This window comes from Kitasatospora sp. NPDC059577 (assembly GCF_042735475.1).
Lineage (GTDB): Bacteria > Actinomycetota > Actinomycetes > Streptomycetales > Streptomycetaceae > Kitasatospora.
The window spans coordinates 22,823-68,983 of the sequence record NZ_JBHWBZ010000042.1 but is presented as its reverse complement, the minus strand read 5'-3'; the positions used below and the strand labels follow the sequence as shown (position 1 = coordinate 68,983).

General features: G+C 74.2%; 40 protein-coding genes and 3 tRNA genes. 23 read left to right on the top strand and 20 right to left on the bottom strand.

The window, feature by feature from the left end:
• Positions 1 to 85: 85 nt before the first annotated feature.
• From ACFV0O_RS27630 to ACFV0O_RS27605, 6 genes are all read left to right on the top strand, one after another.
• Positions 86 to 1,153, top strand: coding sequence for an alpha/beta hydrolase (locus ACFV0O_RS27630; RefSeq protein WP_380346292.1), 1,068 nt, complete (start codon positions 86 to 88; stop codon positions 1,151 to 1,153).
• A 40-nt stretch (positions 1,154 to 1,193) separates the two neighbouring features.
• Positions 1,194 to 2,453 (top strand): acyltransferase, encoded by a 1,260-nt coding sequence (locus ACFV0O_RS27625; RefSeq protein WP_380346290.1) that lies wholly within the window; start codon positions 1,194 to 1,196, stop codon positions 2,451 to 2,453.
• A 163-nt stretch (positions 2,454 to 2,616) separates the two neighbouring features.
• A complete protein-coding gene (locus tag ACFV0O_RS27620) occupies positions 2,617 to 4,551 on the top strand; it encodes a galactose oxidase-like domain-containing protein (protein ID WP_380346288.1) in 1,935 nt (644 codons plus the stop codon).
• A gap of 25 nt (positions 4,552 to 4,576) precedes the next feature.
• Positions 4,577 to 6,982, top strand: a complete 2,406-nt coding sequence (locus ACFV0O_RS27615; protein ID WP_380346285.1) for a Dyp-type peroxidase — start codon at positions 4,577 to 4,579, stop codon at positions 6,980 to 6,982.
• A gap of 101 nt (positions 6,983 to 7,083) precedes the next feature.
• Positions 7,084 to 7,419 (top strand): MmcQ/YjbR family DNA-binding protein, encoded by a 336-nt coding sequence (locus tag ACFV0O_RS27610; protein WP_360249321.1) that lies wholly within the window; start codon positions 7,084 to 7,086, stop codon positions 7,417 to 7,419.
• A gap of 198 nt (positions 7,420 to 7,617) precedes the next feature.
• On the top strand, positions 7,618 to 8,832 hold the full coding sequence (locus tag ACFV0O_RS27605) for an alpha/beta hydrolase (RefSeq protein ID WP_380346283.1): 1,215 nt from the start codon (positions 7,618 to 7,620) through the stop codon (positions 8,830 to 8,832).
• A 136-nt stretch (positions 8,833 to 8,968) separates the two neighbouring features.
• Here ACFV0O_RS27605 and ACFV0O_RS27600 read toward each other — a convergent pair whose 3' ends face one another.
• A complete protein-coding gene (locus ACFV0O_RS27600; RefSeq protein ID WP_380346281.1) occupies positions 8,969 to 9,970 on the bottom strand; it encodes a helix-turn-helix transcriptional regulator in 1,002 nt (333 codons plus the stop codon).
• Positions 9,971 to 10,088: 118 nt separating this feature from the next.
• On the opposite strand from ACFV0O_RS27600, the gene ACFV0O_RS27595 reads away from it, so the two are divergent.
• Complete coding sequence (locus ACFV0O_RS27595) at positions 10,089 to 10,667, top strand: TIGR03086 family metal-binding protein (protein WP_360249312.1); 579 nt, start codon at positions 10,089 to 10,091, stop codon at positions 10,665 to 10,667.
• 160 nt (positions 10,668 to 10,827) lie between these two features.
• Here the strand turns inward: ACFV0O_RS27595 and ACFV0O_RS27590 are convergent, their stop codons facing one another.
• On the bottom strand, positions 10,828 to 11,841 hold the full coding sequence (locus ACFV0O_RS27590) for an aldo/keto reductase (protein ID WP_380346278.1): 1,014 nt from the start codon (positions 11,839 to 11,841) through the stop codon (positions 10,828 to 10,830).
• A complete protein-coding gene (locus ACFV0O_RS27585) occupies positions 11,838 to 12,356 on the bottom strand; it encodes a MerR family transcriptional regulator (RefSeq protein WP_380346276.1) in 519 nt (172 codons plus the stop codon). Before ACFV0O_RS27585 ends, ACFV0O_RS27590 begins: the two co-directional genes overlap by 4 nt.
• 158 nt (positions 12,357 to 12,514) lie before the next feature.
• On the opposite strand from ACFV0O_RS27585, the gene ACFV0O_RS27580 reads away from it, so the two are divergent.
• Complete coding sequence (locus tag ACFV0O_RS27580; protein ID WP_380346274.1) at positions 12,515 to 13,348, top strand: serine hydrolase domain-containing protein; 834 nt, start codon at positions 12,515 to 12,517, stop codon at positions 13,346 to 13,348.
• A gap of 108 nt (positions 13,349 to 13,456) precedes the next feature.
• On the opposite strand, the gene ACFV0O_RS27575 is transcribed toward ACFV0O_RS27580, so the two are convergent.
• Positions 13,457 to 14,233, bottom strand: a complete 777-nt coding sequence (locus tag ACFV0O_RS27575) for a pirin family protein (protein ID WP_380346273.1) — start codon at positions 14,231 to 14,233, stop codon at positions 13,457 to 13,459.
• Positions 14,234 to 14,486: 253 nt separating this feature from the next.
• Between ACFV0O_RS27575 and ACFV0O_RS27570 the strand changes: the two genes are divergently transcribed.
• The 5 genes from ACFV0O_RS27570 to fabF all read left to right on the top strand — a co-directional run bounded on the left by ACFV0O_RS27570 (position 14,487) and on the right by fabF (position 19,523).
• On the top strand, positions 14,487 to 15,695 hold the full coding sequence (locus ACFV0O_RS27570; RefSeq protein WP_360249721.1) for a helix-turn-helix domain-containing protein: 1,209 nt from the start codon (positions 14,487 to 14,489) through the stop codon (positions 15,693 to 15,695).
• A gap of 79 nt (positions 15,696 to 15,774) precedes the next feature.
• Positions 15,775 to 16,725 (top strand): ACP S-malonyltransferase, encoded by a 951-nt coding sequence (locus ACFV0O_RS27565; RefSeq protein WP_380346271.1) that lies wholly within the window; start codon positions 15,775 to 15,777, stop codon positions 16,723 to 16,725.
• Positions 16,722 to 17,753: a beta-ketoacyl-ACP synthase III gene (locus ACFV0O_RS27560; RefSeq protein ID WP_360249294.1), complete on the top strand. Its 1,032-nt coding sequence runs from the start codon at positions 16,722 to 16,724 to the stop codon at positions 17,751 to 17,753. Before ACFV0O_RS27565 ends, ACFV0O_RS27560 begins: the two co-directional genes overlap by 4 nt.
• 79 nt (positions 17,754 to 17,832) lie before the next feature.
• Complete coding sequence (locus ACFV0O_RS27555) at positions 17,833 to 18,075, top strand: acyl carrier protein (RefSeq protein ID WP_360249291.1); 243 nt, start codon at positions 17,833 to 17,835, stop codon at positions 18,073 to 18,075.
• Between the two features lie 182 nt (positions 18,076 to 18,257).
• Positions 18,258 to 19,523, top strand: coding sequence for a beta-ketoacyl-ACP synthase II (fabF, locus tag ACFV0O_RS27550; RefSeq protein ID WP_360249288.1), 1,266 nt, complete (start codon positions 18,258 to 18,260; stop codon positions 19,521 to 19,523).
• A 79-nt stretch (positions 19,524 to 19,602) separates the two neighbouring features.
• On the opposite strand, the gene ACFV0O_RS27545 is transcribed toward fabF, so the two are convergent.
• The gene (locus ACFV0O_RS27545) at positions 19,603 to 20,097 is read right to left on the bottom strand and encodes a DUF3145 domain-containing protein (protein WP_360249286.1); all 495 of its coding nucleotides are present in this window, start codon (positions 20,095 to 20,097) and stop codon (positions 19,603 to 19,605) included.
• 393 nt (positions 20,098 to 20,490) lie between these two features.
• Positions 20,491 to 21,489 (bottom strand): NADP-dependent oxidoreductase, encoded by a 999-nt coding sequence (locus ACFV0O_RS27540; RefSeq protein WP_380346268.1) that lies wholly within the window; start codon positions 21,487 to 21,489, stop codon positions 20,491 to 20,493.
• A gap of 103 nt (positions 21,490 to 21,592) precedes the next feature.
• Here ACFV0O_RS27540 and ACFV0O_RS27535 point away from each other — a divergent pair, with 103 nt between their 5' ends.
• Both ACFV0O_RS27535 and ACFV0O_RS27530 read left to right on the top strand, forming a co-directional pair.
• Positions 21,593 to 22,057: a MarR family transcriptional regulator gene (locus ACFV0O_RS27535; RefSeq protein WP_360249282.1), complete on the top strand. Its 465-nt coding sequence runs from the start codon at positions 21,593 to 21,595 to the stop codon at positions 22,055 to 22,057.
• 120 nt (positions 22,058 to 22,177) lie between these two features.
• Positions 22,178 to 23,731 (top strand): LCP family protein, encoded by a 1,554-nt coding sequence (locus ACFV0O_RS27530; protein WP_380346266.1) that lies wholly within the window; start codon positions 22,178 to 22,180, stop codon positions 23,729 to 23,731.
• A gap of 15 nt (positions 23,732 to 23,746) precedes the next feature.
• On the opposite strand, the gene ACFV0O_RS27525 is transcribed toward ACFV0O_RS27530, so the two are convergent.
• The 5 genes from ACFV0O_RS27525 to ACFV0O_RS27505 form a co-directional block, all read right to left on the bottom strand.
• A complete protein-coding gene (locus ACFV0O_RS27525; protein WP_380346264.1) occupies positions 23,747 to 24,658 on the bottom strand; it encodes a 1-aminocyclopropane-1-carboxylate deaminase/D-cysteine desulfhydrase in 912 nt (303 codons plus the stop codon).
• Positions 24,659 to 24,731: 73 nt separating this feature from the next.
• Positions 24,732 to 25,382 (bottom strand): GPP34 family phosphoprotein, encoded by a 651-nt coding sequence (locus tag ACFV0O_RS27520; protein WP_380346262.1) that lies wholly within the window; start codon positions 25,380 to 25,382, stop codon positions 24,732 to 24,734.
• Between the two features lie 38 nt (positions 25,383 to 25,420).
• Complete coding sequence (locus ACFV0O_RS27515) at positions 25,421 to 25,663, bottom strand: hypothetical protein (RefSeq protein ID WP_360249270.1); 243 nt, start codon at positions 25,661 to 25,663, stop codon at positions 25,421 to 25,423.
• Between the two features lie 9 nt (positions 25,664 to 25,672).
• Positions 25,673 to 26,620 carry an SPFH domain-containing protein gene (locus tag ACFV0O_RS27510; RefSeq protein WP_380346259.1) on the bottom strand — a complete coding sequence of 316 codons (948 nt, stop codon included), beginning with the start codon at positions 26,618 to 26,620 and terminating at the stop codon, positions 25,673 to 25,675.
• 340 nt (positions 26,621 to 26,960) lie between these two features.
• Positions 26,961 to 27,034: transfer RNA gene (locus ACFV0O_RS27505), tRNA-Ile, on the bottom strand.
• Positions 27,035 to 27,225: 191 nt separating this feature from the next.
• On the opposite strand from ACFV0O_RS27505, the gene ACFV0O_RS27500 reads away from it, so the two are divergent.
• Together ACFV0O_RS27500 and ACFV0O_RS27495 are read left to right on the top strand one after the other, a co-directional pair.
• Positions 27,226 to 28,083 carry a hypothetical protein gene (locus ACFV0O_RS27500; RefSeq protein ID WP_380346258.1) on the top strand — a complete coding sequence of 286 codons (858 nt, stop codon included), beginning with the start codon at positions 27,226 to 27,228 and terminating at the stop codon, positions 28,081 to 28,083.
• A gap of 120 nt (positions 28,084 to 28,203) precedes the next feature.
• Positions 28,204 to 28,950 (top strand): trypsin-like serine peptidase, encoded by a 747-nt coding sequence (locus ACFV0O_RS27495; protein ID WP_380346256.1) that lies wholly within the window; start codon positions 28,204 to 28,206, stop codon positions 28,948 to 28,950.
• Positions 28,951 to 29,071: 121 nt separating this feature from the next.
• Here ACFV0O_RS27495 and ACFV0O_RS27490 read toward each other — a convergent pair.
• Positions 29,072 to 29,144, bottom strand: a tRNA-Asn gene (locus ACFV0O_RS27490).
• A gap of 62 nt (positions 29,145 to 29,206) precedes the next feature.
• Positions 29,207 to 29,279, bottom strand: a tRNA-Asn gene (locus ACFV0O_RS27485).
• 243 nt (positions 29,280 to 29,522) lie between these two features.
• Here ACFV0O_RS27485 and ACFV0O_RS27480 point away from each other — a divergent pair.
• The 4 genes from ACFV0O_RS27480 (at position 29,523) to ACFV0O_RS27465 (ending at position 34,449) form a co-directional block, all read left to right on the top strand.
• Complete coding sequence (locus ACFV0O_RS27480) at positions 29,523 to 29,804, top strand: hypothetical protein (protein WP_360248860.1); 282 nt, start codon at positions 29,523 to 29,525, stop codon at positions 29,802 to 29,804.
• A 152-nt stretch (positions 29,805 to 29,956) separates the two neighbouring features.
• Positions 29,957 to 31,387: an FGGY family carbohydrate kinase gene (locus ACFV0O_RS27475; RefSeq protein WP_380346254.1), complete on the top strand. Its 1,431-nt coding sequence runs from the start codon at positions 29,957 to 29,959 to the stop codon at positions 31,385 to 31,387.
• 124 nt (positions 31,388 to 31,511) lie between these two features.
• A complete protein-coding gene (locus tag ACFV0O_RS27470) occupies positions 31,512 to 32,915 on the top strand; it encodes a glutamate decarboxylase (protein WP_380346252.1) in 1,404 nt (467 codons plus the stop codon).
• A gap of 388 nt (positions 32,916 to 33,303) precedes the next feature.
• The gene (locus tag ACFV0O_RS27465; RefSeq protein WP_380346250.1) at positions 33,304 to 34,449 is read left to right on the top strand and encodes a helix-turn-helix domain-containing protein; all 1,146 of its coding nucleotides are present in this window, start codon (positions 33,304 to 33,306) and stop codon (positions 34,447 to 34,449) included.
• Positions 34,450 to 34,645: 196 nt separating this feature from the next.
• Here ACFV0O_RS27465 and ACFV0O_RS27460 read toward each other — a convergent pair whose 3' ends face one another.
• The 5 genes from ACFV0O_RS27460 to ACFV0O_RS27440 form a co-directional block, all read right to left on the bottom strand.
• On the bottom strand, positions 34,646 to 35,899 hold the full coding sequence (locus ACFV0O_RS27460) for a sigma-70 family RNA polymerase sigma factor (RefSeq protein WP_380346248.1): 1,254 nt from the start codon (positions 35,897 to 35,899) through the stop codon (positions 34,646 to 34,648).
• Positions 35,900 to 36,055: 156 nt separating this feature from the next.
• A complete protein-coding gene (dnaG, locus tag ACFV0O_RS27455) occupies positions 36,056 to 37,960 on the bottom strand; it encodes a DNA primase (protein WP_380346246.1) in 1,905 nt (634 codons plus the stop codon).
• Between the two features lie 104 nt (positions 37,961 to 38,064).
• Positions 38,065 to 39,372, bottom strand: coding sequence for a deoxyguanosinetriphosphate triphosphohydrolase (locus ACFV0O_RS27450; protein ID WP_360248845.1), 1,308 nt, complete (start codon positions 39,370 to 39,372; stop codon positions 38,065 to 38,067).
• 231 nt (positions 39,373 to 39,603) lie between these two features.
• Positions 39,604 to 40,602 carry an SGNH/GDSL hydrolase family protein gene (locus ACFV0O_RS27445; protein WP_380346243.1) on the bottom strand — a complete coding sequence of 333 codons (999 nt, stop codon included), beginning with the start codon at positions 40,600 to 40,602 and terminating at the stop codon, positions 39,604 to 39,606.
• 168 nt (positions 40,603 to 40,770) lie between these two features.
• Positions 40,771 to 41,715 carry a PAC2 family protein gene (locus ACFV0O_RS27440; protein WP_360248839.1) on the bottom strand — a complete coding sequence of 315 codons (945 nt, stop codon included), beginning with the start codon at positions 41,713 to 41,715 and terminating at the stop codon, positions 40,771 to 40,773.
• Between the two features lie 645 nt (positions 41,716 to 42,360).
• On the opposite strand from ACFV0O_RS27440, the gene ACFV0O_RS27435 reads away from it, so the two are divergent.
• A complete protein-coding gene (locus ACFV0O_RS27435; protein WP_360248836.1) occupies positions 42,361 to 43,095 on the top strand; it encodes a GNAT family protein in 735 nt (244 codons plus the stop codon).
• Here the strand turns inward: ACFV0O_RS27435 and ACFV0O_RS27430 are convergent.
• On the bottom strand, positions 43,085 to 44,350 hold the full coding sequence (locus ACFV0O_RS27430) for an ADP-ribosylglycohydrolase family protein (protein WP_380346241.1): 1,266 nt from the start codon (positions 44,348 to 44,350) through the stop codon (positions 43,085 to 43,087). The two genes, ACFV0O_RS27435 and ACFV0O_RS27430, sit on opposite strands and share 11 nt — an antisense overlap.
• 108 nt (positions 44,351 to 44,458) lie before the next feature.
• On the opposite strand from ACFV0O_RS27430, the gene ACFV0O_RS27425 reads away from it, so the two are divergent.
• Positions 44,459 to 45,454 (top strand): hypothetical protein, encoded by a 996-nt coding sequence (locus tag ACFV0O_RS27425; protein ID WP_380346240.1) that lies wholly within the window; start codon positions 44,459 to 44,461, stop codon positions 45,452 to 45,454.
• 40 nt (positions 45,455 to 45,494) lie between these two features.
• On the opposite strand, the gene ACFV0O_RS27420 is transcribed toward ACFV0O_RS27425, so the two are convergent.
• Positions 45,495 to 46,010 carry a ribonuclease gene (locus ACFV0O_RS27420; protein ID WP_380346238.1) on the bottom strand — a complete coding sequence of 172 codons (516 nt, stop codon included), beginning with the start codon at positions 46,008 to 46,010 and terminating at the stop codon, positions 45,495 to 45,497.
• Positions 46,011 to 46,161: the final 151 nt, after the last annotated feature.

Here is a 46,161-nt window from a genome sequence, read left to right as displayed (position 1 = left end):
CCCCGCACTCTCGGGGGAGAGCCGCCTCTTGGGGGTATTGCGCACCTGCGGGCCGCGCGCCGCCGCGGGGGGGGGGCCGGGGGGGGTGGGGGGGGGGGGGGGGGGGGCCCCCGACACCCAGACCCCGGTCACCGGCCCGCCGCCCGGCAGCGCCGCCTGGACGGCCGACACCGCGCTCGGCCTGCCGCTGCCCGACCCGGCCACCGCCGACCCGGCCCGGATCGCGACCTTCTTCGCCGGGCTGTCACCGGCCGCCCGGGACGCGCTGGCCGTCCGGCACCCGCTGGTGGTCGGCAACCTCGACGGCGCCCCGGTCGACCTGCGCTACCGCGCCAACGCCTTGGCCCTCGCCGCCGAACGCACCCGCGAACTCGCCCGGGCCGCCGACCCGGCCCTCACCCCCCAGGACCACGAGGCCGCCCGCACCCGCGCCGAGCGCTACCGCACCCTGCTGGACGGCGGCCGGCAGGTCCTGGCCTTCGACCCGCGCGGCCGCGGCCAGGTCGCCGAGGTCTACGGCGACCTGGCCACCGCCCGCCGCACCGCCGTCATCGTCCCCGGCTCCGACGTCGACCTGCTCCGCTTCGACCGCGCCTCCGACCCGTACGGCACCCCCGCCGGCATGGCCCGCGCCCTGCACCAGGCCACCGACGGGCAGACCGCGGTGATCGCCTGGGCCGGCTACACCACCCCGGTCGGCCTCGGCCCCGACGCCGCCACCGAGGGCCTCGCCCGGGCCGGCGCCGCCCGCCTCGACCGGCTGCTCGACGGACTCGCCGTCAGCACCCGCCCGCAGGACCCCGCCACCCTGTTCTGCCACAGCTACGGCTCGGTGGTCTGCGGCCTGGCCCGCCCCACGCCCACCCGGGCCTCCGGCGTGGTGGTGCTCGGCTCCCCCGGCATGGGCGTCGACTCGGCGGCCGACCTCGACCCGCGCGTCCCGCTCTGGGCCACCGCCCGCAACGACTCCGACTGGATCGGCGACGTGCCCAACGTCCGGCTGTTCGGCCTCGGCCACGGCGCCGACCCGACCGACCCCGGCTTCGGCGCCCGCCCGCTGCCCGCCACCGGGTCCCACGGCCACACCGGCTACTTCGCCCCCGGCACCGCCTCGCTCGCCGCCTACGCCGCCGTCGCCCTCGGCCGCGCCTGACCTGCCGCACCTGACCTGCCGCACCGGAAGGAGCACCACCATGGCCCACCCCCGCACCGCCCGCCCCCGCACCGCCCACCCCCTCGACGGACTGCGCCGCACCGCCCGGCAGGTCGACGCCAGGACCCCCGCCACCCGCGACCGCGCTCTCGACGGACTGCGCGCCCTCGCCCTCCTCGCCGTCCCGGTCGGGCACTGGATGCTCGGCGGCTTCACCCGCTCCCCCGACGGCGCCCTGCACAACGCCAGCCCGCTCTCCTCCCTCGGCTTCTTCGCCCCGCTCAGCTGGGGGCTCCAGATGCTCGGGGTGTTCTTCCTGGTCGGCGGCCACTCCTCGGTCCGCTCGCTGGAGCGCTCCCGCGCCCGCGGCGGCTCGTACGGCGGCTGGCTGCGCGCCCGGACGGTCCGGCTGCTGCGCCCGGTGCTCGGGGTGACGGCGGTCTGGGCGCTGCTGATCCCGCTGCTGCCCGCACTGGGCGTCCCCGCGGACACCCTGCGCACCGGCGCGACGCTGGTGGTGCAGCCGCTCTGGTACATCGCGGTCTACCTGGGGCTGACCGCGCTCACCCCGCTCTGCGTGGCCGCCGGGCGCCGGCTGGGCGGTTGGTCGGCGGGCCTGCTGGTGGCCTCGGTCGCCACCGTCGACCTGCTGCGGTACGGGCCGTGGGCGCAGTCGGTGCCGTCCTGGGTCGCCCTGCTGAACATCCTTCCGGGCTGGCTGTTCGGGTACCAGCTGGGCGTGCTCTGGGCGCAGGGCCGGCTCGGCCGCCCAACGGCCCGGGTGCTGCTGCTGGGCGGCGGCGCGCTGTTCGCCGCGCTGCTGCTGGTGTTCCACTACCCGGCCAGCATGGTCGGCGTGCCCGGGGCGGAGCGCACCAACTCGCACCCGCCGTCCCTGCTGGTGCTCGCCCTGGCGGCGGTCCAGTGCGGCGGCGCGGTGCTGCTGCGGGAGCGGCTGGGCCGGCTGCTGACGCGCCGTCCGCTGCTGTGGCTGCCGGTGGTGGCGGTGAACCTGTCGGCGATGACGATCTTCTGCTGGCACCAGAGCGCGATGCTCGCGGTGGCGGTGCCCGGCGCGGCCGGCCTGGGCGCCGTCCCGGGCCTGACGACCGCGCCGGACTCGCTCGGCTGGGTCGCCGCCCGGCTGGTGCTGCTCCCGCTGTTCGGGGCCGTGCTGGTGGCACTCGGGTGGTTCACCCGACGGTTCGACGGGCCGTGGACCTCGTTCTCCCGGGCCGGGAAGGCGGCGGCCGGCGCCGCGGCGACGCTGTTCGCGGCGTACGCGCTGGGCGTGGTGTGAGCCGCGCGGGGCGGGTGCGCCGAGAGGATGCACCCGCATGCGAACCACCACGCGCTGTGATGTCCTGTGACCGTCGGCGACCGTCGCAGGACCGCGCCCGCCCACGGCCCGTCCGTCCGCATTCGCCACCCCTTCCCGACACCCCACGCTCCCGAGGAGTCCCATGTCCCTGTCCCCACGCCCGCGGCCGAGGCGCCGGGTCCGCCGGCGGCTGCCGGGCACCGCCGTGGTCCTCGCGGTGACCGCCGGCACCCTGCTCGGCGCGGTCGCCCCGGCCGTCGCCCACGGCGGACCGGCCGCCCCCGGCGCGGACGAGCTCGCCCCGCACGTCGACTCGCCCCGGGTGATGGCCGAACTGCGGGAGGACGAGGTCGCGGCCCTCGGCCGGGAGCACGCCGAGGAGCACGCCCGGATGCGCGCCGCCGTCCGCGGCGTCGGCGACTACCCCCAGACCACCCGCACCAACCGGTACAACGCGCTGACGGCCTCCCAGGCCGATCACAACAAGGCCTTCGACCCGGCGGCCTTCGGCGCGTTCAGGGACTACTTCCCCTCCCCCGACTTCGGCGACCACGTCGCGCTGCTGCCCACCGGCAAGGTGCTGCTGTTCTCCTTCGAACGGATCGAGACCAACCCGGAGAAGGAACCCGCCCCCACCCAGACCATCGGCAAGGAGAACGCCGGGCGGGCCTTCCTGTGGGACCCGGCCAAGGGCACCGGGCCGGACGCGTTCAAACAGGTCACCCCGCCCGTCGCCGACATGCCGGACGGCCTGGGCGAACCCCGCCCGGTCCCCTTCTTCTGCTCGGGCCACTCCTTCCTGCCCAACGGCATGCTGGGCGTCTTCGGCGGCAACCTCGGCGGCAACGGCGGTACCGGCGCCAAGCTCTCGCTGGTCTTCGACCCGTGGACCGAGACCTGGACCCGCAACCCCGACATGTCGGTCGGCCGCTGGTACCCCTCGGTGGTGACCGGCGCCGACGGCCGCCAGCTGATCATGTCCGGCCAGTCCGAACTCGGCTACGGCACGCCCACGCCGGTGGTCGAGCGCTTCCCCGCCAAGTCCTTCGCGGTGCCGACGAAGAAGACCGACGTCCCCAGGGGCACCCCGGTCGACCGGTTCAAGGTGGACGCCCCGTTCACCACCGACTACCCGCACCTGTTCTCGCTCAACGACGGCAACGTCTACGGCTTCGGCCGCCAGTCCGCCGAGCAGTGGAAGTTCGACCCGGTCGCCGAGTCCCGCGCCGACCTGACCGCCCGCCCCGACGGCCGCAAGCGCAACTACGGCTCCGCCGTGATGCTGCCCGGCGGCGTCAACGGCCCGGACTCCGCGCTGGTCCTCGGCGGCGACCGCGACAACCCGAGCACCCTGCGCTTCTCCAACGGCAGTTGGACCGCCGAGAAGTCCCGCGCCTTCGGCCGTACCCAGGACGACACCCTCCTGCTGCCCACCGGCCGGCTGCTGACCGTCAACGGCGCCTACGACATCCGCGACTACGGCAACGGCCCGTACAACCCCAACGCGGATCTCAAGTACCGCCAGATCGAGCTGCGCGACGACCAGGGCAACTGGCAGCTCGGCCCGGTCCAGCGGCTCCCGCGCGGCTACCACTCCAACGCGGTGGTGCTGCCCGACGGACGCGTCATGGTGACCGGCGACGAACTCCAGCAGCTGGCCAACAACACGGACGTCAACGGCACCGTGAGCGGCGTCCCCGGCACCTCGGGGCCGGTCACCATGAACGGCACCATCGAGATCTACGAACCGTCGTACCTGCACCAGGGCGACCGCCCCGCGCTCGCCAACGCGCCCACCACGCCGGTCGGTTACGACCAGACCTTCACGGTCACCAGCACCACCCCGGGCCTCGCCGCCAAGGCCGTCCTGCTGGCCCCGACGACCTCCACCCACTCGGTCAACACCAGCCAGCGCCACATCGAGCTGAGGCTCACCAGCCGGGCCGGCAACCGGCTGCAGTTCCAGGCCCCGCCGGACGCCAAGGCCGCCCCGCCCGGCTGGTACATGCTCTTCCTGCTCAGCGACCAGGGCGTGCCCAGCGTCGCGCAGTGGGTCCAGCTCGGCCCCTCGGCCTGATCCCCTCCCCCGAAAGGACATCCCCATGACCACGGAACCGAGCCTGCGCGACAGCGAGGAGATCCAGGGCGACATCCTCGCCGGATTCAGGAAGGACAACGTCAGCGTCCTGTTCCTCAAGTTCGACGACGCCGCCCGGGCCCGCGACTGGCTGCGCAAGCTGACCCCGCAGATCTCCACCACCCGCGAGGTCGCCGCGTTCAACGCGGCCTTCAGCGAAGCGAGACAGGCCTCCGGCGGCGACGACCCCAGAACGCTGACCGCCACCTGGCTCGGCCTCAGCTTCACCTACGAGGGCCTGCGGATGCTCTCCGCCACCGACCCCTTCCCCACCGCCCCGCCGGTCGGCGGCGGCCTGGAGGCCTTCAAGGAGGGCTCCGCCAGGCGGGCCGGCGCGCTCGGCGACACCGGCGACAACTCCCCGGAGAACTGGCTCTTCGGCAACGGCCGCACCCAGGCGGTCCACGCCGTGCTGAAGATCTCCGCCGACACCGAGCGGGACCTCCAGGCGGCCGTCGAGGCCCAGCGGATCGCCGCCGCCGAGTGCCGGGTCCTGATCGCCTACCAGCAGAACGCCCAGACCCTGCTGGGCAGCCGCCGCGGCAAGGAGCACTTCGGCTTCAAGGACGGCATCAGCGAGCCCGGCGTCAAGGGCTTCGACCAGCCGGACCCGGCGAAGCCGGAAGAGGTGGAGGGCCACCCCGGCACCCGGCTCATCCCGGCCGGCGAGTTCGTCTGCGGACTGGAGAACGACCCGTTCAGCGGCCCGCCGAGCCAGTACCCCGAGTGGGCCCGCAACGGCTCCTTCCAGGTGGTCCGACGACTCGCCCAGGACGTCCCCGGCTGGTGGTCGCAGGTCGCGCTCAAGCTCAGGGAGCTCAAGCAGGCCAAGGCCGTCCCGGACACCGCGACCACCGAGTGGCTGGCCGCCCGGATGGTCGGCCGCTGGCGCTCCGGCGCCCCGGTCTGCAAGCACCAGTCCACCGACGTCCCGAACAACCCCGGCGCCGCCTCCGACAACGACTTCGACTTCCGGGACGACCCGGAGGGCCTGGTCACCCCGCTCTGGTCGCACCTGCGCAAGACCAGCCCGCGGGCCGGCCTGCAGGAGACCCCGGACAAGCCCGCGCTGGACGCCGGCGTCCTGGACGGCCGCCGGATCATGCGCCGCGGCACCCCGTACGGCGCCCCGTTCGACCCGGCCTCGGAGGGCCCGGGCGGCCCCGACGACCCGCGCGGCCTGCTGTTCATCTGCTACCAGGCCGACCTCCAGCGGCAGTTCGAGTTCATCCAGGCCGACTGGATGGACCAGCCGAACTTCCCGCCGAACCGCGACAGCGGAGGGACCGTCCCGCCCGGGCACGCCGACCCCAGGCCGCTGCCCGGCAAGGACCCGGTCACCCAGGAGGCCCCGGACGTCGACTGGGAGCACCGGGGACCGGACGGCCTGATCAACCACACCCCGCTGAGCTTCCAGCAGTTCGTCCGGACCACCGGCTCGGTGTACGCGTTCATGCCCTCCCTGAGCATCCTGCGCGGGCTCTGCGAGGGCCGGCTCACCCCGGTCGGCAGCCAGGGCACCGGGGGACAGACCGGCGGGCAGACCGGCGGCCAGGGCGGTACCCAGACCGGCGGCCAGACCACCGACAGTCGGCCGCAGCCCACGCCGCAGCCGGTGAAGGCGTACCCGTGCGACGAGTTCGTCGGCGTCCCGGACCAGTACCGCCGGGCCGGACAGAGCCAGTACTGGGCGTTCCACGGCGACCGCTGCCGACTGGTCTCGGTCGCCGACGGCCCCGCCCACACCGACCGCAAGGTCGAGGACGACACCTGGCTGACCGACTGGTCCTGTCTGCAGGGCATCGGCCGCGTCGACTGCTTCCTGCCCGTCCCGGACCAGCAGGACCCGGCCGGCAAGAGCCGGTACTGGGTCTTCCACAGCACCGCCGGCCGCCAGCAGTACCGGCTGGTCTCCGTCACCTGCGGCAGCGGCGGCCGGTACACCACGACGCTCGAACGCCCCGACCGCGACCTCACCTCCTGGGGCTCGCTCAGCGGCGTCGGCCAGGTGGACTGCTGGCTGCCCGTCCCGGACCAGCAGCGGGTCGGCGGAAAGAGCTGGTACTGGTGCTTCCACACCACCGCCGGCCGCCAGCAGTACCGGCTGATCTCGATCGCCGACGGCTCCTCGCACACCGACGTGCGCGAGCGCACCGACCGCGAACTCTCCCAGTGGAGCTCGCTGAACGGCCTGGACCGGGTGGACTGCTTCCTGGCCGTCCCGGACCGGCAGCGGGTCGGCGGGAACAGCGAGTACTGGGTGTTCAGCGGTCAGAACTACCGCCGGATCTCGGTCGCGGACGGCAGCGGCCACCCGGACCGGCTGATCGCCGCCGACCGCTCCTGCGACGCCTGGGCCTCGCTCTGCTGACCGCGACCGCGGCCTGACCGGGCCTCACCCGTCACGCGCCCCCGGTGCGCCATCGCGCGCGCCGGGGGCGCGTTGTCAGTGCCCTCCTCTAACCTGCCGCCATGGTGACGTTCGACGAGTTCCGCGCGATGGCGCTGGCCCTGCCGGAGGCCGCCCAGGAGCCGACCTGGGACATCGAGACGCTGCGGGTCCGCAGCCGGATCTTCGCGATGGGCGCGCCCGACGGCGACCGGGTCACCGTCAAGGCCTCCCCCGAGGACCAGGCCGAACTGCTCGCCGCCGAACCCGAGGTGTTCTCCTCCGCCCCCTACGTCGGACGGCACGGCTGGGTGAGCGTCCGGCTGGACCTGGTGGACCCGGACGAGCTGCGCGACCTGGTCACCGAGGCCTGGCGGCGGACGGCCCCGAAGCGGCTGGTCCGGGAGTTCGACGCCTGAGCGCAGGCCCGGCGGGCCGCGGTCCGCACCACTGGGAGACGTCGGGAAGACACCCCCGGTTCATGTGATCCATCCCACAGTTTAGGCGCGCCCGGCACGCCGCCGGGGCCCCTAGGCTTGCGCAGGAAGCAAGCAGTTCCATCGCACCCTCCGGGCACCGCCCGCGAAACGGTGACAGGCCCCAAGGGAGTTGGTGCGGTGCGCAACCGTCGACGCTGGAAGCGGGTACTGATCGGGGCGTTCGCGGGTTGCGCCGTGCTCGCCGACGCCGGCGCCTCGGCCGCCGCGGCCGCCGTCTCCTCGGAGCAGCTGGCGATCTCCACGCCCCCGGCCGGCAGCGCCGCCTGGGTCCAGGACCACTCCTTCGGCCGCTCCCTGCCCGACCCGGCCACCACCTCCCCGGCGGCCGCCGCCGAGTTCTTCGCGTCGCTCGCGCCCACCGAACTGGACCGGCTGATCCAGGAGTACCCGCTGGTCGTCGGCAACTACGACGGCGCCCCGCTGGACCTGCGCTACCGCGCCAACCGGATCGCCCTGGCCGCCGAGCGCGACAAGGCCCGGGCCCGCGCCGAGGACCGCAAGCTCGACTCCGACACCCGCGCGCTCGCCGTCTCCCGCGCCAACGACGTCGACCACCTGCTCGCCCCCGGCCGTCAGGTCCTGGCCTTCGACCCGCGTGGCCGCGGCCTGGTCAGCGAGGTGTGGGGCGACCTCGCCGACGCCGAGCGGATCTCCGTCCTCGTCCCCGGCTCGGACGCCGACCTCGGCCACTTCGACCAGACCGCCGAGCCGCTGCGCTCCCCGGCCGGCATGGCCCGCGCCCTCTACGCCGAGGAGCGGCGCCAGGCCCCCGGCACCCGCACCGCCGTGATCTCCTGGACCGGCTACGTCACCCCCTCCGGCCTCGGCCCGGACGCGGCCACCTCCCGGCTCGCCGACGTCGCCGCGCCCCGCCTGGAGCGGCTGCTCGCCGGCCTCAAGGAGACCACCCGGCCGGACGTGCCCCCGTCGCTGCTCTGCCACTCGTACGGCTCGGTCGTCTGCGGCACCGCCGCCCCGAAGATCCCGCGCGCGGCCGCCTCGCCGTCCGACACCTCCGGCATCACCGACATGATGGTGTTCGGCAGCCCCGGCATGGGCGTGCAGAGCGCCGCCGAACTCGGCGCCGGCGTGCACGTCTGGGCCGCCCGCAACCCCAGCGACTGGATCGGCAACGTCCCGTTCCTGGAGGTCGGCAAGCTCGGCCACGGCGCCGACCCGACCGGCGGCGGCTTCGGCGCCGAGCAGATCTCCTCGGCCCGCGCGGTCGGCCACAACGGCTACTTCACCGACGGCACCGACAGCCTGCACAACTTCGCGGCGATCTCGCTCGGGCACTACCACGACGTGGTCCGGACCGAGCCCACCTCCTGACGGGGGGACGGCGTCCGGGGCCGGCGCCGCGACCTTCCGGTCCCGCGCACCGCGCGAGGACCCGGACCGCGCGAGGACCCGGACCGCGCGGGGTCCCGGCACCGCCGCCCCGCACGGACGTCCGGTCCCGGTGCCGCTACGACGGCTGGTCCTGATACAGCCGCAGGGCGTCCGCCGCCGCCCGGGCCAGCTCGCGCCGGGCGACCGGCGGGCCCAGCACCTCGGCGTCCGGGCCGAAGGCCAGCAGCGACCGGACCGCCGCCGGGGCCGGGAAGGCCATCGCCACCTCCACCCACTCCTCGGCCGGCCCGGTGCCCGCCTCCGGCGGCGGCGCGGTGACCCGCCCGCCGTGGATCCGCAGGAACCTGTCCAGCCGCCCGCGCCGGACCCGCACCCGCACCGGCACTTCCTTCGGCATCCGTTCCACCTGCTCGCGCAGCACCGCCCACACGTCGCCGAGCCCCGTGCCCGCCCGGCGCCGCACCACCTCCTCGGTGCTCTCGGCGGCCAGTACCCGGTCCGCCCGGAACAGCCGCGGCTCGCCGTGCAGATCGGCCACCAGGTACCAGACCGCCGCCTTGCTCACCAGCCCGTACGGGTCGACGGTGTACTCCACCGGCGCGGGCGTGCCGCTGTGCCGGTAGCGCAGCCGCAGCCGCCGGTCGGCGAAGACCGCGTACTGCAGCTCGCCCAGGTCCGGGCCGGGCGCGGGCGCGGAGGCGGAGGCGGCCACGCCGCCGGGCATCCAGCGGACCGGGTCGACCAGGATCCGCTCGCTGATCCGCTCGGCCGCCGGGCGGTGCGGGGCCGGCAGCGCCGCCATCACCTTGCGCAGCGCCGAACCGAGCGCGCCGTCCAGCCCGAGGTCGCTGTGCGCGCCCTGGGCGGAGAGCACGAACAGCGCCCTGGCCTCGTCCGCGGTCAGCCCGGTGACGTCGGTGCGGTAACCGGGCAGCAGGCCGATGCCGCCGTGCCGCCCCCGCTCGGTGAACACCGGCACCCCGGCGGCGGAGAGCGACTCGACGTCGCGGTAGATGGTGCGGACGGACACCTCCAGCCGCTCGGCGAGTTCGGTGGCGGACACCTGGCCGCGGGTCTGGAGCAGCAGGAGGACGGAGAGCAGGCGGTCGGCCTTCATGGGCAAAGAGCCTTCATACGCAAAGAATCCCAGTAATCCTGACGGCACTTGTCAGGTTTTACTGGGAGATTGCGTTTCGAGCCCGAAAGCCCGCCCGACCACGGGGAGTTGACCGCACGTGAACGCCGTCCAGGATGCCCGCCCGCAGTACCTGCTCGCCCTCGACCAGCTGGAGAAGCTGTTCGCCACGATCACCCCGGCCGACCTCGACCGGCCCACCCCGTGCACCGAGTTCACGCTGCGCCGGCTGCTGAACCACGTGGTCGGCGGCATGCACCGGCTCGCCTACATGGGCGAGGGAGGCCGCTTCGACGACATCGTGCCCGCCATCGAGGACCCGTCGGACGAGGGCTGGCCGGCCGCGCTGGGCCGGGCCCGCGCCCGGGCGACCGCCGCCTGGGCGGACGACGCCAAGCTCGGCCGCCCGACCCTCGCCCCCTGGGGCGAGGTGCCCGGCGGCGCCGTGGTCGGCGGCTACCTCATGGAGGCGGTCACCCACACCTGGGACATCGCCACCAGCCTCGACAACGGCTTCGCCCTGGACGACACCCTGGCGCAGACCGCACTGGGCATCGCCCGGTTCGTCCTGCCGCCCGAGGCCCGGGGCGAGGACGTCCCGTTCGGCGAGGTCCAGCCGGTCGCCGAGGACGCCGACGTGCACACCCTGCTGGCCGCCTGGCTCGGACGCCGGGCCTGACCGGCGCGGCACGGGCCCGGCCCGGGGAGTCGGTGACTCCCCGGGCCGCCCGGCCGCCGCGGGTCCGGGCCGATCCGGCCGGCTCCGGTCCGCTCCGGGCTACGACCGCTCCCGGTGATTGCTCCCGGCCGCCCGCTCCCGGCCGACTACTCCTGAGCGACTACTCCCGGCCGACCGAGGTGTTGCTCATGTCCGCGTAGCGGTCCCCCGCCACCCGGCCGGACACCGGCTCCAGCAGGGCCAGGTCCGCCTCGGTGAGCCGCAGCGTCGCCGCCGCCGTGTTCTCGGCGAGGCGGCTGCGCTTGCGGGTGCCCGGGATCGGCACGACGGTCAGCCCGTGCACCTCCGCCCGCTGGTGCACCCAGGCCAGCGCGACCTGGGCGAGGGTCCCGCCGTGGGCCTGCGCGATCTCCCGCAAGGGGGCGAGCAGTTCGCCGTTGGCGGCCGCGTTGTCGCCGGTGTAGCGCGGGTGGGTGCGCCGGAAGTCGTTGTCCGAGAGCTTGCCGGCGTCCTGGAAGGCGCCGGTCAGGAAGCCCCGCCCGAGCGGCGAGTACGGCACGAAGGCGACGCCCAGCTCCGCCGCGGCCGGCACCGCCGAGCGCTCGACGTCGCGGGCGAACACCGACCACTCGGACTGCACCGCGGCGATCGGGTGGACGGCGTGCGCCTCGCGCAGTTCGGCCCCGGTCACCTCGGACAGGCCGAGGTGGCGCACCTTGCCGGCCTCGACCAGCCCGGCCATGGCGCCGACCGACTCGGCCAGCGGCACGTCCGGGTTGCGGCGGTGCATGTAGTAGAGGTCGATCTCGTCCACGCCGAGGCGGCGCAGCGAGGCGTCGACGGCGGCCCGGATGTAGGCCGGGTCGTTGCGGACGGCGCGGCGGGTCGGGTCCTGCTCCGAGCGCTCGATGGCGAACTTGGTGGCGATCACCACCTTGTCCCGGTTGGCCCGGACGAACGGGCCGACGAACTCCTCGTTGCGGCCGAAGCCGTACATGTCTGCGGTGTCGAACAGGGTGACACCGGCCTCCAGCGCGGCGCCCAGGGTGGCGAGTGCCTCGTCGGAGTCGGTGGGGCCGTAGAACTCGCTCATGCCCATGCAGCCGAGGCCCTGGACGCCCACCAGCGGTCCGCCGGTGCCGAGTTCGGTGGTGGGAAGGACGGGGTGAGTCATGCGCTCTGCTCTTCCTCTACGCGGTTGTACTGGCATTGGACCGGGGCGCCGGTGGTGCCGGCGGCCTTCCCGGCATAGAGATCGATCTTGTAGTCGAGGACGGCGAGGGTGGCCTGGAGGTCGACGATCCGCTGCCGGACCTCCTCGCGCTGGGCCTCCAGCAGCAGGCGGCGTCCCTCGTAGGTCCGCTCGCCCTGCCGGGCCATGTCCACGTACTTGAGCATGTCCGCCACGGACATGCCGGTCAGCCGCAGCCGGCCCAGGAAGGCCAGTCGGTGCAGGTCGGCGTCGCAGTAGCGGCGCTGGCCGCCGGCCGCGCGGTCGACCGGGTCCAGCAGGCCGATCCGCTCGTACCAGCGCAGGGTGTGGGCGGTCAGTCCGCTGGCCGCGGCGACCTCGCTGATGGTGTGGCGCGGGGTCCGGTCCGGATCGCCGACCGGCCGGCCGAACACCTCGGAGCAGCTGCGCAGGTCGATCTCGACCCGGGCGGGTGTGACGCGTGCTGGTGTGGCCATCGAACGTTTCCCCCTGTCCTGTGCGACGGGAAAGACGCTACCGAGTTGGAGTGCACTCCAAGCAAGCCCGCCCGGCCCGGCAGCCGGGTGCCCCCACCACCCGCCTGACCGCAGGGTGCCCCGCCGCCCCCGCGCGGCCCCGGCTACAGTCGGGATCCATGGAGAGCTTGCGCGTGATCGAGAACTGGCCGGTGCCCCATGCCGCGGTCGCGGTGGTCCGGGGGGCGGACGGCGCGCTGCTGGGGGCGCACGGGCCGCAGCAGCACCTGTTCCCGCTGGCCTCGGTGACCAAGCTGCTCACCTCCTACGCGGCGCTCGTCGCGGTCGAGGAGGGCGTGTTCGAGCTGGACGACCCGGCCGGGCCGCCCGGTGCCACCGTCCGTCACCTGCTCGCACACACCTCCGGCCTGGGCTTCGACGAGGACCGGGTGTTCGCCGAACCCGGCAACCGCCGGCTCTACTCCAACGCGGGCTTCGACGCACTGGCGCGGACGCTGTCCGCGGCCACCGGGATCGAGTTCTCCCGCTACGTCGCCGAGGCGGTGTTCGAGCCGCTGGGCATGGCCGACACCCTGATCAACACCGCGCACAAGTCCCCGGCCGGCGCCGGCGGCCTGTCCACCGCCGCCGACCTCGCCCGGTTCGCCGCCGAGCTGCAGTCGCCGAAGCTGCTGGACCCGTCCACGGTCCTGCGGGCCACCCGCGAGGTCGCCTTCCCCGGCACCAGCGGGGTGCTGCCCGGCTACGGCCACCGCCGCCCGAACGACTGGGGCCTCGGCTTCGAGATCCGCGACGGCAAGAGCCCGCACTGGACCGGCACCGCGAACTCCCCCGCGACCTTCGGCCACTTCGGCCAGTCCGGCACCTTCCTGTGGGTCGACCCGCAGGCGGGCGCGGCCTGTGTCGCGCTCACCGACCGGGACTTCGGCCCGTGGGCGGTCGAGGCCTGGCCGGCCTTCTCCGACGCGGTCCTCGCCGAACTGCGGAGCTGACCGGACGGCCGGACGGCCTGCGGGACGCTCCCGGAGGGGCGGCCTCGTGACCGGCCGAGGGGACGGCCGCCCCGGACAGGAACCACCGGACAGGCACCAGCCGATGCCCTAGCCGTACGAGACCGGCGAGTGCATCTCCCACAGCAGGAGTTCCGCGCCGGTCTCGCCCGCCGCCGGGTCGGCGAAGCCCTCACCGGTGATCCGCACGCTGTCGCCCGGGACCATCGACCGGCCGCCGCCCTTGGGCCCCGGGATCGTCCGGTAGCCCAGCGAGCCGGCCGTCAGGTGCGCGTACCGCCAAGGGGCCGCGGGCAGTTCGGGCAGCGGCTGCCACGGGCCCGCGGTCGCCAGCCAGAGCGCGGCGTCGCTGCGGCGCAGTCGCAGGGCGTCCGTGCCGGCGTCCCGCTCCAGGCCGGAGGCGAGCAGGGTCAACCCGCCGTCCGCCGGTTCCACCCTGCGCAGCCCGTACGCCGGGGTCGCGTCGAACGTGTCCGGCTGGAGCCACATCTGGACGAAGCGGACCGGGCCGACGGCGCCGCCGACGTTGCGCTCGGTGTGGGTGACGCCGGAGCCGGCGCTGAGGTGCTGGACCATCCCGGGGCGGACCACCCCGCCGTGGCCGTGGGAGTCCCGGTGGGCGAGCGCGCCCTCGAGCACCCAGGTGAGGATCTCGGTGTCCCGGTGCTTGTGCTCGTCGAATCCGGCGCCGGGGGCGAGGAGTTCCTCGTTGCAGGCCAGCAGCGCGCCGAAGTGGGTGTTCTTCGGGTCGTAGTGGCCGGAGAAGGAGAACGCGTGGCGGGTCTCGATGCCCTCGCCCGGGCTGGAGCGGTAGCGCTCGGCGGTGCGGCGCAGGTCGGCGCGGGGGCGGTCAGCGGCGTCGGTCACGCGCCCACCGTACCCCCGGGGGGCGGCCCGTCCCCGGGATCGGGAGCGCACCGCGCCCCGGGGGTGTGACCCTTGCCACCGCGCCGCTCCGCCGGGGGGTGTGCACGAGCAGTCACTCGCGTGAGGCAGTCTTGTCCTTGTGCCAGCCGCTTCCGCGAACTCCAAGAGCGAACCCAGTCCCGTGCCCGACCCGGCCGGGAAGAGCCCGGCGCCCCGGCCCGGCCGCGACCGGCCCGGCCGCGCGGCGCCCCGTCTGACGGCGCAGGAGCGCAGAAACGCCGCCGAGCGCGCCGAGCGCCGGGCGGCGACGCTCAAGCGACTGGAGAAGTCCTCGGGCAAGCTGGCCACCGCCGCGATCTCGCGGATGGACGACCAGCTCGGCTGGTACCGGCGGATGCCGCCGGAGCACCGCTCCTGGATCGGCCTGGTCGCCCAGGCCGGCATCGCCGCCTTCACCGAGTGGTACCGCCACCCGGACGCCGCCCAGGCGATCTCCACCGACGTCTTCGGCACCGCGCCGCGCGAGCTGACCAGGGCGATCACCCTGCGCCAGACCGTCGAGCTGATCCGCACCACGATCGAGGTGATGGAGGAGGCCATCGAGGAGGTGGCCGCCCCCGGCGACGAGTCGGACATGCGCGAGTCGGTGCTGGTCTACGCCCGGGAGATCGCCTTCGCGACCGCCCAGGTGTACGCCCAGGCGGCCGAGGCGCGCGGCGCCTGGGACGCCCGGCTGGAGGCACTGGTGGTCAACTCCCTGCTGTCCGGCGACGCCGACGAGGGTGTGCTCTCCCGTGCCGCGGCGCTCGGCTGGGGTCAGCCCAGCCAGGTCCGGGTGGTGATGGGCAGCGCGCCGGACGGCGACAGCGAGCTGGTGGTGGAGGCGATCCGCCGGGCCGCCCGGTACGCCAAGCTGAACGTGCTGACCGGGGTGCTGGGCAAGCGCCTGGTGGTGGTGGTCGGCGGCGACAAGGAGCCGGTGCACGCCGCCCGGGCGCTGATCGGCCAGTTCGCGCCGGGCCCGGTGGTGGTCGGCCCGACCGTGCCCGACCTGCTCTCCGCGACCCGCTCGGCGCACGCCGCCACGGCCGGGCTGCGGGCCTGCGCCGCCTGGCCGGACGCTCCCCGCCCGGTGCTCGCGGACGACCTGCTGCCCGAGCGGGCGCTGGCCGGCGACCAGGCCGCGCGCCGCCAGTTGGTGGAGGAGATCTACACACCGCTGGACGAGGCCGGCTCGGCGCTGCTGGAGACGCTGAGTGTCTACCTGGAGCAGGCCTCCTCGCTGGAGGGTGCGGCCCGGATGCTCTTCGTCCACCCCAACACGGTGCGCTACCGGCTACGACGTGTGACCGACGTCACGGGGTACGCCCCCTCCGACGTACGTTCGGCGTTCACTCTGCGGATCGCACTGGCCCTCGGCCGGCTCACCGCGGCCGGGGACCCCACCCGAGCCGGGGTGTAGGGACCATACAATCCCGGATGGTTTTCTTCGTTACCGTCGCCTACCCGCCCCTGGGCGCCTGGCGAGAGAGGGTTGAACCGTGCTCGTAATCGTCGCCCCTGGACAGGGTGCCCAGTCCCCCGGTTTCCTCAGCCCCTGGCTGGAGCTCGACGGTGTCGCCGACCGCCTGCGTGGCTGGTCGGAGGTCGCCGGGCTCGACCTGGTGCACGCCGGCACCGAGGCGTCCGCCGAGGAGATCAAGGACACCGCCGTCGCCCAGCCGCTGCTGGTCGCCGCCGGCCTGGTGACCGCCCGGGAGCTGTTCCCGGACGAGGACGCCGCCCGCAAGCTGGTCGGCGCCGTCGCCGGCCACAGCGTCGGTGAGATCACCGCCGCCGCCGGCGCCGGGGTGCTCAGCGCCCACGACGCGCTGGCCTTCGTCCGCGAGCGCGGCCGGGCCATGGCCGCGGCCGCCGCCGTCACCGAGACCGGCATGATCGCCGTGCTCGGCGGCGACCCGGAGGTCGTCGCGGCGAAGCTGGCCGAACACGGCCTGACCGCGGCCAACAACAACGGCGGCGGCCAGATCGTCGCCGCCGGCACGCTGGCCCAGCTGGAGGCGCTGAAGGCGGACCCGCCGGCCGCCGCCAAGCTGATCGCCCTGAAGGTCGCCGGTGCGTTCCACACCGAGCACATGGCCCCGGGTGTCGAGCGGCTCGCCGAGCTCGCCCCGACCCTGGCCGCGGCGGACCCGCAGGTCCGCTACGTCTCCAACAAGGACGGCGGGGTGGTCGACTCCGGCGCCGAGGTGCTCGCCCGTCTGGTGTCGCAGGTCTCCAACCCGGTCCGCTGGGACCTCTGCATGGAGACCCTGGGCCGGCTGGGCGCGACGGCCGTGATCGAGCTGTCCCCCGCGGGCACGCTCACCGGACTGCTCAAGCGCAACCTCAAGGGTGTGGCCACGCTCGCCCTCAAGACCCCCGCCGACCTGGACAAGGCTCGCGCGCTCGTCGCGGAGCACGGCGGTCAGGAGCAGGAGATCACCGCATGACCAAGCCCCAGATCCGCCCGGCGAGCGGTGCGCAGTTCTCGCGCATCCTCGGCGTCGGCGGCTACCGCCCGGTCCGGGTGATCCCCAATTCCGAGGTCCTGGAGTGGATCGACTCCTCGGACGAGTGGATCCGCACCCGCAGCGGGATCGCCGAGCGCCGCTGGGCCGGCCCGGAGGAGTCCGTGGCCGAGATGTCGATCCAGGCCGCCGGGAAGGCGATCGCCCAGGCCGGGATCTCCCCGGACCGGATCGGCGGCGTGATCGTCGCGACCGTCTCGCACTTCAAGCAGACCCCGGCGATCGCCACCGAGATCGCCGAGCGGCTCGGCTGCGGCACCGCGCCGGCCTTCGACATCTCGGCCGCCTGCGCCGGCTTCGGCTACGGCCTGGGCCTGGCCGACGGCATGATCCGCGGCGGGAACGCCGAGTACGTGCTGGTGATCGGCGTCGAGCGGCTCAGTGACCTGACCGACCGGTCGGACCGCTCGACCGCGTTCATCTTCGGCGACGGCGCCGGCGCCGCGATCGTCGGCCCGTCCGACACTCCCGGCATCGGGAAGCTGATCTGGGGATCGGACGGCTCGCAGGCCGACCTGATCACCCAGACCGAGGCCTGGGACACCGCCTTCGCCAAGCCCGACGCGGTCAACGGCGCGGGCGAGGACACCAAGTGGCCGTACCTGCGGATGGACGGCCAGCCGGTCTTCCGCTGGGCGGTCTGGGAGATGGCCAAGGTCGCCCAGCAGGCGCTGGACGCCGCCGGGGTGACCGCCGACCAGCTCGGCGCGTTCATCCCGCACCAGGCCAACATGCGGATCACCGACGCCATGATCAAGGCGCTGAAGCTGCCGGAGTCGGTGCCGGTTGCCCGTGACATCGCGGAGACCGGCAACACCTCCGCGGCCTCCATTCCGCTCGCGATGGAGCGCATGCTGGAGACCGGCGAGGCCCACAGCGGCGACCTGGCGCTGATCATCGGGTTCGGGGCGGGTCTCGTGTACGCCGCCGCAGTCGTTACGCTCCCCTAGGCGCGTTTCGCCCACAGATTCACAAGCCTGTGTCCGGCCGCCGGCCGGACATGTTCAACACTGAAGAGGAGCAGCCAGTATGGCTACCAAGGACGAGGTCCTGGAAGGTCTCGCCGAGATCGTCAACGAGATCGCCGGTATCCCGACCGAGGATGTCGCGCTCGACAAGTCCTTCACCGATGACCTGGACGTCGACTCGCTGTCCATGGTCGAGGTCGTCGTGGCCGCCGAGGAGCGCTTCGAGGTCAAGATCCCGGACGACGAGGTCAAGAACCTGAAGACCGTCGGCGACGCCGTGGACTACATCCTCGCCAACGCCTGATCGATCGACTCGCTCGATTCGGCCAGTCCGTCCGGCGTCCCGTACGCCATCGACGGCTGACCCGTCGGCCCGGCTCACCGAGCCTGGCCGATCCTCCGGCCGGGACGCCCCACCGGGGCGCCCGGCCGGGCCCATCCTCGGCTCCCGCCGACCCCCCGCACACGTGAGAGAAGAAGAAACCAGTGACCGCTGAAAACCGCACCGTGGTCGTCACGGGTATCGGCGCCTTCACGCCGCTGGGCGCCGACGCCGCCGGCACCTGGGAGAACCTGGTCGCCGGTAAGTCCGGTGTGGCGGCCCTGACCGAGGAGTGGGCCGAGGAGCTGCCGGTTCGGATCGGTGCGCGCACCGCCGTCGAGCCCGGCGAGATCCTGCCCCGCCCGCTGGCCCGCAAGCTGGACCGCTCGGCCCAGTTCGCCGTGATCGCCGCCCGCGAGGCCTGGGCCGACGCCGGCTACCAGACCCCCGCCACCGACGAGTCCTCCAAGCTCGCCCCCGAGCGCCTCGGCACCGTCATCGCCTCCGGCATCGGCGGCGTGACCACCCTCCTCGACCAGTACGACGTGCTGCGGGAGAAGGGTGCCCGCAAGGTCTCCCCGCACACCGTCCCGATGCTGATGCCCAACTCCCCGGCGGCCAACGTCGGCCTGGAGGTCGGTGCCCGCGCGGGTGTGCACACCCCCGTCTCCGCCTGTGCCTCCGGCGCCGAGGCGATCGGCTACGCGATCGAGATGATCCGCACCGGCCGCGCCGACGTCGTGGTGGCCGGCGGCACCGAGGCGGCGATCCACCCGCTGCCGATCGCCGCGTTCGCCAGCATGATGGCGATGTCCAAGAACAACGACGACCCCGAGCACGCCTCCCGTCCGTACGACAAGGCCCGTGACGGCTTCGTGCTGGGCGAGGGCGCCGGCGTGGTCGTCCTGGAGTCGGTCGAGCACGCCGAGGCCCGCGGTGCCCGGATCTACTGCGAGGCCGTGGGCCAGGGCCTGTCCTCGGACGCCCACCACATCGCCCAGCCCGAGCCGACCGGCGCCGGTGTGGCCCGCGCGCTGGCCGACCTGTTCGAGCGCAACGAGCTGGACAAGGCCGAGATCGTGCACGTCAACGCGCACGCCACCTCGACCCCGCAGGGCGACACCGCCGAGCTGAAGGCGCTCCGCAAGGAGCTCGGCGACGACCTCGACCACATCGCCATCTCGGCCACCAAGTCGATGACCGGCCACCTGCTGGGCGGCGCCGGCGGCGTCGAGACGGTCGCCACCGTGCTGGCCCTGTACAACCGTCTGGCCCCGCCGACCATCAACGTCGACGACCTGGACGACGACGTGGACGCGGACATCGTGCGCGGCGAGCCCCGCAAGCTGCCCGAGGGCCGGATCGCGGCGCTGAACAACTCGTTCGGCTTCGGCGGCCACAACGTGGTGCTGGCCTTCCGCACCCGCTGACGCCCTCCGTCCCCGGACGGTACGAGGAAGGGGCCGGCGCTCTCCGCGAGCGCCGGCCCCTTCGTCGTGTCCTCCGGTCTCAGACCACCTGGTGCAGCCAGCGCACCGGCGCGCCCTCGCCCGCGTACCGGAACGGCTCCAGCTCGTCGTCCCAGGGCTTGCCGAGCAGCCGGGCGATCTCGGCCTCCAGGTCGGCCCCCTCGCTGCGGGCGCGCAGCAGGACGGCGCGCAGCCGGTCCTCGGGGATCAGGATGTCGCCGTGGATGCCCGTGACGGCGTGGAAGATGCCGAGCGTGGGCGTGCTGCTGTACCGCTCGCCCTCCGCCGTGGCGCAGGGCTCGCTGGTCACCTCGTACCGCATCAGCTGCCAGCCGCGCAGCGCGGAGGCGAGCTTCGAGGCCGTACCGGGCTCCCCCTGCCAGGAGAGCTCGGCACGCCAGTGTCCGGGTGCGGCCGGCTGGCGGATCCAGTCCAGGCCCACCCGCACACCGAGCACCCCCGCGACGGCCCACTCGACGTGCGGGCACAGCGCGCGGGGCGCGGAGTGGATGTAGAGAACTCCACGTGTCGTCACCGGGACCTCCAGGCTGTGGACGAGGGTCGCCTTCCCCAGCTGCCTCGTGCCTGCAGTTGATCCACAGTTACCCACGCTTGCCGACATTAAGCCACTAAATTGAGCAAAACGGACATGCTTTCGCTCAATGCTAGTCGAATCCTCAACGAGGTCTACCCCTCGGCTGGATCTCTCCCCCGAACGGCCCCATCGCCAGGCGGAACCACCGTACCGCGCCGTACCGCACGATGGCTGACGCACTTTCGGATCCGGCCGGAATGCGGTAGTGCGGCCCGGCGCCCTGCGCCCGACTGCGAACCGTTCACGGCGGACCGCCCCCCCCGCCCCGGGCGGGGGGGGGGGGCGGCCGGCGGCACATAAGTGTCGTCAGCCCGCCCGGCGGCCGACCAAAGATCACGGGTTGGCGCCGCCCCCCAGGTCGAGGAAGGCCTCGGCGGTGTTCTCGAAGCCGTCCACCACGGTCTCCTCGTGGCGCAGCTCGCCGGAGGCCAGCCAGCCGGCCACGTCGGCCACGAACTGCGGCCGCATCGCGGCGTGGTCGCCGACCAGCATGCCCTCCAGGCGCAGCCGCTTGCCGATGGCGAGCGCGAGGTTGCGCGGGCCGGCGGGCGCGGTGGTCTCGTTGTACTGGGCGATCGCGCCGCAGAGCACCGCGCGGCCGTGCACCCCGAGCGCGCCGATCGCGGCTTCCAGGTGGTCGCCGCCGACGTTGTCGAAGTAGAGGTCGATGCCGTCCGGGGCGGCCGCGGCGAGCTGCTCGCGGACCGGGGCGTCCTTGTAGTTGAAGGCGGCGTCGAAGCCGTACTCGTCGACCAGCTTGGCGACCTTCTCCGCCGAGCCGGCCGAGCCGACCACCAGGGAGGCGCCCTTGAGCCTGGCGATCTGACCGACCATCGAGCCGACCGCGCCGGCCGCGCCGGAGACGAAGACCTTGTCGCCCTCCTTGAGGCCGCCGACGGCGAGCAGACCGGCGTAGGCGGTCAGGCCGGTCATGCCGAGCACGCCGAGGTAGGCGGGGAGCGGGGCGGCGGCCGGGTCGACCTTGACCGCGTGCTTGGCGTCGAGGGTCGCGTACTCGCGCCAGCCGAGGCCGTGCAGCACCGCGTCGCCCGGGGCGAAGCCCTCGGCGCCGGAGGCGACCACGTAGCCGACCGCGCCGCCGTCCATGGGTGCGCCGATCCGGAACGGCGGGACGTACGAGGGCACGTCGTTCATCCGGCCGCGCATGTACGGGTCCACCGAGAGGTAGGCGTTGCGGACCAGGATCTCGCCGGGGCCGGGGGTCCGGACCGGGGCCTCGACCAGGGCGAAGTCGGTCGGCACCGGCCAGCCCTGCGGGCGGGCGGCGAGGTGCCATTCACGGGCGGTCGCGGGGGCGGCCTGCTCTGCCATGGGTGCTGCTCCTTGCGGTTCAGGTGCATGAAAGGTTGAGAAACTTAAGTAACGATGGGCATGAAAGGTTCATCTTGTCAACTTTTCAGGTAGACTCTCGACCATGGACACCCAGCCGGCCCCGGACGCCACGCCGCAGCCCGACGAGATCACCCGCGAGGTCGTCGACCTGATGGCCAACCTGGTCGCGCTCTTCCACCGCGAGTACGAGGAGGCCGCCGCCGCCCGCTCGCTCACCGGCGCCCAGGCCAAGGTGCTCGCACTGCTGCGGCGCGGGCCGATGCCGATGCGTCAGATCGCCCAGACGCTCAGCTGCGAGCCGTCCAACATCACCGGCATCGTCGACCGGCTGGAGTCCCGCGGCTTCGTCACCCGCGAGGCCGACCGGCAGGACCGCCGGGTGAAGCTGGTCGCCGCCACCGACACCGGCTCGGCCGCCTCCGCCGAACTGCGCGAATCGCTGAACTTCGCCCGCGAGCCGCTGGCCGCGCTCGGCCCGGACGAGCGGACGGTCCTGCGCGACCTGCTCCGGCGGATGCTCACCGGCGCCGCCGGCCCCGGCGCGTGACCAGCATCACAGGCCGGACGGGCAATCCGTTCGCCCATCGGGGGTAACCGAACCGCCTCCCGGAACGTCTAACGTTCGAATCATCGAACGCTGGATACCTGAAGACGGGGGGCACGGAGGATGAGCAGCAGCACGCGCCGGCGCCGCTACCTGCGCACCGCCATCGGCCTGGCCGCCGTTCTGGTGCTGTCGGTGGCGGGGGCGGGGGCCTGGTTCTACCACCGGCTGGACAGCAACATCACCACCTTCGACGCGGGCGGCGTCGCCACCGAGCGTCCGCCGGCGCCCGTCCCGGTCAGCCCGGGGGCCTCCGTGCCGGTCAACGTGCTGCTGCTCGGCTCGGACACCCGCGACGACGGCAACAACGCGCTGGGCGGCGGCGACGAGGGCGTCGGCCACTCGGACACCGCGATCGTGCTGCACATCTACGCCGACCACAAGCACGCCGTCGGCGTCTCCATCCCCCGCGACACCCTGGTCACCGTCCCCTCCTGCCGACGGCCGAACGGGACCTGGACGACGCCCAGGAACGACCAGATGTTCAACTCCGCCTTCACCGTGGGCGAGGACCCCAAGGGCAACCCGGCCTGCACGCAGAACACCGTGGAGAAGCTCACCGGGCTGCGGATCGACCACACCGTCGTGGTCGACTTCAAGGGCGCGGCCGCGATGGCCGACGCCGTCGGCGGCGTGGACGCCTGCGTGCCCAACGACGTCGACCAGTACGGCATCCACCTGAAGAAGGGCCTGCAGAAGCTCTCCGGGCAGTCCGCGGTGGACTACCTGCGGGCACGCCACGGCATCGGGGACAGCTCCGACATAGGCCGGATGAAGCGCCAGCAGGCCTTCCTCTCCTCCATGATCAAGAAGGTCCAGGGCCAGGGCTTCTCGCTGCCCACCCTGCTGCCCCTGGCGGACGCGGCCACCAAGTCGCTCACCGTCGACGAGGGGCTGGGCACCGCGATGAAGCTGGTCGACTTCGCCCGCTCGGTGCAGGACATCAAGCTCTCCGACGTCACGTTCGTCACCGCGCCCTGGCGCTTCGCCGGCGAGCGGGTGCGGCTGGTCCAGCCGGACGCCGACACCCTGTGGAAGCTGCTGCGCGAGGACCGCACCCTGGACGGGCAGAGCACCGCCGGGACGGGCCAGGTGACCTCCTCCCCCGCCACGACCCCGGGCGCCGACGCGCCGCTCACCCCCGACCAGGCCGCCGTCCCGATCACCGTGGTCAACGGCGTCGGCACTCCCGGCCTCGCGGGCTCCGGCGGGGAGGCGCTCAAGGGCCGGGGCTTCCTGAACGTCACGCTCGGCGCCAACGAGCCGGGTCACCAGGCCACCCGGGTCGCGTACGACCCCGCGCTGAAGGCCGGCGCCGACCAGGTGGTGGCGCTCTTCCCCGGGGCCAAGGCGATCGAGGAGCCCGGCTCGGGGGCGGTCACCGTCACCCTCGGCGCCGACTACCGCCCCTCGGGCACCCGGATCGACTCGGCGACCTCCCCGAGCCCGGTGCCCGGCAGCACGCCCGGTACCGCGCCGACCGGCGCCGCGTCGACCGGTACCGCGCCGACCGGTACCGCGCCGACCGGTACCGCGCCCGGTGGCATCCCCACCGGCATAGCGGAGAACACCCGCAACGCCGACACCGACCCGTGCGCCAACCTGACCTTCGGGTGACCGGCCGGGGACCGGCTAGACCGGATCCGGCAACCCGGTGACCACGGCCGTCAGACGGGTGCCCGGCGGGAAGGCGCCCGCCCCGGCCAGGTCGGCGAGCGCGGCCAGCAGCTTGGCGACGTAACGCCGCTCCAGCGCGATGCCGTGGCGGCGCTCGAACCGCTCGGCGAAGGCCGCCAGCTCCGCCGGGACCTTGCCGTAGCCGCCCCCGTGGTGCGCGTGGTCGATCGACCAGTTGTCGAACTCGCGTCCGTAGGCGGCCCGGTGGAGCCGGGCGACCTCCTCCTCCAGGTAGCCCCCGCCGCCGCGCAGCACCGCCACGCCGAGCGCCCTCGCCCCCGGCGGCAGCCCCGCCGCGACACCGGCCAGGGTGCCGCCGGTACCGACCGGGCAGCAGACCACGTCGCGGTCGCCCAGGTCGGGCAGTTCGGCCGGGATCGCGGCCGCGCCGACGGCGGCCAGGGCGTTGGAACCGCCCTCCGGGAGCACCAGGCAGGGCCCCCAACGGCGTTGCAGCCCGTCCGGACCCGGCTCCCCCTCGGCCCGGCCGGTGGCCTCCCGGTACGCGGCCCGGGTCAGGAACTCCAGCCGCATCCCGGCCGCCTCGGCGGCCCGCAGCGACCAGTTGCGCGGCCGGTCCGCCAACTCCTCGCCGCGGACCAGCCCGACGCTCTCCAGCCCGAGCGCCCCGGCGGCGGCCGCGACGGCCCGCAGGTGGGTCGAGTACGCGCCGCCGAAGGTCAGCAGCCGGGTGTGGCCCCGCTCGACGGCGTGGGCCAGGTTGGGCGCGAGCTTGCGCCACTTGTTGCCGGGCACGCTCGGGTGCAACAGGTCGTCCCGCTTGAGCCGCAGCTCCACCCCGGCCCGGGCGAACACCTCGTCGGTGCAGTCCACCAGCGGGGTCGGCAGCAGGGCGGGTTCGAGCACCCGGTCAGCTTACGGGCTCCGAACGGCGGGGCCCGGCCGCCGGATCGGCGACCGGGCCCGCGGGAGCGGCCGGTCAGCCCCCTGCCGAACCGTCCGAGCGACTGGCGCTGACGGCCCGGCGCAGGGCCCGCGGCACGGGCCCCGCGGCGGGGGCGAGCTTGTCGATCCGGGCCCGGAACTCGCGCCGCCGGCTCCAGGGCAGGGCCGAACCCAGCTGGGCCGCGTCGACCAGGGCGACCAGGGCGGCGTCCGCCGGGTCGACCCGGCTGAACGGCCCCTTCAGCGCCGAACCGATCGACGCCACGAGCGATGTGCGCAACCGGGAATCCGTCAGGGTGACCCGGGAGTACGGGAACAGCCCGAGCGCCCGGCGCTGCTCGATCCTGACCCGGCCGGCCGCCGCCAGGCCGTCCCGGACCACACGCGCGGCGCGGGCCGTCGAGCCCCGGTTGCGGCCGACCCAGCTCTGCCAGCTGCGCCGCCGCTCCTGCCGGATCTGCTCCAGCAGCGCGGCGGTGAGCGGGTCGAGGCCCTCGGCCGGACCGGCGCCCTCGACGGCGGCCGGGTACCGGCCGTCCTCGCGGACCAGTCCGCGTCGCAGGAGTTCGGCGAGCGCGGCCGCCCGCACCACCAGGTCGAGCCGGTCGGTCGCGGTGAGCCGCTCGCGCTCGGGGTCGTAGGCGAGCAGGTACAGCTTCTCGGGGAGGGTCGCGGGCTGGTCCATGTCGGTCTCCGAAAGGTCTTCGCGCGCCCGGCCGCCGGTCAGCTCTCCGCGGAACCGCCAGGTTCCGAACCGTCCTCGGCCGGGCTCTCCTTGGGCGGGCGTCCGCGCCGGGGAAGCCGGTTCGCACCGCTGGGCATCCGGCCCGCGTCCGTGAGGGCGCGGCGGAGCAGGAACTCGATCTGCGCGTTGGTGCTGCGCAGGTCGTCAGCAGCCCACCTGGCGAGCGCGTCGTGAACTGAAGGGTCCAGTCGCAACAGGATCTTCTTCCGTTCCGTCGCCACTGCCGCGCCTTACTGGTAGAGGGAGCCCGTGTTCACGACGGGCTGGGTGCCGCGGTCGCCGCAGAGCACCACCAGGAGGTTGCTCACCATGGCGGCCTTGCGCTCCTCGTCCAAGTCCACCACGTCACGCTCGGCGAGCCGGTCCAGCGCCTCCTCGACCATACCGACGGCGCCCTCGACGATCAGCCTGCGCGCCGCCACCACGGCGCCGGCCTGCTGACGCTGCAACATCACCTGGGCGACCTCCGGCGCGTACGCGAGCCTGGTGATCCGGGACTCCACGACCCGCACGCCGGCCGAGGCGACCCGCTCGGCGATCTCGGCGGAGAGCTTGCGGGCGATCTCCTCCGCGCCGTCGCGCAGCGACAGCTGGCCCTCGTGGTGGGCGTCGTACGGATAGCTGGTGGCGATGTGCCGCACGGCCGTCTCGGTCTGGATGGCGACGAAGTCGGTGTAGTCGTCGACCTCGAACAGGGCCATCGCGGTGTCCTCGACCTGCCAGACCACCACGGCGGCGATCTCGATCGGGTTGCCGTCCGCGTCGTTGACCTTGGTGGTCTCGGTCTCGTGGTTGCGGATCCGCAGGGAGATGTACCGGCGACTGGTGAACGGGTTCATCCAGGTCAGGCCCTCGGCGCGGACCGTGCCCCGGTAGCGCCCGAGCAGCTGGACCACCCTGGCCTGGCCCGGCGAGACCACCATCAGCCCGCGCAGCAGTACCAGCGAGGTCACCACCAGCACCGGCCCGGCGGCCATCAGTGCGCCGCCCGAACCCTGGCTCTTGGCGGCCAGTTGGACCGCTCCGGCGATGAACGACCCGACCCCCGCGACCAGGCCGGCCAGTGCGCCGAAGAGCACCGGCAACCCGGCGGCCCCGGTGATGACCCGCTCGGTGGTCCTCGGGGCCGGCAGGTCCGGGGCAGCGCCGTCCTCGACGGCGAAAGGCGGTGTGTCCATGAGAGCGACTCCTCCAGCGAGCGTCCGCATCCGATGGCAAAGTGATATCACTTTTTGCGCGCAGGGCGCCAGGGGTCGGGAGCGGGGACGCCCGGGGGCGCGGGAACGGGGAGCCGCCAGGGGCGGGGGGCGGAAAACCGTCAGGGGAACGGGGAGCCGTCGGGGAAGCCGGGGACGCCGGGGAGGCCGGGGTCGATGCCCACGGGCGGGTGAATTCCGGCGCGCCACACGGGGAAAGGCGGTGGCCGCGGCCTAGACTCTGCGTCGTCGCGGGCGGCGGAGATCCGGCTCCGGGCCTGCCCGCGGACGGTCGTTTCGACACTCGTCACGCGTCGAGAAGTGGGGCGGGTGGGACTCGAACCCACGACCAAGGGATTATGAGTCCCCTGCTCTAACCGGCTGAGCTACCGCCCCGGTTCGCCGCGCGCGCCGGTCGTCGGCCACGGCAGCAGCAGACGGCCCCAGCGAGGCCGTCCCGGGCAGCATAGCCGGTCGATCACCCGTGGTGCGCGCCGGGGGCGCAGCCGGGTGCGGGACGCCGTGCGCCTCTCCGGGCGGCGCAGCCCGGGTGGCGCCGCGACTCCCGTCCAGGGCAGCCTGGGCGGATGACGACACGTAGGGCGGGGACGGGGGCGGCGGCGGGGGTGCTGACGGTGGCGCTGGCCGCGGCGGGCTGCACGACCTCGGCGGGGCCCGGCGGGGGCGTTCCCACGGTCACCTCGGCGCCGGCCACGACCGCCGCGGGGGACAGCCACGGCTGGACCAAGCAGCGGCTCAAGGGCGCGATCGGCCGGCGGACCGGCGTCACCCGCACCGCCAAGCCCACCGTGCTCAACGGTCTGGTCGGCGCGGTGTTCACCCGCAACGCCGACGGCGACCACTTCTGCACCGCCAGCGTGGTCGACAGCGCCGGTCTCAACCTCGTCGTCACCGCCGCGCACTGCGTCTGGGACCCGAAGCTGGGCCAGCGCAGCGACCTGGTGTTCGTCCCCGGCTACCGGCAGGGCGACACCCCCAGCGGCGTCTGGCCGCTGCTGTCGGTCACCGTCGACGACGGCTGGAAGGACCACGCCGACCCGGACATGGACGTCGCCTTCGCGGTCGTCCAGGCCCAGAACGGCCGGCAGGTCCAGCAGGTGCTCGGCGCCAACCGGCTGGGCGTCAACCGCGGCTACCGGCTCCCGGTGAAGGTCACCGGCTACCCGGGCAGCAGCGACGTCCCGATCACCTGCTCCAACACCACCTCCGAGCAGAGCCCCACCCAGCTGCGGATCGACTGCCCCGACTACACCGGCGGCACCAGCGGCAGCCCCTGGGTCACCGACTTCGACCCGGCCACCAGGACCGGCACCGTGGTCGGCGTGATCGGCGGCTACCAGGAGGGCGGCGACAGCCCGGACACCTCGTACAGCAGCTACTTCGGCGACCGCGTGCAGGCGCTCTACGACCGCGCCACCGGCTGACCGGCACCGGCCCCCGTCGCCCGGCGGTGGCGCCGCCCGGCACGGCCTGGTAGATCTTCCTCACGAACGGCGGAACGCGCGGACCCGGCACCCCGCCCCGAGGAACGAGACGGAGCCCCGATGGCCCCCCGCACGGCACGGCCCGCGCACCCGGCACGCACGGCCGTCCTGGCCGTCCTGCTGCTCGCCGCCGGCACCTCGTGCGGCGGCCAGGACGGGACGCCGACCGCCGAGGTCGCGCAGCAGACCGCCGCCCGGGACCGGATCGGCACGCTCTCCATCCACACCGCGCAGGGCCCCCGGGCCTGCACCGCGAGCGTCGTACAGAGCCCCCGGCACAACCTGCTGGTGACCGCGGCGCACTGCGTGCAGAGCCGCCGGATCGGCCTGCTGGACGGCCTGGTGTTCACCCCGGGCTACCGCAACGGCTCGACCCCGTACGGGACTTGGCCGGTGCAGTCGGTCACCGTCGACCCTCGCTGGGCGGCCGACGACGACCCGGAGTACGACGTGGCGTTCGTCACGGTCGGCACGGTCGACGGCCGGCAGATCGAGGACGCGGTCGGCGGCAACCCGATCGACACCGGGCAGGGCTTCGGACTGCCCGTCTCGGTGACCGGCTACCCGAACCTGAGCAACGAACCGATCACCTGCTCGGTCCGGACCCGCTCGCAGAGCGCCACCCAGGAGCGCTTCGACTGCGGCGGCTACACCGACGGCACCAGCGGCAGCCCGTGGGTGACCGAGAAGGGCGGCGTGGTCGGCGTGATCGGCGGCTACCAGGAGGGCGGAGAGACCCCGGGCACCTCGTACAGCGTCACCTTCGACCAGCGGGTGACCGACCTGTACCGGAAGGCGACCACCTGATTCCGGGGCCGTCCGGGGAGGCGTCACGACGTGACGTGCGCGACACCCCGGCAGCAACACGAAGGCCCCCCGGTCGACCGGGGGGCCTTCGCTCTGAGCAGTCACCGGGCGTACCCGGCAGCTCCCGCAATTGGACTCGAACCAATAACCTGCCGATTAACAGTCGGCTGCTCTGCCAATTGAGCTATGCGGGATCGCGGCACCGAACTTCCGTACCACGGACGGGAAGACGGCCCCGGAAGGGCCTCGTCCCGAGCTCCCCCAATTGGACTCGAACCAATAACCTGCCGATTAACAGTCGGCTGCTCTGCCAATTGAGCTATGGGGGATCGGCTTCCGCCCCGGCCCCCGGTTTCCCGGACTCCGCGGCGCTCGCTGCGGGACATACATTAGCGCACTCGGGGGGGTGGTCCGCCAATCGCTTTCCCCACTTGCCCCGGGGTTGCCGCCCGGCGTGCCCCGCGCGCGCCCGCCGCCGCACCCGGGGATGCTGGGGACGCGGACGGTTCGCCGTCCCGACGGACGGGTAGGGCATTGCGGCAGAAGGCCGCCAGGAGAGGGTGGATCCGACCATGTGGAAGCTGTCGTTGGCCGCGGGCTTCGCGGCCGGCTACGTGCTGGGCTCGCGGGCCGGGCGCCGACGCTACGAGCAGATCGCCAAGGTCACCCGGCAGATCGCCCAGAACCCCACGGTGCAGGGCGCCGCCGACCGGGCACGGCAACAGGCCGGCGCGGTGGCCGGGAAGGCCGCGGGAGCGGTCGGCGACCGGCTGCCGACCGCCGTCACCGACCGGGTGCCGTACTTCAACCGGGCCCGGGCCGAGGACGACGGCTGGGGCACCTTCCGCCCGTGACCGGGCGGTGAGGCGAAGGACCCGTCCGCGGGCTCCCCGGAGGGGGTCCGCGGACGGGCCCGGGCAAAGCCCACCCCAACCCGGGGTCGCGAAGCGGCAACGGCTCCTCCGGCCCGGACGCGTCCCGGGCCGGGCTGAGGCATGATCTCGACATGGCCATCGTCGCGGGGATAGACAGCTCGACCAACCGCACCCGGATCGTCGCGTGCGACACGGAAACCGGCGCCGTCCTGCGCTCCGGCAAGGCGCCCCACCCCGTCCCCGAGGACCAGGACCTGCGCCCCGGCGAGGCCGACCCGCAGGTCTGGCTGCACTCGCTCGGCGACGCCGCCGCCGGCGGCCTGCTGGAGGGCGTCCGGGCCATCGGCGTCAGCGCCCAGCAGCACGGCATGATCGGCCTGGACGCGGGCGGGGTGCAGGTCCGCCCGGCGATCCTGTGGAACGACCCGCGCTCCAGCGGCGCCGCCGCCAAGCTGCTGGACGCCCTCGGCGGCCCGGCCGGCTGGACCGCCGCGATCGGCGCCGTGCCCGCCCCGACGTACACCATCGCCAAGCTGCGCTGGCTGGCCGAGTTCGAGCCCGTCAACGCCCGCCGGGTCGCCGAGGTGCTGCTGCCGCACGACTGGCTGGTCTGGCAGCTCCTCGGCCACCCCAAGCGCCGCACCACCGACCGCGGCGACGCCTCCGGCACCGGCTACTGGTCGCCGATCACCGGCGAGTACCGCCAGGACCTGGTCGAGCTGGCGCTCGGCCACGAACTCAAGCTGCCGCACGTCCTCGGTCCCGCCGAGCCCGCCGGGCACACCCCCGAGGGCCTGCTGATCTCGGCCGGCACCGGCGACAACATGGCCGCCGCGCTCGGCCTGGGCCTGCGCCCGGGCGACGCGGTGGTCTCGCTCGGCAGCGCCGGGACGATCTTCGCGGTGCACGAGGAGGCCGTCGTCGACGCCTCCGGCCTGGTCTCCTCCTTCGCCGACGCCAGCGGCCGCCACCTGCCGATGGTCGCCACCCTCAACGCGGCCCAGGTGCTGCTCTCCACCGCCGCGCTGCTCGGCCGGGACCTGGAGGGCCTGAGCGACCTCGCCCTGCACTCCTCCCCCGGCGCGTACGGGCTGGTGCTGCTGCCGTACCTGGACGGCGAGCGCACCCCCGCGCTGCCGCACGCGGCCGGCACCCTGACCGGCCTGCGCGCCGAGGCGATGACCCCTCAGCACCTGGCCCGGGCCGCCGTCGAGGGCATGCTGTGCAACATCGCGGACGCCCTGGACGTGCTGCGCGCCCGGGGCGTCGGGGTGAACCGGGTGTTCCTGCTCGGTACGGCCGGACGGCTGCCCGCCGTCCGGCACATCGCCCCGATGCTGTTCGGCGTCCCGGTCGTGGTGCCGCCACCGGGCGCGCACGCCGCCCGAGGGGCCGCCCGGCAGGCCGCCTGGGCGCTGGCGGGCACCCCGGAGCCGCCGGAGTGGGAGCTGCCGGACGCCGAGACGGTGGAACCGGACGGGGAGCACGACCTGGCGATCGGTTCGGCGGTGCGCCAGCAGTACCGGGCGGCCCGCGACCAGGTCCACCCCGAAGCGGCCTGACCGGCCCTGCCGCCGGCGGACCGGCCGGCCCGGTCCGCCCCGGCCGGCGGGCGGTGAAGATGCGTCACCCGGCACCCGGTGGCAGCGTGGGACGGGACACCGCCACCGAGGCGAAGGACGTTCCATGGCGCTGCACAAGGGGGCCGGCGACGACCGCCGGCTGAGCATCAATCCGTTCGTGGGCACCGCGGACCCACTGGGCGCCATGGAGCTGGCGCCGCCGCTCCACCGGCTCGCCGAGGGCCCCGTCCCGGCCGACACGGCCTACCAGCTGATCCACGACGAGCTGATGCTGGACGGGAACGCCAAGCTCAACCTGGCGACCTTCGTCACCACCTCGATGGAGGTGCAGGCCACCCGGCTGATGACCGAGTGCCTGGACAAGAACATGATCGACAAGGACGAGTACCCGCAGACCGCCGAACTGGAGCGGCGCTGCGTGGCGATCCTCGCCGCCCTCTGGCACGCCCCCGACCCGGACGGGGCGGTCGGCTGCTCCACCACCGGCTCCAGCGAGGCCTGCATGCTGGCCGGCATGGCGCTCAAGCGCCGCTGGATGCGGCGCAACGCCGAACGCTACGCCGCCGGGGCCCGGCCCAACCTGGTGATGGGCGTCAACGTCCAGGTGTGCTGGGAGAAGTTCTGCACCTTCTGGGAGGTCGAGGCACGCACCGCGCCGATGGACGGCGAGCGCTACCACCTCGACGCCGAGCAGGCGGTCGCCCTGTGCGACGAGAACACCATCGGCGTGGTCGGCGTCCTCGGTTCCACCTTCGACGGCTCGTACGAGCCCGTCGCGGAGATCTGCGCCGCCCTGGACGAGTTCCAGCAGCGCACCGGCACCGACGTCCCGGTGCACGTGGACGGCGCCTCCGGCGGCATGGTGGCGCCCTTCCTGGACCCGGAGCTGGTGTGGGACTTCCGGCTGCCCCGGGTCTCCTCGATCAACACCTCCGGGCACAAGTTCGGCCTGGTCTACCCGGGCGTCGGCTGGGCCCTGTGGCGCGACAAGGAGTCCCTGCCGGAGGAGCTGGTCTTCCGGGTCAACTACCTCGGCGGCGAGATGCCGACCTTCGCGCTCAACTTCTCCCGGCCCGGAGCCGAGGTGATCGCGCAGTACTACGTCTTCCTGCGGCTCGGCCGGGACGGCTTCCGGGCCGTCCAGGGCGCCTGCCGCGAGGTCGCCACGTACCTGTCCGGGGAGATCGGGAAGATCGACGAGTTCCGGCTGCTGACGCACGGCGACGAACTGCCCGTCTTCGCCTTCACCACCGCGGAGAACACCACGTTCGACGTGTTCGACGTCTCCCGGCGGCTGCGCGAACGCGGCTGGCAGGTGCCCGCGTACAGCTTCCCGGCGAACCGGGAGGACCTCGCGGTGCTCCGGGTGGTCTGCCGCAACGGCTTCTCCCGGGACCTCGCCGACCTGCTGCTGGCCGACCTCAACCGGCTGCTGCCCGAGCTGCGGCGCCAGCCCGTCCCGCTCAAGGACCTCGGGGTGCCGATCCGGTCGGGCTTCCACCACTGACGGAGACGACGACACGACGGGAGGGCGCCGAATGGCGCCCTCCCGTCGGACGTCCCGGACGAACCGGGGCAGCCTCCCCCCGCGAGGCTGCCCCGGCTCCGTGGGGGAGCCGGGACGGATTTCGGACGAACGGCACGTGACCGTCCGGTATCCGAACGAAACCACCGGACGGCTGACCGCTCCGACCAGAGAACTCTGCACGACAGCCCCAGGGTTGTTCGAGCGTCACGGGGGCTTGTGAGACACTTCCGTCCGTCTCAGCGCCATGACCTGGGGATTGAGACGCCAGGCCGATGAGGTTGGAGACGCGGAGACACCCGAACGGCCAGGGCCGGAGCCCGTTCCGCCGTCCCGTCCACCGCTCCGCCCCTCACCTTTGGAAGGCCGTATGGGTTCCGCCTGGAAGAACCTGCCCGAGGAGCTGTCCGAGCCCGCCAGACAGCTGGCCGAGGAGCTCCGTGCCATCAAGGACGCCGCCGGCCTCTCGCTGTCCGAGCTGGCCACGCGCACGCACTACAGCCGGGCCTCCTGGGAGCGCTGGCTGAACGGCAAGCGGGTCGTCACCGAGCAGGCGCTGGACGCGCTGATCCGCGCGGTGGACTGCGACGGGGCCGCGCTGCGGGCCCTGTGGGAGCGGGCGCTGGCCGCGCCGGAGGAATCGGCCGAGCCTGCCGAGCCGTCCGTTTCCGCTGAGGCTGCTGAGGCCGCCGAGGCACCCGACGGCCCCGGTGCGCCGTCCGCCGACGAACCGGCCGCCGGAGGACCGGCCGCCGACGGGGCCTCCCCGGACGAGCCGTCCGACGGGGAACCGGAGGAGGCCCTGGTGACCGGCCAGGCGCCCGGACCCGGACCCGTCGCCTGGTGGCGGCGCCCGGCGGCACTGGTCACCGGCGCGACCCTGCTGGCAGTCCTGCTGGTGCTGGTGGGTCTGCGCGCGGCCCGGCACGACGGGCAGCCGACGGCTGTCGCCGAGCCGGCCCCGACCGCCGCCCCGGCCGTCTCCCCGGCCGCGTCCGCCACCACCGCCAAGCCCGTCCCCGCCACCCCCACCTGCCAGGCCGTGGGCTGCGACCACAAGGACCCCAAGAACACCGGGTGCGGCAAGGACGCGCGGACCCTGCACACCGACGTCATCGGCAAGGTGGTCATCTACCTCCGGTACAGCCAGAAGTGCCAGGCCGCCTGGGCCGCGATCACCGAGGGCGAGCCGGGCGACTTCGCGACGATCATCGACAGCACCGGCGACAGCGAGCAGGGCCTCATCCACTACGGCTACGACAACTACTCGAACATGCTGAACGCGGCGGACCCGACGATCGGCTTCCACCTCTGCGGGCACCAGCCGGCCGGGGACATCTGCACCTCGGAGGTCTTCGACCTGGCCGCCGTCGTGGACTCGACCCCGATCCCGATCGGCCCCGCCTCGCCGCCCCCGGGCACCGGAGCGGGCGCGGCGACCGCCCCGGCGACCCCGGCACCGACCGACACGGCGCCGGCGGCGACACCCGGGACCGGAGCACCGACGCCGGCCTAGGCCCTAGGGCTTGTCTGACAATTCGCGTCGCATCAGCGCGCGGCGTTGGGCGCCCGGCTGGGCGTGCCGTCGGAGCGTCCTCGTACTGGACGTACTTGGACGATTCGGCGGTGCGTCCAGGTGGGGGCACCTCCCGGCCGAAGGCTGGGGGCGGATGCCCGGCGTCGTGCGCGCGGCGGGAATTGTCAGACAAGCCCTAGTCGAGGTAGCCGCGCAGCTGTTCGGAGAAGGCGTGGTCGCGGAGCTTGACCAGCGTCTTCGACTCGATCTGCCGGATCCGCTCCCGCGTCACGCCGAACACCGCGCCGATCTCCTCCAGCGTGCGCGGGCGGCCGTCGTCCAGCCCGTAGCGGAGCTGGACGACCTGACGCTCGCGCTCGCCCAGGGTGGCCAGCACCGCGTCGAGGTGCTGGCGCAGCAGCAGGAAGGTCGCGGACTCGGCGGGCGAGGCGGCGTCGGCGTCCTCGATCAGGTCGCCGAGCGCGACGTCGTCCTCCTCGCCGACCGGGGTGTGCAGCGAGATCGGCTCCTGGGCCAGCCGGAGCAGTTCCCGCACCCGTTCCGCGGTCAGTTCCAGGACCGCGGCGATCTCGGCGGCCGTCGGTTCCAGCCCGCGCTCCTGCAGCAGCCCCCGCTGGACCCGGACCACCCGGTTGATCAGCTCCACCACGTGCACCGGCACCCGGATCGTCCGGGCCTGGTCGGCCAGCGCCCGGCTCATCGACTGGCGGATCCACCAGGTCGCGTAGGTGGAGAACTTGTAGCCGCGGGCGTAGTCGAACTTCTCCACCGCCCGGATCAGGCCCAGGTTGCCCTCCTGGACCAGGTCCAGCAGGGTCAGCCCGCGGCCGACGTAGCGCTTGGCGACGGAGACGACCAGGCGCAGGTTGGCCTCGATCAGCCGACGCTTGGCGATCCGGCCCCGCACCACCAGGGTGTCCAGCTCGCCGACCAGCGGGTCGGGCGGCGACGGGTGGCCGTTCAGCCGCTCCTCGGCGAACAGGCCGGCCTCGACCCGGCGGGCCAGCTCGACCTCCTCGGCGGCGGTGAGCAGGCGGATCCGGCCGATCTCGCGCAGGTACTGGCGCAGCAGGTCGGCGGCCGGGCCGTCGTTGTCCGCCGGCAGGCGGTGTTCGTCCGGTGCGCCGAAGCCGGTGTCGGTGTCACCGTCGCCGTCGGCATCGCTGCCGGTACCGCCCTCGGGATCCGCGTCGGGTCCGGCGTCCGCCCCGGGCCCCGGGGCGTCCGAAGCGTCCGGGCTCTCGGGGTCCTCCGGGCTCTCAGCGCTCTCGGGGTGGCCCTCCGGCAGGCCCTGGGCGGGGACCCGCGCGCCGTCCGGGGGTGCCGCCCCGGCCCGGCCGTGGTCCGTCTCCTGGTCCCCGGCCCGGCCGGCGGGGTTCGCTCTCGTACTGGTGGTGGTCGCTGCGACGAGGCCTTGCTCCACGGGCATCCCCTCGGGGCGGGCGCGACTCTGGCGGACCCGCGCTGATCGGAGGTGGGACGCCCTCCAGTGTGCGGTACGCCACACTCCGTGGCCGAGACTCGTGCGCCGACTTTCTGTGCAGCGCGTGCCCGGCCCGCCCTCGAACGCCGGGCCGGACGGGGCCTAGAGTGCCGCGGCGCCCCGGCTCTTCAGCTGGTCGCCGTACTGCTGGAGTTGCCACAGCTCGGTCTGCACCGCGTGCTGCTGCTCGGCGTCGGCCCGGTGGCCGAGCCGCTGCAGGTAGCCGCGGACCTCGGTGATCCGGCGGTCGACGGCCAGCAGGCGCAGCTTGACCAGGAACTCCCCCGCGTAGATCGCGTCCACCTTGCGGCGCGAACGCACCGGCTCGACGGTCAGCTCGGTGACCATCGAGCGCACCCGGTCGTCCGGGGACGCCTCGCGCACGGCGCTGGTGAAGTCCGGCAGGGTCGCCCCGTACGCGGCGCCGCCGGCCTTGGCGATGGCCTGCCGGACGGCGGTGTACGGCGGGGTCGGGAACTCGTCCTCGCCGTAGTGGTCGAAGGCCGGGCTCACCAGGTCCGGGTGCTGCAGCGCCAGCTTGAGCAGCTCGCGCTCGACGAACTGGGCCGGGTCCCGCGGGTTGAGCCGGAACGCGGGCTGCGCGGGGCGCGCCGGCTGGGCCGGCTCGGGGCGGCGCTGGGCCGCGCCGCGCGGGTTCTGCTGGCGCTCGCGGTCCCAGCGGGCCAGCTGGGAGACCCGGCGGACGACGAACGGCTCGTCCAGGATGCCGAGCATGCCGGCCAGCCGGACGGCGTACTCGTGCTGGATCGAGCGGTCCTTGATCTTGGCGACGATCGGAGCCGCTTCCTCCAGCGCCGCCGAGCGCCCCTCCGGGGTGTCCACCCGGTGCCGGGCCACCACCGAGGTCAGCGCGAACTCGAACAGCGGGACCGGGTTGTCGATCAGCTGCTTGACCGCCTCGTCGCCCTGGGCCAGGCGCAGCTCGCACGGGTCCATGCCGCCCGGGCTGACCGCGATGGAGGTCTTGGCGGCGAACTTCTGGTCGTCCTCGAAGGCGCGCAGCGCGGCCTTCTGGCCGGCCGCGTCGCCGTCGAAGGTGAAGACCGTCTCGCCCCGGTACTGCGAGGTGTCCATCAGCAGCCGACGGATGATCTTGATGTGGTCCTCGGCGAAGGCGGTGCCGCAGGTGGCCACCGCCGAGGTCACCCCGGCCAGGTGGCAGGCCATCACGTCGGTGTAGCCCTCGACCACCACCGCGCGGCCCGACTTGGCGATCTCCTTCTTCGCCAGGTCGATGCCGTACAGCACGTGGGACTTCTTGTAGATCGGCGTCTCGGGGGTGTTGAGGTACTTCGGGCCGTTGTCGTCCTCGCGCAGGCGCCGGGCGCCGAAGCCGACCACCTCGCCGGCGATGTCCCGGATCGGCCAGACCAGCCGGCCCCGGAAGCGGTCGATCAGGCCGCCGCGCTGGCCCTGCGAGGCCAGGCCGCCGAGCAGGATCTCCTTGTCGGTGAAGCCCTTGCCGCGCAGGTAGCGGACCAGGTGCTCCCAGCCGGCCGGCGCGTAGCCGACGCCGAAGACCTTGGCCGCCTCCTCGTCGAAGCCGCGCTCGGCCAGGAAGCGACGGCCGATCTCCGCCTCCGCCGAGGCCAGCTGCTCCTGGTAGTAGGCCGCGGCCACCTTGTGCGCCTCGACCAGCCGGGTGCGCTCGCCCTGCTGGTGGCGGGGGCTGTAGCCGCCCTCCTCGTAGCGCAGGGTGATGCCGGCCTGGGCGGCCATCCGCTCGACGGCCTCGGCGAAGGTGAAGTGCTCGATCTTCATCAGGAAGGCGATGGTGTCGCCGTTCTCCTGGCAGCCGAAGCAGTGGAAGACGCCCTTGGCGGGGTTCACGTAGAAGGAGGCGGACTTCTCGTCGTGGAAGGGGCAGACGCCCTTGTACTCGCCGCCGCCACCATTGGTCAGCTGTACGTAGTCGCCGACCACCGCGTCGATCGGCAGTGCGCTGCGCACCGCCTGTACGTCTTCGTCCCTGATCCGCCCGGCCACCCCGGAAGTCTACTGGGACCACCGGGCTTTCCGGCTGCGCCGGGGCCCCGCCCGGAGCGGGCGGGGCCGCCGCGGGGGGGGCGGCCGCCTCCCCCGGCCCGCCCTCACGCCCGGGCGGCGCCGACGAGCTTGGCGTGCAGGGCCAGTGCCGAGGCGTCGGTCAGAGTGGCGATCTGGTCGATGACCGTGCGCAGGGCCGCGCCGTCGTCCTCGGCCTCGCGGTACATGGCGGCGAACACCGGGTCCAGGCCCTCCGGGGCGCGCCGGGTGAGCACGTCCGCCAGCTCGGCGATCACGATCCGCTGGCGGGCCCGCAGCTGGGCCTGCTCGTCCCGCTGCATGACGAAGCGGACGGCGACCGCCTTGAGCACCGCGCACTCCAGCCGGACGTCGCGCGGCACCACCAGTTCGGCGCCGTGGCGGGTGAGCCGGCCGGGACCGTACCTGGCGCGGGTGGCCTGCTCGGCGGCCAGGCAGAAGCGGCCGATCAGCTGGCTGGTGAGGTCCTTGAGCCCGGCGCGGTCGCGCGCGGTGCCGTCGTACGAGCGGGGCCACCACTCCTGGTCCAGCAGCCGGTCCAGGGCGGCGGCCAGCTCCTCCGGCCCGGCGTCGCCGGCGTACCGCTCGGCGACCCGGAAGAGCTCGGCGCGCTCGCTCGGGGCGCGCAGCGCGGCCGGGTCGATGTGGCCGGCTTGGAGGCCGTCCTCGACGTCGTGGGTGGAGTACGCCACGTCGTCGGACCAGTCCATCACCGTCGCCTCGAAGCACTTGCGCCCGGCCGGGGAGCCGGCCCGCAGCCAGCGGAAGACCGGCAGGTCGTCGGCGTAGACGCCGTACTTGGGCGAGGCCGGGTCGGTCGGGTGGGCGCCCCTGCTCCACGGGTACTTGGTGGCGGCGTCGAGCGCGGCGCGGGTCAGGTTCAGGCCGACGCTGCGGCCGGGCCAGGGGGCGAGCCGGGTCGACGGCTCCTCCTTGGGGGCGAAGCGCTTGGGTTCGAGCCTGGTCAGGATGCGCAGCGACTGGGCGTTGCCCTCGAAGCCGCCGCACTCCTCGGCGGCCTGGTCGAGGGCTTCCTCGCCGGTGTGGCCGAAGGGCGGGTGGCCGATGTCGTGGGCCAGGCAGGCGGTCTCCACCAGGTCCGGGTCGCAGCCCAGGGCCGCGCCCAACTCCCGCCCGACCTGGGCGCATTCGAGGGAGTGGGTGAGCCGGGTGCGCGGGAAGTCGCTGCGCATCGGGGCGACCACCTGGGTGGTGCCGGCCAGCCGGCGCAGCGCCGCCGAGTGCAGCACCCGGGCACGGTCGCGCTGGAAGGCCGTCCGGCCCGGGCGCTTGTCGGGTTCGGGGACCCAGCGGGCCTCGGCGGTGTGGTCGTACGGGGTCGGAGCGGCGAGGCTGTGCGCGGTGTCATCCATATGCCGCTCACGGTACGCCGCACCCCCGACACGCGGGGGGTGCCGCGCGCGAAGGAGCGCGGGCCGGGGCGTGAACGGTGCGCGGCGCGCGGGTGCCCGTCCCGGTGAATCCTCCTCACCCGGACGGCGCAGCTCCGCGCGCCCACCCCGGCGCCCCGTGCGGGCCGGCCCGGACCGCGTCGTTCCGCCCCCGGACACCGGGGCGCCCGGGCCGCACGGGCCGCCCGTGGATCAGCCGCGGAGCGCCTTGAGGACGATCCCGGCCTCCGCCTCCTGCCCCTTGGCGTTGGGGTGGATCGGGGCCAGGCCGCGCGCCGGGACCGGCGGCTCGATCCAGCGCTCGCCCTCCCCCGCGCACATGTCGTGCCCGACCGAGGGTCCGGCGGTGTCCACGAAGACCGCGCCGGCGGCCTCCGCGTGCTGCTTGAGCATGGCGTTGAGCTGCTTCTCCTTCTCCGCGAGGAAGCCCAGGTCGGCGACGGCCACGGTCTTGCCGAGCACCGGCAGGCAGCCGGACGGGTCGGCCGGGAGCAGCGTCGGGTACCCGATCACGTACACCCTGGCCTGCGGGGAGCGCCGCTTGACGTCCTCCAGGACCCGGCCGAGCCGGTCGCCCGCCGTGTCCACCCTGCGCTGGACCTCGTCGGTGCCGTCGCCGGAGGAGTAGTGGTCCCGGCAGGGCGAGGCGGCGCGGGTCTGCTTGATCACGCCCTTCACCGCGTCCAGCAGGTTGTCCTTGGCGCACTCGACGACGACGTCCATGAAGCCGGCGTCGTTGCCACCGATCCCGAGGGTGACCAGCCGGGTGTCCGCGCTCAGCGCGTCCAGCTGGGCCGGGTTGGTGCCGTTGCCGGTGTTCTGCGCCCCGGTCAGGTCCTCGGTGGTGGCGCCGGTGCAGCTGACGTCCCGGAACTGCCCGGACGCCACCCCGAGGCCCTTGGCCACCAGGGACGGGTAGTTGGCCCCCGAGCGGGAGCAGCCGCGCGGCTCACCGGTCTGCGGGGGGATCTGCATACCGGCCGTGTACGAGTCGCCGAGCGCGACGTACGGGCCGGTGGGTGGCGGGGTGGGCGTCGGCGACGGGGTCGCGCCCGCCTTCGCGCGGCCGGGCACCGCGCCCGCGAAGTCCTTCCCCTGGCTGTCCGCACCTCCTCCACCGGTGCATCCGGCCAGCAGTAACGCGGCCAGCCCGGCCGTCAGGGCGACGGTCGGGCGTGCGGTCCTCGGCATGGCATCCCCCCGGGGGTACGAACATTCACGGTCGGCTCCTCACGGCAGCCCGTCCCCCGGGCACCTCCGGCTCCAACGACCGGACGGGGCCGATGACTCCCGCCTCCGCGAAATCCTCCCAAGGGGAATCCCGGTCCCCGTCGGCGGGCTCCGCCGGTGCCGGTGCCGCTATTCCGCGCCGCGCTCGTGCTCGGCGAGGAACTGCTCGAACCGCCGGCCCAGTTCGTCGGCCGACGGCAGGTCCACCGGCTCGGCCAGCAGGCTCTCCCGCTCCTCGGAGCCCGCCACCGCGTCGTACTGGCCCTCCATGCCGCGGATCGCCGAGCGCAACTCGCCGTCCCCGTGCGTCAGCTGCTCCTCGATGTCGGCGTAGACCTCGCCGACCCGCTCGCGCAGGCCCGTCCCCGGCAGCACCAGCCCGGTCGCGGACTGCACCGCCTCCAGGATCAGCACGGCGGCCGCCGGGTAGGCCGAGCGGGCCACGTAGTGGGGGACGTGCACGGCGAAGCCCAGGACGTCGTGCCCGGCCTCGGCCAGGCGGTACTCCAGCAGCGCCTGCGCACTGCCCGGCACCTGGGCCTGCTCGAACCACTGCGGGTAGCCCGGCGCGAGGTCCAGCCGGTTGCCGTGCGGCGTCAGGCCGACCGGGCGGGTGTGCGGGACGCCCATCGGGATGCCGTGGAAGTCGATCGACAGCCGGACCTCGAAGCGCTCCACCAGCTCGCGGACGGCGCCCGCGAAGCGCTCCCACTCGACGTCCGGCTCGGGCCCGCTGAGCAGCAGGAACGGCGCGCCGGCCGCGTCGCGGACGAGCTGGAGCAGGATCTCCGGCGGGTCGTAGGACGTCCAGTGGTCGTGGTCGAAGACCATCGCCGGACGGCGGGCCCGGTAGTCGACCAGCCGGTCGTGGTCGAAACGGGCCACCACCTGCGGCGATCCCGTCTCCAGCAGGTGGGCCACCACCTGGCCGCCGGCCTCGCCGGCGTCCATGAAGCCCTCGAAGTGCTGCAGCAGCACCAGCCCGGCGCCGGTGTCGCGCAACTGCGCCGCGGCGTCGGCCACCGCGGCCACGCCCTGCTGATCCAGCTCGTACAGCGCCTGGAAGTCACGCACCGCGCACCCAACCCCGTTCTCTGCTCGTCGTCCGACCGGCTTCTCGTCCTCTCCAGCGTGCCGGGCGCCGCCGGAATTCCCGCCACGCCGGACGGCTCGTTCGGGGGCGCGTCCGACCGCTCCGGACCATGATCGCACCGGACCGGAGAATCCCTGGTCACGGGGCTGCGGAGGCCCGTTCCGGAGGGCGCCGTAGCAGCCCGCGCGGCCATTCGCGTGCCGCGAAGTGACGCACCGCCTTCTGGCGGGTATCGTCCTCTCGCTGCCTCGCATCGTCGCGTCGTCGTCACGTCGTCCCGTAACGCCGTCGGCCACGTCCCGGTCCGGTGCTCGGCCAGCCACCCACGACGCATCTTGCCTTCACCTGGCCGCCCGCTTCCCTTCGCGCTCTCGTTTCCTTCTCGGCCATTTCGCGGACGCACACTGTCCCCTCGCTCTTCCCGCCGGACCGGTCCGAGGACCCGTGTCCGTTCCGGCACCCGCGCCGCCCGTTCCGGGCCGCCGCCCCCGCCCCGCCCGACCGGATCCTCCGGCGCGCACGGCTACCCGGCGGACGGTCACGGGCCGGGGCGAAAACGTCACCGCACCCCGAGCCGCACCCCGGCGAGGGAGGCACCCTCCGACCGATGAAGGACCGAAGGTTCCGTGCCCGTACCTGTCATCCTCACCGGCCGCACCGTGCGGCTGGAGCCACTCGCCGCGCACCACGCCGAGGCCATCGCCGAGGCCGGCGCCGAGGACCGTACGACCTACGCCTTCACCCCCGTCCCGCACGGCCTGGAAGCGGCCCGCGACTACATCGCGCGCGCCCTCGCAGACCAGGCCGCAGGACGGTCGCTGCCGTTCGCGACGGTGAACGTCGCCGACGGCCGGGTGGTGGGCTCCACCCGGTTCCTGGAACTGGACTACTGGCAGGGCCCGATGGTGTGGCCGCCGGTGCCCGGCGTGCCGTTCGGCGATCCCGCCACGGCCGTCCCGGACGCCGCCGAGATCGGCAACACCTGGCTCTCGCCGCGCGCCCAGGGCACCGGCATCAACACCGAGGCCAAGCTGCTGATGCTGCGCCACGCCTTCGAGACCTGGGGCGTGCAGCGCATCTCGCTGCGCGCGGACGCCCGCAACCTGCGCTCGCGGGCCGCGATCGAGCGGCTCGGCGCGACGGGCGAGGGCGTGCGCCGGGCCCACTCGCGCGGGCTGGACGGGGTGGTGCGCTCGACCGCGTTCTACTCGATCCTCGACGCCGAGTGGCCGGCCGTCCGGGACATCATCGAGCTGCGGATCGCCGCCGCCACCTCGCCGAGCGCCCCGGATCCGGCGATCAACCAGGAGTGCCTTAGACCGGGCGGTGGCGGCGCCGGGCAGCTGATGATCACGGCCTGACCGGGGACCACCTGCCGGTGGCGGCGTTCCTCAGGACCCAGGTGAGGACGGCCGTGCCGTGGGGGTCCCCGGGCGACACCGACCAGCGGTGGTGGCTCGACTCGACGACCGCCGAGGTCGGACGCCAGCCACCGCGGACCCGGGTGACCGCCACCTCCCAGACCGGGTGGCCGTCCCCGGGCCGGCAGATCCTGACCGAACCCTCGTGGGTGTGCACCGCCCAACGGTGGTCCAGCACGTCCGTGTGCCGCCCTGCCCGGATGCGCTGCCACTGTTCGTCGGTCCACTGCACGTCGGGGACGGGGTGCGGCCGCGGAACCAGCATGTCCGCACGCCCCCGGCCGCCGGTGACGGATCCGGGCGCCGGGAACGCCCAGGCGGGGAGCGGCTCCCGGGCGGCCAGCCAGCCCTCCGGGACACCCGCGGTGCCGGTGCGCGCGGCGACCACTCCCCCGGTGATCGCGGCCACGGTGTCCATGTCGCCGCCGGCCGCCACGGCTTCCCACACGGCGGCCGGATAGTCGGCGAGCCGTCGGGCGGCGCACCACAGGGCGTACGGGACGGTGTCGGCGGCGGAGGTCCGGCTGCCGTTGCCGAGCACCTTCGCGACGACCCGGAGGTCCGGCTCGCCGAGCAGGCCGATCGCCTCGATCAGGCCGTCGCGCACGGCGCCCGGCGGGGTGTGGTGGGCGACGGCTCCCAGGAAGGACTCCTGCGTCGTGCTCTCGGTCCGGGCCCGGACCGCCAGGGCCGCCGCGACCGCGACGGCAACGGCCCCGTCGACGGCCTGCGGGTGGGTGTGCGTGATGACCGCGGTGCGCGCGGCCTGCCGCACCGCTTCGTCGAGGTCCCCGGCGTACGCGGCTCCCAGCGGGGCGACCCGCATCGCGGCGCCGTTGCCGTACGAGCCCTGGCCGTCGAAGAGTTCGGCCGCCAGCGTCCGGGCGTCGCCGCCCTCGCGGACCAGCCGCAGCATCCGGTTGGCGGCCGGGCCGTAGCCGCGGTCGAAGTCGTGGCGGCGGGCGAAGGCGTGGGTGAGGTCGAAGGTGTCGATCGCGCCGCGCTCGGCGTGGGCGGCGTACACCGAGCAGGCCATCTCGGTGTCGTCGGTCCACGGCCACGGGCCGGGCGGGTCGGTGCGGGCGGCGAGGTGGGCGCGGGCGGTACCGGGGACGAAGAACTGGGCGCCGAGGGCGTCACCGACGGAGAGGCCGACGAGCGCGTCGAACGCGGGGCCCGTGTGTGGGGTCGTCATATGGGGCCAGCTCAGCCGCTCGACCGCCCCTTCGTCAACACGTTTGCCGGGACGCCACCGACGGGGGATGTTTCGCATACCCCCGATCCGGGCGGGAAACACCCTGGCATGACCCGCGCGAACCCGCTCGACCCGGTCGCCCTGCTCGGCGCCGACCAGCAGCACATCGCCACCCGGGCGCAGCTGCGCCGGCTCGGGGTGCCCTCCGGCACCATCGCCCACCGGCTGCGGCCGGGTGGACCCTGGCAGCAGGTCCTGCCCCGGGTGATCTGCCTGCAGAGCGGCAGGTTGACGATCCATCAGCGGCTGCGGGCCGCCCTGGCCTACGCGGCGCCGAAGGGGACCGAGCCACAGGCCGGGGAGGTGCTGCTGACCGGCTTCGCGGTGCTGGCCGACGCCGGGCTGCCGAGCGCCGGGCACCCGGCCGACATCGGCGCGGTCGACGTACTGATCCCCCGCCAACGACGCGTCTGCGACCGGGAGTTCGTCCGGATCTTCCGGGCCGGCGGGGCGATGCCCGGCGGCTTCGAACGGGACGACGGGCTGTGGAGCACCACGGTCGCGCGGGCGCTGGCGGACCTCGCGCCGAAGGAGACCGGGCAGCGCCGGTTCCGGGCACTGTGCGCGGAGGCCGTCCAGCGGCGGCACTGCGAACTCGGCGAACTGCTGGACCAGTTGCTGACCAGACCGGGCGCGCTCGGGCTGCCGCACGTGGCCCGGGTGGTCGAGGACCTGACCGCCGGGGTGCGCTCGGTGGTCGAGGGCGAGGCCCGCGAACTGCTGGCGCACGCGGGCCTGCCCGAACCGCTGTGGAACCCGGTGCTCTTCCTGGACGGACGCTTCCTCGCCGTCCCGGACGCCTACTGGCCCCACGCCTGCGTGGCCCTGGAGATCGACTCCCGCGCCTGGCACCTGCGCCCGGCCGACCACGAACGCGGCCTGACCCGCGCCAACCGGCTCACCACCGCCGGCCTCCCGGTGGTCCGCACCACCCCGGTCCAGCTCCGCCGCGACCCGGCGCCGGTGCTGCACGAACTGACCGCCCTGGTCACCACCGGCCCGCACGGCCCGCACGCCCGGGTCACCTGGCGCCGGGCGAGGTGACGCCGCGCAGGCTCCCGGCGGCCCGGCGCCGGTGCGGGGCTCAGCAGCGGGGGTCGATCTCCTGGAAGGTCGCGTAGTGGTCCGCGGACCAGTACTGCTCGCCGGAGGTGCCGGTGACCACGCGGCGGGTGCCGCGGTCGCCGGAGCCCGGGGTGACCACGGTGAACTCGTGGTAGTAGCCGTCGGCCTTCTTCGGCAGCCGGCTCTCGCGGTTCTCGAAGACGATGCCGTCGCGGTTGTAGGGGTACGGCCCGCCCTTGGCGATCAGGCCGAGGGTGTCCTGGGCCTGGCTGGGGAGCTTGGTGCGGCAGACGTCGGCCAGCGCGGGATCGGCGGGGACCCAGGTACCGGCCGCGGAGGGGGCGCCGCCGGCCGGCGGGGACGGCTTGGGGGCCGAGGACTTGGGGGCCGAGGAACCCGCGCGGGTGGCCGCCGAGGGGCTCGCGGCGGCCTTGGGGTGGCCGCTCCCCCCGTTCGCGAGGAGGTACCCGACCCCGGCCAGGACCACCAGGATCAGCACGGCCACGACGACGAGCGGGTTCTTTCGACTGGTCATGCGCCCCAGCTTGGCAGGCACCCGGGCCGCGCCCGACGAGCAGCGCGCGTGGCCGCCGCCACACCGGGCTGCCACGCAGGCCGCCGCACGGGCGGCCGCACGGGCCCGTGCGCAGACGTACGGCCGGGCGGGAACGGACGCCGTTGTCCGT

What these genes read in the sequence shown, in the direction of transcription:
- ACFV0O_RS27495 (WP_380346256.1), top strand. Translation starts at nt 28,204, where the DNA reads ATGGCCCCCCGCACGGCACGGCCCGCGCACCCGGCACGCACGGCCGTC.
- ACFV0O_RS27510 (WP_380346259.1), bottom strand. Translation starts at nt 26,620, where the DNA reads ATGGACACACCGCCTTTCGCCGTCGAGGACGGCGCTGCCCCGGACCTG.
- ACFV0O_RS27540 (WP_380346268.1), bottom strand. Translation starts at nt 21,489, where the DNA reads ATGGCAGAGCAGGCCGCCCCCGCGACCGCCCGTGAATGGCACCTCGCC.
- ACFV0O_RS27465 (WP_380346250.1), top strand. Translation starts at nt 33,304, where the DNA reads ATGGGTTCCGCCTGGAAGAACCTGCCCGAGGAGCTGTCCGAGCCCGCC.
- ACFV0O_RS27615 (WP_380346285.1), top strand. Translation starts at nt 4,577, where the DNA reads ATGACCACGGAACCGAGCCTGCGCGACAGCGAGGAGATCCAGGGCGAC.
- ACFV0O_RS27600 (WP_380346281.1), bottom strand. Translation starts at nt 9,970, where the DNA reads ATGAAGGCCGACCGCCTGCTCTCCGTCCTCCTGCTGCTCCAGACCCGC.
- ACFV0O_RS27445 (WP_380346243.1), bottom strand. Translation starts at nt 40,602, where the DNA reads ATGCCGAGGACCGCACGCCCGACCGTCGCCCTGACGGCCGGGCTGGCC.
- ACFV0O_RS27610 (WP_360249321.1), top strand. Translation starts at nt 7,084, where the DNA reads ATGGTGACGTTCGACGAGTTCCGCGCGATGGCGCTGGCCCTGCCGGAG.
- ACFV0O_RS27520 (WP_380346262.1), bottom strand. Translation starts at nt 25,382, where the DNA reads ATGGACCAGCCCGCGACCCTCCCCGAGAAGCTGTACCTGCTCGCCTAC.
- ACFV0O_RS27450 (WP_360248845.1), bottom strand. Translation starts at nt 39,372, where the DNA reads ATGGATGACACCGCGCACAGCCTCGCCGCTCCGACCCCGTACGACCAC.
- ACFV0O_RS27585 (WP_380346276.1), bottom strand. Translation starts at nt 12,356, where the DNA reads ATGGCCACACCAGCACGCGTCACACCCGCCCGGGTCGAGATCGACCTG.
- ACFV0O_RS27590 (WP_380346278.1), bottom strand. Translation starts at nt 11,841, where the DNA reads ATGACTCACCCCGTCCTTCCCACCACCGAACTCGGCACCGGCGGACCG.
- ACFV0O_RS27500 (WP_380346258.1), top strand. Translation starts at nt 27,226, where the DNA reads ATGACGACACGTAGGGCGGGGACGGGGGCGGCGGCGGGGGTGCTGACG.
- ACFV0O_RS27620 (WP_380346288.1), top strand. Translation starts at nt 2,617, where the DNA reads ATGTCCCTGTCCCCACGCCCGCGGCCGAGGCGCCGGGTCCGCCGGCGG.
- ACFV0O_RS27460 (WP_380346248.1), bottom strand. Translation starts at nt 35,899, where the DNA reads ATGCCCGTGGAGCAAGGCCTCGTCGCAGCGACCACCACCAGTACGAGA.
- ACFV0O_RS27535 (WP_360249282.1), top strand. Translation starts at nt 21,593, where the DNA reads ATGGACACCCAGCCGGCCCCGGACGCCACGCCGCAGCCCGACGAGATC.
- ACFV0O_RS27530 (WP_380346266.1), top strand. Translation starts at nt 22,178, where the DNA reads ATGAGCAGCAGCACGCGCCGGCGCCGCTACCTGCGCACCGCCATCGGC.
- ACFV0O_RS27625 (WP_380346290.1), top strand. Translation starts at nt 1,194, where the DNA reads ATGGCCCACCCCCGCACCGCCCGCCCCCGCACCGCCCACCCCCTCGAC.
- ACFV0O_RS27480 (WP_360248860.1), top strand. Translation starts at nt 29,523, where the DNA reads ATGTGGAAGCTGTCGTTGGCCGCGGGCTTCGCGGCCGGCTACGTGCTG.
- ACFV0O_RS27420 (WP_380346238.1), bottom strand. Translation starts at nt 46,010, where the DNA reads ATGACCAGTCGAAAGAACCCGCTCGTCGTCGTGGCCGTGCTGATCCTG.
- ACFV0O_RS27425 (WP_380346240.1), top strand. Translation starts at nt 44,459, where the DNA reads ATGACCCGCGCGAACCCGCTCGACCCGGTCGCCCTGCTCGGCGCCGAC.
- ACFV0O_RS27580 (WP_380346274.1), top strand. Translation starts at nt 12,515, where the DNA reads ATGGAGAGCTTGCGCGTGATCGAGAACTGGCCGGTGCCCCATGCCGCG.
- ACFV0O_RS27430 (WP_380346241.1), bottom strand. Translation starts at nt 44,350, where the DNA reads ATGACGACCCCACACACGGGCCCCGCGTTCGACGCGCTCGTCGGCCTC.
- ACFV0O_RS27475 (WP_380346254.1), top strand. Translation starts at nt 29,957, where the DNA reads ATGGCCATCGTCGCGGGGATAGACAGCTCGACCAACCGCACCCGGATC.
- ACFV0O_RS27555 (WP_360249291.1), top strand. Translation starts at nt 17,833, where the DNA reads ATGGCTACCAAGGACGAGGTCCTGGAAGGTCTCGCCGAGATCGTCAAC.
- ACFV0O_RS27560 (WP_360249294.1), top strand. Translation starts at nt 16,722, where the DNA reads ATGACCAAGCCCCAGATCCGCCCGGCGAGCGGTGCGCAGTTCTCGCGC.
- ACFV0O_RS27470 (WP_380346252.1), top strand. Translation starts at nt 31,512, where the DNA reads ATGGCGCTGCACAAGGGGGCCGGCGACGACCGCCGGCTGAGCATCAAT.